Below are 53,966 nucleotides of genomic sequence, written 5' to 3' on the forward strand. Positions count from 1 at the left end.
GTTCCACCAGACGGTCGAACTGCCCGGTGGGTAGTAGTTGGGAATCCAGTAGTAGTTCCATTGCAGCACCCGGTCCAGAGCATGGGCGTGGCGCAGCATGTCGGGCTGGGTGTCGGCCCGCACGAGGCCGTCGAGCAGGGTATCGACGGCCGGGTCGCGCAGCACCATGAAATTGTTCGACCCGGGGTCTTCGGCCGAGGCCGAGCCGAAGTAGTTGTACAACTCGCTGCCCGGGGAGAGCGTGACCGGATAGCCGGTGACGATCATGTCGTAGTCGCGGGCCATCAGGCGGTTGACGTACTGGGCGGAGTCGACATTGCGGATGTTCAGGGTGATGCCGATCTGCGCCAGGTTGCGTTTCCAGGGCAGCAGCAGGCGTTCGAGCCCCGACTGGCCATTGAGAAAGGTGAAACTCAGCGGCTCACCGTTGGCGTTCACCAACCGATCACCGTCGGGGCGCCAGCCGGCGGCCTCGAGCAGGGCCAGGGCCTGCAGCTGTTGGGGGCGGATGATGCCCGAACCGTCGGTCACCGGCGCGCTATAGACCTGGCTGAAGACTTCATCGGGGATTTGGCCGCGCAACGGTTCGAGCAGTTTCAGTTCCTGGGCGTCGGGCAAGGCGCGGGCGGCCAGCGGGGTATTGGAGAACACGCTTTGCTGACGGATGTACAGGTTGCGCATCATCTGCCGGTTGCTCCATTCGAAGTCCCAGAGCATGGCCAGTGCCTGGCGCACGCGCCGATCCTGGAACATCGGCTGCTTCAGGTTGAACACGAAGCCCTGGGCCGTCTGAGGCTTGGACGGGCCGAGGTGGGCGCGTTGCAGGCGCCCATCGTCCAGCGCGTCACCCTTGTAGCCCAAGGTGAAGGCCGTGGCGGAGAACTCGCGGTTGTAGTCGAACCCGCCGCCGCGCAACACCTGGCGGGCGACTTCTGTGTCGCCGAAATACTCGATGCGGATGCTCTGGAAATTGTAGCGGCCTCGACTGGCCGGCAGGCTGGCGGCCCACCAGGTGGGGTCGCGCTCGAACGTGATGCTGCGGCCATTGTCGATCCGGCCGATGCGGTAGGGCCCGCTGCCGACGGGTCTGTCGAAGCCGGCGCCGTTGGCGAAATCGCGGTGCTGCCAGTCGTGCTCGGGCAGCACTGGCAGGGTGGCGAGGTCTAGGGCCAAGGTGCGGCCATGGGGTTGTTTGAAATCGAAACGCACCTGCCGCGGACTCTCGATCGTGACCTGGGTGACCTCGACGAACTGGGTGCGATAGCGCAGACTGCCTTTGTTCATCAGCAGGTGGAAGGTAAAGCGCACGTCCTCGGCGCGCACCGGCTTGCCATCGGCGAACGTCGCGCGCGGGTCGATCTCAACGCGCAGCCAGGCGTCCTCTGGACCACGCTCCATGCGCCGAGCAATCAAACCATAGACGGTGTAGGGCTCATCGAATGAGCGCTGCGCCAGAGGCGCATACAACCAGCCATCGACTTCGCTGACACCGATGCCTTTATCGATGTACGGCAGGACATGGTCGAACTGCCCGATCTCCAGGGCTGAACGCCGCAGGCTGCCACCCTTGGGGGCATCGGGGTTGACGTAGTCGAAGTGGCGGAAGGATTCGGGATAACGCGGGGCCTCACCGTAGGCAGTGAGTGCGTGGGTGGGGGCGGCGTGGGCTGCGAGGGCCGTGCACAGCAAGAGCAGACCCCACATGCACTGTGGGAGCAGGCTTGCCCGCGAAGGCGTCCGTGCTGGCAACCCGGTTGCCGACGGGACGACGTTCGCGGGCAAGCCCGCGCCCACAGAGGACATCACCGGGATCGCAGGCTCAGTCCTGACGGCTGGTCACTTCGAGCAGGTGGTAGCCGAACTGGGTCTTGACCGGGCCTTGCACGGTGTTGACCGGGGCGCTGAAGACGACGGTGTCGAATTCCTTGACCATCTGGCCTGGGCCGAAGGAGCCCAGGTCGCCGCCTTGGCGGCTGGATGGGCAAGTGGAGTTGGCCTTGGCGACTTCGGCGAAGTCGGCACCAGCTTCGATCTGTGCTTTGAGTTCGTTGCACTTCTCGAGGCTGCTGACCAGGATGTGGCGGGCGGTGGCACGGGCCATGGGGTACTACTCCTTGGGTGAAAAAAACAAGCCTAGCGCACTTGTTCGGCAAATGTCTCGCCAGGCTTGGTGTACCGGTCACAAACGCTCGGCCGCCCGGCGCAGCAGCGCCTCGGTGGCGTCCCAGCCCAGGCAGCCGTCGGTGATCGAAACGCCGTACTTGAGCGGGCCCTTGCCCAGCGTCTGGCAGCCATCGAAGAGGTGGCCTTCGAGCATCATGCCGATGATCGCCCGGTCACCTTGCAGGCGCTGCTCCAGCACCTCCTCGAATACCGCGGGCTGGCGGGCCGGGTCCTTGCCGCTGTTGGCGTGGCTGCAATCGACCAGGACACGCCCGGTCAGGCCGGCCTTGGACAGGCCCTGGCGTGCCTGGGCAATGCTCGAGGCATCGTAGTTCGGGCCCTGGTGGCCGCCGCGCAGCACCAGGTGGGTGTCAGGGTTGCCCAAGGTTTCGATGATCGCCGGGTAGCCTTGGGCATCCATGCCGAAATGGCGGTGCGGGTGGGCGGCGCTGCGCATGGCGTCGCAGGCGATGCCGACGCCCCCGTCGGTGCCATTCTTGAAGCCCACGGGCAGTGCCAGGCCGCTGACCATTTCGCGGTGGATCTGCGATTCGGTGGTACGCGCGCCGATGGCGGCCCAGCTGAGCAGGTCGTCGAAGTAGCCGGCGGCCATCGGTTGCAGCAACTCGGTGGCGATTGGCAGGCCGCGCTCGATCATGTTCAGCATCAGCCCGCGAGACAGCGCGAGGCCGCCATGCATGTCATCGCTGCCGTCCAGGTGCGGATCGTAGGCCAGGCCTTTCCAGCCGACCGTGGTACGGGGTTTTTCGACGTAGGCGCGCATCACCAGCAGCAGTTTGTCATCGACTTCGCGGCTCAGGGCGGCCAGGCGGTCGGCGTATTCCAGGGCCGAACGTGGATCATGGATCGAGCATGGGCCGACGATCACCAGCAGGCGCGGGTCGAGGCCGTCGAGGATGGCGCGCACGGCTTGGCGATGTTGCTGGACTTGCTGGGTCAGGGCAGTGCTCAGCGGCATTTGCTGCTTGAGCAGGTGCGGTGAGGGCAGACGTTGGCTGACGGCGGTGTTGGCAGCCTGGGGTTGGGTCAGGGGCAGGGCGAGGTTCGACGATTGCATGGCGTTTTTCCCTGGGCGGACGGCGGGTTCAGGCCCGCGTGGTCGGCCCTATCGAGGTGTTCGACAGATATTCGGTTTATGACTGCGTGCAGCATTGCCACCAGTGGACGACCGAACGGAGGCGGCAGGCTGGCCCGAACGGGATTGGCTAAATCGCCAGGCGTAGGTGTCGGCGTAGTAATAAGCGATGGTGTTCATGTCTGTTTCCTCAATGTGAATCGGTGTTTTCTAGAAGCCTGAAACGCAAAACCCCCGGTCGGGGGGCCGACCGGGGGTTTGAGTATTCTCGTGTTCGGCGGCCCCTCGAAGGTGGGCGCCGTGTGGGTATCAGCGGCGCCTAGTGGCTAAACCAATACCCAAAATAAAAGCTGGCAACGGCCTGGCAGCCAGCAACGGCCAGCACTGGGCGCGCGGTGCGACCGGTGAGGTTGGCGTGGTTGCGGATGCTGTGGGTCATGTTGCTCTCCAATGAATGAGCCCGAGCTTACTGCACCTCAAACAGGATGTTCAATGACTAAATGCTATGGCTCCGATCATTTTTGCAGCCCATCCAAGGCTCGGTCAGCAAGCGGAGCTGGCGAAGCCTGCGATGGGCCGCATCCCTCTATGAAACTCAAAGGGCGTAATGCTTGAGTTCCCGCGCAATCAGCATTCTCTGGATCTCGCTCGACCCCTCGTAGATCTGCGTGATCCGCGCATCACGGTAGTAACGCTCAACCGGATAGTCCTCCAGATAGCCGTAGCCGCCATGCACCTGGATGGCCATGGAGCACACGCGCTCGGCCATTTCCGAGGCGAACAGCTTGGCCTGGGAGGCTTCGGACAGACACGGCTTGCCGGCACTGCGCAGGCGTGCGGCATGCAGGATCAACAGGCGCGTAGCGTTGATCTGCACCTGCATGTCCGCCAGCAGGTTGGCGATGCTCTGGTGTTCGTTGATCGGCTTGCCGAACTGAATGCGGTCGCGCGAATAGACCAGGGCCGCTTCGAATGCCGCCCGGGCGATACCCAGCGCCTGCGCTGCGATGCCGATGCGTCCGCCCTCGAGATTGGACAATGCGATGGCCAGGCCCTTGCCCCGTTCGCCCAGGATGTTGGCGGCGGGGATACGGCAATTGTCGAGGGTCACCGCGCAGGTATCGGAGGCGCGGATCCCCATCTTGTGCTCGCTGCGGTCCACCTTGAAACCCGGGTTGTCGGTCGGCACCAGGAAGGCCGACAGGCCTTTCTTGCCAGCCTCAGGGTCGGTCACGGCAAAGACGATGGCCAGCCCTGCGCGGCGGGCATTGCTGACGAACTGCTTGGCGCCGTTGATGACCCAATGGCCGTCGACCAGCTCCGCGCGGGTGCGCAGGTTGTGGGCTTCGGAACCGGCCTGGGGCTCGGTGAGGCAGAAGCAGCCGATCACCTCGCCGCTGGCCAGGCGCGGCAGCCAGGCCTGTTGCTGTTCGGGCGTGCCATAAGCCAGCAGCGGGCCACAGCCAACCGAGTTGTGGATGCTCATCATCGCGCCGGTGGCGCCGTCACCAGCGGCGATCTCTTCCACGGCCAGGGCATAGGCCACGTAGTCGGTATAGCTACCACCGAAGCCTTCCGGCACGACCATGCCGAGCAGGCCCAGCTCGCCCATCTTGCGCACCACGGCATCGTCGATCCAGGCGGCCTTTTCCCAGGCCTGGGCATTGGGCGCGATTTCGCCACGGGCAAAATCCCGGGCCATGTCGCGGATCATGATCTGCTCTTCGCTCAGTTCCAGGTCTTGCATCTGTGTACTCCCCGGCTCACAGGCCTTCGAAGAATTGGTTCACCCGCTTGGGATCGAGCCCGGTGAGGGTCGGCGGGTTCCAGCGTGGCTGCTTGTCCTTGTCGATGATCAGGGCGCGCACGCCCTCGATGATGTCGCCGTACTCGAACCACTGACGGTCCAGGTGCAGCTCCATTGCAAAGCATTCCTCCAGGCTCAGGTGGCGGCCGCGACGCAGCATCTCCAATGTAACGGCCATGGCCAGGGGCGAGCGGCTTTCCAGCTGATCGGCGGTGGCCAAGGCCCATTGGTGGCTGTCGCCGATGCTCACGGTGCGCAGTTGCTCGAGCATGCTGGGCACGTCGGGCAGGGCGAAGAAATGGTCGATCACAGGGCGCAAACGGGCCAGCGGGGCATCGTCGAGTGTCTGGGTACCGAGCTTGGCCAGCAGGCCCTGGAGGTCTTTGAGGGGGTGGTCGCCGAATGTCAGTTTGTCCAGGCCCGCGTCCAGGGCGGCGATCTTGTCGCTCTCCAGGAACCAGTCGGCCAGGCCACAGTACAGCGCGTCGGCGGCCTGGATCTGTGCGCCGCTCACGCCCAGGTAGGTGCCCAGCTCGCCGGGTACGCGCGAAAGGAAGTAACTGCCGCCGACATCGGGGAAATAACCGATGGCCACTTCCGGCATGCCCAGGCGGCTGCGCTCGGTGACGACGCGCATGTCGGCGCCTTGGGCCAGGCCCATGCCTCCGCCGAGGGTGAAGCCGTCCATCAGAACCAGCACCGGCTTGCGGTAGTGGTGGATGCACAGGTCGAGGGCATATTCCTCGACGAAGAAGTCTTGATACAGGCTGCTGCCGGCCTTGTAGCTGTCGTGCAGCGAGCGGATGTCGCCGCCGGCGCAGAAGCCCTTGGGCCCTTCGCCGCGCAGCACCACGGCATGGACCTGGGGATCGGCCGCCCATTGGTCCAGGTGATGCTGCAGGCTGCGCACCATGTCGAGGGTGAGGGCGTTGAGGCCGGCAGGGCGGTTGAGCGTCAGATGGCCGATGTGATTGCGGATTTCGGCCAGGACATGGGCCTCGGAATGAGCGTGCGCGGTCATGATCGCGGTCTCCCTGCTTTGTTATTGATTTTCCAAGTGAAGTCTGGAAGTTGCGCTGGAGGATCGCAGGATCCTGTCATGCGAATATGCCATGCACAATTGGTAAATCTGCAGTGGGTTTCTGCATTTTTACCTGATGCGCTGCTTCCAGAGGCGTTTCTCCACAGCAAGCAGGGCCGTCTCAGTCGCCGGTCGCTTGCTTCGGGGTGTTGCCTGCAACCTCGGTTTGCGGCCGTGTGCGGCTGACCCACCAGCCGAACACGGCGGCGGTGAAGAACATGATCAGGCTATAGAGTGCTGCAGGCACGGCCATGGTCGGGTTGTTGAGCAGCGACGGGCTCAAGGCCAGCGCGATGGCCAGGGTACCGTTATGGATGCCGATTTCCATGCCGATCGCGATCGCCTGACGCCGTGGAATGTTCAGCAGACGCGGGACCCAGTAGCCCACGCCGAGGCTCAGCAGGTTGAACAGCAGCGCCGCGCCACCGACCACCGGCGCGTACTGGACGACGGTCTGCCAGTCCTTGGCCAAGGCCAGCGCGATGGTGAAGGCCAGAAACAGCGCTGCCACCAGTTTCATGGGTTTTTCCATCCGGGCGGCGAATGTGGGCGCGGCGCGACGGATCAGCATGCCCAAGGCGACCGGCAGCAGGACAATGGCGAACACCTGCATGACTTTGGCAAATTGCAGGGGAATGGCCTGGTCCGAGGCCATGAACCAGGCCAGCGACAGATTCACCAGCAGCGGCATGGTCAGGATGGCGATCAGCGAGTTGACCGCCGTGAGGGTGATGTTCAATGCCACATCGCCGTGGGCCAGATGACTGAACAGGTTGGCCGTGGTCCCGCCCGGGGAGGCGGCCAGCAGCATCAGGCCTACCGCCAGGGCCGACTCGAGGCCAAAACCATTGGCGATCAGAAAACACACCAGCGGCAGCAGCACGATCTGGCAGGCCAGGCCGATGATCACAGGTCTTGGGTATTTCACCACCCGGGTGAAATCGGCCAGGGTCAACGACAACCCCAGACCCAGCATGATGATCCCCAGGGCGATGGGCAGGATAGCGGTGAGCAACGGCGAGGCGGTCATGGCGGCATTCCTTTGGCAAGTTCAAAGGAGTCTAGCCGCAAGTTGGCGACAGCCCGATTGCAGGCCAAACGGCGATCACCGAGGCGATTTGCCGCTTGAAGCTTGCCTGCCGCCCCTCTAGCATGCCCGTTTTTACCGAGGATTAGCCCCCTATGCCGTTCCAGCAAGGTCTGCTCGCCAAACCCGTGCCGGCCCACGCCCGTCACTTGTTCTTCTCCCTGCACTCGGTCGAGGCGCTGCCCGCCGTGCTGGACGCCTTGCTGCCGCAAGTCGATGGCCAGAGCTTGATCCTTGGTGTGGGTACCCCCTTGGTCAAGGCGCTGGGCCGCGACGTACCGGGCCTGCGTGCCTTCCCGCAGTTGGATGCCGTGGTCGAGAACCCCAGCACCCAGCACGCCCTGTGGTTGTGGTTGCGCGGCGCGGAGCGAGGCGAGCTGTTCCTGCAGGCCCAGGCGTTGGAGCAGACGTTGGCCCCGGCGCTGCGCCTGGTCGATAGCGTCGACGGTTTCCTGCACCGCGGTGGCCATGACCTGAGCGGCTATGAAGACGGCACCGAGAACCCGGTGGATGACGACGCCGTCGAGGCTGCCATCGTCGCCAGCGAGCAGCCGGGTCTTGCCGGCTCCAGCTTTGCTGCGTTCCAGCTGTGGAAGCACGACCTGAACTACTTCAAGTCGCTGCCCCAGCAAGAGCAGGACAACATCATTGGCCGTCGCATGAGCGACAACGAAGAGCTGGATGACGCCCCCGCATCGGCCCACGTCAAGCGCACCGCCCAGGAAAGCTTCGCCCCCGAAGCGTTCGTCGTGCGTCGCTCGGTGGCCTGGGCGGACGAGCGTGGCGCCGGCCTTGCCTTCGTGGCCCTGGGCCATTCGCTGGATGCCTTCGAGGTGCAGCTGCGACGCATGAGCGGGCTGGAGGATGGCATCATCGATGGCCTGTACCGCTTCAGCCGTCCGCTGACCGGTGGCTACTACTGGTGCCCGCCGATGGGCGAGGCGGGGCTGGATCTGAGCCTGTTGCTGCAGGCCTGATGCTGGGGCCGCCGGGCGACCCTTTCGCAGGTTCTGCGATGCCTTCAGTAACTGCACTGCACCGGCGGGGGTGGGTTCACCCCCGAAGGTTCAGAACGGCACTGCGATCGTAAGTTGGCTGTACACGTTGGTACCGTTGCCGCCCACCTGGTTGCCGCCGTTGCTTTCATCCTTGCGTGGCTTGTACAGCCCTAGCAGCGGGCTGATGGTCAGGTGGTCGTTGACCGCCCATTCCAGGTAAAGGTCCAGCTCCTGGGCATCCAGGTTCAGGGTGTCGCGGGTGCGCACGGTATCGAAGTCGAAGAACAGCGCGCCGACGGTGATGTCCTCACGGGGCGTGGCCTTGAGGCCGACGTGATGCACGCCGGTGTTGCTGTTGAACGGCCCGGCATAGTTGCCGGCCACCTCGCCCATCACCCAGGTGCCGTAACCGCTGGAGAACCCAGTGAACAGCGGGTCCCAGTTGTCGGAGTAGCGGGTGTAGCGGTAGGTCAGCTTTGGCGCCCAGGTGATGTCGGCGAAGGTATAGCCGGCTTCCAGGTACCAGGCCTGTTCCGGTCCACCGCGTTTATCCTGCCAGGCGTACTCGAAGGCGAAGCTGGCATTCTTTACCCCGGCATCGCCTTCACCTCGCACGCTGTAGACGTCCATGCCCTCACGGGCTTTCTGGGATTCGCTGGCCCATTGGTCGGTGACGTCGATGCCGTGTATCCAGGTCAGGCCCAGGGTGCCCAGGGCATGGGTGTAGTCCAGGGTGCCGGCGGCAAGTTCGGTCTCGGCTTGGGCGCGGTTGTCCGACTTGAGCCACAGCACGCTGCCATGCAGGCCGTCCTGGCCGCCCAGGCGCAACATGGCGGTGCGGTCGAAGGCATGGCGGGCGCCGAGGTAGAAACCGCCGCCGCGATTGAGCGCACCGTCGGCCGGTCCTTTGCCCAGGTTGGGGCCGTCATCGTTGATCAGAAAACCACTGCCCAGGTGGATCACCTGTCGTCCGCCGGAAATATCCACGCCATCTTTACCCAACAGCGGGAACATGTCGCCTGAGCGCCAGCCCAGGTAGGCATCTTCGATCTTGGTGGTGCGTTCGGAACCGTCCTGGTTGCCGCCCGCATCCCCATCGCCCCAGGCCCCGGAGCTGACCCAGTTCAGCGCGCCGTACAGGCTGCCGTTGCCAGCCAGGCCCTGGTCACCACTGACTCCATACTTGATGAACCCTTCACGCCAGGTGGAGCCTCCGGGCGTGCCGTCGTAGTTCTTGCGGCTGTTGAACATGCCCCACACCGCCAGCAGGTCGGCGTTCAGATGAGAGTCTTCGTCGGCGTACAGCTCGTAGGCGACAGCCGTCTGGCTGGCGCCCAGCAGGGCTAGAACCAGCGCCCCGGCGAGGGCGGAGCGATGTGCAGTGACAAGCATTGGCGTTCCTCGTTTCTTTTTTTTGGTGTTGTGGAGGCAAAGCGGTCGGTGTGAGCCGACAACGCGGTATTAGTGCGTGGATGCACGGCGCGGGTCTTGACCATGGCTGCCAGGGCGCTTGCACCTGGCAGCCAGTTCAGGGCGCCAGGGTCGCCTGGGTTTCGGGCAGCGTCGCACCGCCGTCCACGACCAAGGTCTGGCCGGTGATGTAGCTGGCCGCATCGCTGGCCAGAAACACCATCGCTGCTGCGATATCACCCGGCTCGCCTAGCCGGCCCAAGGGCACGCCCCGGGCGATTCGCTGGTTGTGGGCGGGGTCGCCGAGGTTGTCCATGGCCGGGGTGCGAATCATGCCCGGCTCGACCCCATTGACCCGCACACCCAAGGGCGCAAGCTCGAGCGCAGCATTGCGAATGAAGCCGTTGACCCCGGCTTTCGATGCCGCGTAGTGGCACAGCCCCGGGTACGCCACCCGAGGGCCGGTGACCGATGAGGTCGCCAGCACGCAGCCCCGACCCTGGCGGCGAAACAGCGGCAACGCACCCTGGGTCAGCCAGAACAGCGCCTCCAGGTTGACTGCCAATGTGCGTTGCAGCAGTGCAGGGTCGATCTCGGCGAAGGCGGTGAGCGGGAAGAACGCCGCGTTGTGCACCAGTACGTCCAGGCGATCCAGCCCGGCCAGCAGGGTCTGGATCGCCTGCGCATCGGCCAGGTCGATGGCCACGGCCCCCACCTCGCAGCCCCGGGCGCGCAGGCTGTCGACCAGCGCGTCGGCCGGGGTCTGGTCGAGGATCAGGACCTGGGCACCACAGCGCGCGAAGGCCTCGACGATGGCCCGGCCAATACCTTGGGCACCGCCGGTCACCAGCACGCGCTGCCCACTGAAGTCATGGTGGGCCGTCATGGCTGACCTCCCAGCTGGGCATAGGCCAGGGTCGGCACATCGACGATGGTCGAGCCACCGTCAGCGGCGATCACCGCGCCGGTAATGATGCTGGCCTCGTTGCTGAGCAGGAACCTGCACACCGCTGCGATTTCCTCGGCGCTGGCCGGGCGGCGCAGCGGTACGTCGGCGGTCACCCGGCGATAGGCGGCGGCCAGGTCCTCAGCGTGATGGTCCATCAGCACCTGCATCTCCTGGTCGGCCATGGGCGTGCGCACCCAGCCTGGGCACACACAGTTCACCCGCACACCCTCTGGCCCGTAGTCGCGGGCCAGGGAGCGCGTCAGGCCGATCAAGGCATGCTTGGCGGTGGTGTAGCCGCACACGGCCGGCCCTGCCGCCAGGGCCGCGATGGAGCCGAGCAATACCAGGCTGCCACGACGCTCGCGCAGCAGCGGCAAGCAGGCTCGGGCGGTGTGGAAGGCGCTGTCCAGGTTGCTGCGCAGGGCGGTCTGCCAGTCCTCATCGGAGGTCTGGCAGGCGGTGCCCAGGCCGTGGCCGCCGGCGCTGGCGATCACGCCGTCGAGGCCACCGCAATGGGCCCGGATCTGTTCGATAAGGCCCGGCCAAGTGGCGCTGTTGGCGACATCGGCAGCCAGCACCAGCCCGCCGGTGTCCTCAGCCACACGCTCCAGCGCAGCCTGGCGACGGCCTACCAGCACAGTGCGCCAGCCTTGGGCCGCCAACAGCCGGGCGCAGGCCTCACCGATGCCGCTGCCGGCACCGGTGATGAGCACACTGCCGCTCACAGGCCGTACTCCGTGCGGTTGAGGACGCTGCAATGGGAGGACACCGGGAAGTTCGACAAGGCGTCGAAGTCAGCGCCTTGGTAGCCAAAGATCTTGCCGTCGCTGCGGTGCTGTTGCAGGTCGATCATCACCAGGCCCAGGGTCGGCACGATCTTTTCGCGCCAGACGAACAGGTACAGCTGTTCGGCGATCTTGTAATAGTGCGCGCGGTCGGTGTCGCACAAGCCTTGTTCGACCCCCTTGAGGCACTGCCAGCTGTAGTAGCGGTCGTTGAGGTAGATGTGCTCGTACTCTTCCGTGGGGCTGTAGCGGTAGCGATTGCGCAAGCCCACCAGCTCCTGGGTCGGTGCATGAGGGCAGGCGCCATCCTGCCAGGGGTGGTCCAGGCTGCCGTGATGGAAGTGCGCCTGCACATCGGTCAATGGCTCGCCGGCCAGGGCGCGGGCATACAACCCACGCTCGACCTGGGAGGCCTCGGGCAGGCGACCGAGCACGGCGGTGAAGGACTGGCTGAGGGTGTCCAGCACCAGGGAAATCGACCAGGCCTTGCCGGCTTCGTGCTTGATGAAGTCGACCAGGTAGATGCCAGGACGCACCGAGGTCGCCCGGTACGGCGCACTGCCGGCGCTGTGTCCGTCGGCGGCGTGCCAGTGCAGGGCTTGGGCGTCGAAACGGTGCTCGATGATCCAGCCATTGGCGAAATGCAGGGTCAAGGTACGCCCGGCCAGGTCCGCCAGCTGCGGCAGGATGAACGCCTCGGGGGCGAAGCCTTCGGCAAGGGCGCCCACGGTGATCCAGTCGGTTGGGTTCGGCATGTCGGTACTCCTGTGAAAGTGGAGCCCACAGGGTGCCGGGATGCGCCGGGGCGCGGTATCAACCGGATGGTTGAGTCACAGGTACAAGGTGCTGACCAGCTCGGTGCGGTTGCTCACGCCCAGCTTGCGGAACAGGTTGATCAGGTGCGTCTTGATCGTCGGCAGGCCGATGGCCAGGGCGCGGGCGATGTCCTTGTTGCTGGCGCCGTCGCGCAGCAGTTCGGCAATCTGCCATTCGCGGGGCGTCAGTGCCTGGGTGGCGATCGGCTTGGCCGTCGTCGACGGTTGGTTGGCCACGGCCATTTGCATCAGGCCGTGCAGCGGGAGCAGGCGGTCGAGTTCCTCGCCACGGAACTCGCCCAGGTTTGCGCCGCGCAGCAACGACACCCCGGCCAGGGGGCGACCGCCGACCTGGGCAATGATCTCCACCACGTCCACGACCTGATGGCGCTGAAGAAAACCCCGGTAGGCCTGGCCCTGGGCCGGCGGCAAATGCGCAAGCCCTTGGCGCAAGGACACCACCGGACGCCCCAGCGCCAGGCAGCGCCCAGGTTGCAGGGGGTCGTACTCACGGTAGTGTTCCAGGTAGCGCCGGTGCATCGGCAGTTGCATGTCCTGCAGTAGAAAGTCGCAGGCCTGCTGCTGGCTGTCGATGCGGTAGAACGCAGCCAGGGACGCCGGCACCTGCTGGCTGAACGCCTGCAGGCAATAGCGGCCCAGTGCATCGTCGGATACCACAGCCGATGCGTTCATGGTGGCAGCCCTCAGTAGCGGATCATCACCGATTTGAGTTCGGTGAAGTCGTCGATGAATGCCGAACCGAACTCCCGGCCAATGCCCGAGGCCTTGATGCCGCCGAATGGCACGGCAGGGTCGAGCAGGGTGTGCATGTTCACCCACAGGGTGCCGGCCTGGATCTCGGGGATCAGGCGCATGGCCTTGGCCAGGTCGTTGGTCCACAGGCTGGCACTGAGTCCGTAGGGCGTGGCGTTCATCAGGTGCAGGAGTTCGTCCTCGGTGTCGTAGGGCAGGAAGGTTGCCACTGGGCCGAAGGTTTCCTGGTTGAGCAGGGTGTCATTGGGGGAACGGGCAAGGATCACCGTGGGGTCGACGAAGCAGCCCGGACCGTCGCCGATCCGGCCGCCATGAATGATCTGGCTGCCTTCGGCGCGGGCGGTGGCGAACAGCTCACCCAACTTGCGCTGATGCGGCTTGTTGGCCACGGGACCGAACTGGGTGCTCTCGTCCAGTGGCGAGCCGATTTTCAATTGGCCCAGGCGCTCGGACAGGGCTTCGAGCAAGGGCTCGATGCGCGTGCGGTGCACATAGAAGCGCTCGCCAGCGGCGCAGATCTGCCCCGAATGCAGGAAGCCGGCCTCGATCACCCCTTCCACCGCCTTGTCGAGCGGTACATCGGGCAGGAACGCCACGGCGTTCTTGCCGCCTAGCTCCAGGGTCGCCCGGGTCAGCTTGGCGCCCATGGCCGTCTGGCCCACGGCAATGCCGGTGGGCACGGAACCTGTGAACGACACCTTGTCAGTACCAGGGTGCTCCACCAATGCCTTGCCCACTGTGCCTGCGCCGGTCAGCACGTTCAGGGCGCCCGCGGGCAACCCGGCTTCGCTGGCGAGCTCGGCGATCCGCAGGAGGGTCAAGGGCGTGAACTCGCTGGGCTTGAGGATGATGCTGCAACCGGTGGTCAGGGCGGAGGCCAGTTTCCAGATGGCGATCATGGTGGCGAAGTTCCACGGCACGATGCCCACCACCACACCGATCGGCTCGCGTAGGGTGTACGCACTGTAACGTTCACCTGCGAAGGAGGGCAGGGACGGGGTGATGGTCTGGCCGGTGATCTTGGTTGCCCAGCCGGCGTAATAGCGCAAGAAGTGCGCGGCCTGCTCCACCTCGAAGGCACGCGCGATGCCGATCAGTTTGCCGGACTGCAAGGTCTCCAGCTGCGCCAGTTCCTCGCGGTTGGCTTCCAGCAGATCGGCCAGGCGCAACAGGACCGAGGCACGCGCTGCGGGGCTGGTTCGTGACCAGGCCTGGAAGCCCTCGCGCGACGACGCCACGGCGCGCTCGACATCGACCTGGCTGGCGTCGGCCACCTGGGCGAGGGTTTCGCCATTGGCTGGGTTGACCACGGCGATCCGCGTCGCGGATTGGCTGGCGACGGTTTCACCATGGATATACAGGCCATGGTCACGCGCGAGGAAGGCAGTGACCGAGGGCAGCAAAGAGATGTCGCTCATGGGCGGGCTCCGGGTAGGGTCGATGGGGGTGGCGCGCCCCTTGCGTGCCTGTGGAGGCGGCCGTCAGGGCGAGGAGGCGCGAGCCCCTGGGATACATGCGTCAGGCCGAGCTTAAAGCTGGCCCTGCCGTGGTTCTTGTCTGCCTGTGCCAACGCCCATGACCCAGGCTGCCAGCCTGGGCGATCCCATGAAAAGTACAATTCGAGCTGCGGAAGGTGCATTTCCAGCGCCGCCGGATGGCTCCCATACTGGCCCGGCATTCATCAGCGAGACGCCACCGCTCGCCAAGGTCCAATAACAATGAGCCAGACCATGAAAAAGCCAAATTCCCTGCTGGAAGACCTCAAGCCACTGCTGCCCGCCATCGCCGCCAATGCTGCCCAGGCCGAGCGTGAGCGCACCGTGCCCGCTGAAAACATCGCGCTGCTCAAGGGCATCGGCTTGCACAGGGCCTTTTTGCCCAAGCCTTACGGTGGCCTGGAGATCAGCTTGCCGGCATTCGCCGAATGCATCGCCACCTTGGCCGGCGCTTGCGCCAGTACCGCCTGGGCGATGAGCCTGCTGTGCACCCACAGCCATCAACTGGCAATGTTCCCGGCCCGGTTACAGGAGGAAATCTGGGGCACGGACCCGGATGCGACCGCCAGCAGCAGCATCGCGCCGTTCGGCCGCACCGAGGAGGTCGACGGCGGCGTGCTGTTCAGTGGCGAGATGGGCTGGAGCAGCGGCTGCGACCATGCCGAATGGGCGATCATGGGCTTTCGCCGCGCCAACGACGAAGGCGGGCAGGACTATTGCTTCGCGGTACTGCCGCGCAGCGACTACCAGATCCGCGACGACTGGTATGCCGTGGGCATGCGCGCCAGTGGCAGTCGTACCTTGGTCGTCGAGCGCGCCTTCGTGCCCGAATACCGGATCCAGAAAGCCAAGGACATGATGGAAGGCAAGTCCGCAGGCTTTGGCCTTTACCCGGACAGCCAGATCTACTTCAACCCTTATCGTCCGTACTTCGCCAGCGGCTTCTCCACGGTCAGCCTGGGGATCGCAGAGCGCATGCTCGAGGTGTTCCGCGACAAGACCCGCAACCGCGTGCGTGCCTACACCGGGGCCGCGGTCGGTGCGGCGACGCCGGCGCTGATGCGCCTGGCCGAGTCCACCCATCAAGTGGCGGCGGCGCGCGCCTTGCTGGAAAAGAGCTGGGAGGAGATCGCTGAATTCAGCGCCCGCCACCAGTACCCGACGCGCACGCAACTGGCGTTCTGGCGCACCAATCAGGGCTACGCCACCAAGATGTGCATCCAGGCGGTGGATCGCCTGATGGAAGCCGCCGGTGGCGGCGCCTGGTTTGAAAGCAACGAGATGCAGCGGCTGTTCCGCGATGCGCACCTGACCGGCGCCCACGCCTACACCGACTACGACGTGTGCGCGCAGATTCTCGGGCGCGAGTTGATGGGCCTGGAGCCGGATCCGGCGATGACCTGAGGGGCCATGCCCACGCAGTGACGGATGTGACCATTCGCGGGTAAACCCGCTCCCACGACTCACCACAGGCCCCTGTGGAAGCGGGTTTATCCGTGCATGGGCCGACGCCAATCTCAAAACAAGAACAGGAGCCTTGCATGTCCACTTCCTTCGATGCCCGCGCCTTTCGTCGCGCGTTGGGCAACTTCGCCACTGGCGTTACCGTGATCACCGCTGCCGATGCCAGCGGTCGCAAGGTTGGCGTCACCGCCAACAGCTTCAATTCGGTATCCCTCGACCCGCCGTTGATCCTCTGGAGCCTGGACAAACGCTCCAGCAGCCATGCCGTGTTCGAAGCCGCCGAGCACTTTGCCGTGAACGTGCTGGCCGCCGATCAGATCGACCTGTCCAACACCTTCGCCCGCCCCAGCGAAGACCGTTTTGCCGGTATCGAGCATGAGGAGGGCGAGGGCGGTGCGCCCTTGTTGCCGGATTGTGCGGCGCGCCTGCGTTGCCAGAAGTACCAGCAGCTTGACGGGGGCGATCACTGGATTCTGATCGGCAAGGTGCTGGCCTTCGACGATCTGGGGCGCTCGCCGTTGCTGTATCACCAGGGTGCCTACTCCATGGTATTGCCCCATACCCGCATGACTCGCCGCAGCGAGGGGCAGCCGCCCAGCAGTCACTTCCAGGGGCGCTTGCAGCACAACCTGTACTACCTGATGACCCAGGCGCTACGCGCCTACCAGGCCAGCTATCAGCCGCAGCAACTGGCCACAGGCCTGCGCACCAGCGAAGCACGCATGCTCATGGTGCTGGAGCACGACGCAGGCCTGGCACTGCCTGAATTGTTGCGCGAGGTGGCGATGCCTGAGCGGGAAATCGTCGAGGCCGTCGCCAACCTCTCGCGCAAGGGATTGGTCAGCGATGACAACGGTCGGGTGTGCCTCACCGACAAGGGCCGTGACGAGACCGAAGGGCTATGGAGCCTCGCCCAAGCCCAGCAGGAGCGGGTGTTCGGGCAATTCAGCGATCAACAGCTGGAGACCTTCAAGACGGTGCTCAAGGCAGTGATACAGGGCTGACTGCCCGACCCTGCGGATGAACGGTCTTCGCGCGTTCATCTGTGCCGCACCTATGCGTGGCAAGGGCGATGGAGCGCGAAGCCTGGGCGTCTGGCAGCCAGCAACAAGCCCCACGGCAGCCAGCGTCAAGACCGGCGCCGGCCACTGGCGCACAGTGCCAGGGCAGGCTGGGCGATCGCGAGCACTTGCGATACGCCTGGCTTGCGGGCATTTTCTCCCTCGTCTAGCCAGGGCACTTCCCATGACAATCAACAATAAGCTCACTGAGCACCTGAACCGTGGCAGCGTCGGTTTCCCCACCGCGCTGGCCAGTACCGTCGGCCTGATCATGGCCAGTCCGGTCATCCTCACCGCGACCATGGGCTTCGGCATTGGCGGCAGCGCCTTCGCCGTGGCCATGGTGATCGCCGCGCTGATGATGCTGGCGCAGTCCACCACCTTTGCCGAGGCGGCGGCGATCCTGCCGACCACCGGCTCCGTCTATGACTACATCAACTGCGGCCTGGGGCGTTTCTTCGCCATCACCGGCACCCTCTCGGCTTACCTGATCGTGCATGTCTTCGCCGGTACCGCCGAGACCATCCTCTCGGGGGTGATGGCCTTGGTGAACTTCGAGCACCTGAACACCCTGGCCGAATCGGCGGGTGGCTCCTGGCTGCTGGGCGTCGGCTTCGTGCTGGTGTTCGGCGTGCTGAACGCGTTCGGCGTCAGTGCCTTCGGCCGTGCCGAGGTGGTGCTGACCTTCGGCATGTGGACCACCCTGATGGTGTTTGGCGTGCTCGGCCTGCTGGCCGCGCCGGCGGTGGAGCTGGACGGGCCGTTCGGTGTGTCGATGGTCGGAACCGACCTGGTCACGGTGCTCTCGCTGGTGGGCATGGCGATGTTCATGTTCGTGGGCTGCGAGTTCGTCACGCCCCTGGCACCAGAGTTGCGCCGTTCGGCCTGGGTGATGCCAAAGGCCATGGCCCTGGGCCTGTTCGGTGTGGCCAGCTGCATGTTCATCTATGGCGCGGCCATGAAGCGCCAGGTGGAGAACGTGGTGCTCGACGCCGCCTCCGGGCTGCACCTGCTGGATACGCCCATGGCGATTCCGCGCTTCGCTGAGCAGGTGATGGGCGATATCGGGCCGATCTGGCTGGGTATCGGCTTCCTGTTCGCTGGTGCTGCCACCATCAACACCCTGATGGCCGGGGTGCCGCGCATCCTCTACGGCATGGCGGTCGATGGTGCGCTGCCCAAGGTCTTCACCTACCTGCACCCGCGCTTCAAGACACCATTGGTGTGCATCCTGGTGGTAGCGCTCATCCCGTGCCTGCACGCCTGGTACCTGGGCGGCAATACCGACAACATCCTGCACCTGGTGCTGGCCGCTGTTTGCGCCTGGAGCACGGCCTACCTGCTGGTGACCCTGTCGGTGGTGATCCTGCGTATCCGCAGGCCCGACCTGCCGCGGGCCTATCGCTCGCCACTATTCCCGCTGCCGCAGATCGTCTCGAGCATCGGCATCGTGCTGGGCATGTGGTTCATCACCCCGCCAGGCATGGACCCGGCCGATGTGTACGTACCCTTCGCGGTGATGCTGGGCGGCACCGCGGCCTACGCGCTGTTCTGGACGCTGTGCGTGCAGAAAGTCAACCCATTCAAGCCGGCACGGGTCGAGGAGGTGCTGGAGAAAGAGTTCAACGCCGAGCCCGGCCACGCCCACTCCCAGCAGGTGCAGCATGTCAGCGAGCTGGCTTGAGCGTCTCACCGGCCCGCGTACGCCGGCCGGCTACCGACCTGGGGTGACCCTTGGGCATCTGCAGCGCAACCTAGGCCTGGGCGATTTCACGTGCCTGGAGCGTGGTCTTGCCCGCTTTACCTACCGCAAGGATGGTCCGGTGCTGGAGGTGAGCGAGCGCACAGAAAGCCACCTGCTGATGCACCTGGTGATGTGCCAGTTCAGCCTGCGGGTGCCAACTAGGCAGACGGGTGCGTTGCGTCTGGAGGTGCGGCACAGCGGCCTGGTGCGGCGCGCGGGCCTGGTGTGTCGGCTGCGTGACGGGGATCGGGCGCGCTTTGAGGACTTCGAGTACCGCCTCAGCACTGACGCCACACTGCGCTCGGCGCTGATGCCGCTGGACTTCAAGCGCCTGGCGCTGGAGTGCCACAGCGGCCAGTGGCACGTCACCCTGGAGCATATGGGTGGCAGTGAAGTGGTCAACCGCATGCCAGCGTTCCGGCGCTACATCCCCCTTGGCACTGATCAGCGCAGCCATCTCTGGCGAGCCTTCGACGCACTTGAGCAGGCTTTGCGCGACAGCTGAAGGCCCGCCCGGTCGCCCGGCTTTCCTCTACACGCGAACGATGACAGTTGTGCGCTCATTGATAACATGTTAACAATTGGCGCATAACTACAAATGCTTCGCGTGTGGAGGCCTCCATGCCCAATGCTCAACCCACCCCTGGACTCAACAGCGACGGTCTGGACCGCTGGACCTCGGCCATGCAGCAAGTCTGTGGCCGTTTCGAAACGGAGCTTGCGTTCAATCGCTCGCTGTTCATCGGCGAGATCTCGACCTGCTCCCGCGCAGGTCTACCCTTGGCCAACCTGCGCACCAACGCCGGCAATATCCGCCGCCTGGGCGATAACGCCGACTGCGATGACGACCAACACTGCTTTCTGGTCAGCCAGCGCACTGGGTACTCCCAAGTGACCCAGGATGGCGTCAGCATACAACTCGCGCCAGGCGAGCTGCTGCTGATGGATTCGGTCGGCCCCTGTGAAATCACACCGTTCGGGTTGATCGAGCACACGTCCCTGTCGTTGTCCCGGGAACAGGTGCGTCGCCACCTGCAAGGCCAGGACACATTGTTCGGCAAGATTTCCTCGACCAACGCCTGTGGGCGCATGCTGCACCTGTTGATGGACCAGCTGTGCCGCGAAGGCGATGAGGGAGCCGTCCCCAGCACTCAGGGTGATGCCTTGCAAGCGGCATTCATTGCCCTGCTCGAGCCGGGCTTCGAACGCAGCGAGGACAGCGCCTGCAACCTGGCCGGCCTGAACGGCGCGAACCTGCGCAGCTACGTGCAAAAGGTCATTGATGAGTCCCTTGGCGAGCCTGGGCTGACGCCGGCGAGCCTTGCCAGTCGGCTGAGCATCTCGGTGCGTCACCTGTACCGATTGTTCGAAGAGGAGGGCGACAGCGTTTGTCGTTACATCCAGCGCTCACGCCTGCGGCGCAGTGCCGATGACTTGTCCAACCCGTTCCTCAGGGGCGAATCGATCACCTCGATCGCCTACAAGTGGGGGTTCACCGACTCGGCGCATTTCAGCCGTTCGTTCAAGAAACAGTTCGAGCAGTCGCCCAAGGACTACCGGGCCATGGCCCTGTTTGCCGGGCGCTAGACCTACAAAAAAAGGGGCTGCAACGCAGCCCCTGAGCCTTCATAGCAACCGTGTAGCCAAGTTCTGCACATACTCGGCCAGGAATTTTCCATGGGCCGCCCCCGGTTGCTGCGCCTGGAGGAACGGCAGCATGGGGTCTTGCACCGCCGTGCGCACGCCTACCAGTTCCTCGATCGCCGCCAATCCGCAGAACGGCACATAGGCTTCCGAGTAGCCCCCTTCATGTACCAGCACCAGGCGCCCGGCGCTATGCTGCTCGGCGGCCTCACGCAGCAGCGCGGTCATCGCACGGAACGAATCGCTGTGCAGCAGCATGCGTGCGAGCGGGTCCACCGCGTTGGCGTCGTAACCGCAGGCGACCACGATCAGCTCGGGGGCGAAACGCTCCAGCGCCGGCAGCACGATCTGTCGCATCGCGTGCAGGTAGGCGTCGTGGCCACTGCCGGCCGGTAGCGGGATGTTCAGGTTGAAGCCTTCGCCCGCGCCCTGGCCGCGGTCTTCGGCGCCACTGTAGCCTGGCGGATAGCAGTGCTCCTGATGCAGCGAAATGGTCAGCACATCACTGCGTGATTCGTAGATCGACTGGGTGCCGTTGCCGTGATGCACGTCCCAGTCGATCACCGCCACCTTGTTCAAGCCATGACGTGCCTTGGCCGCTTCGATGGCGATGGGGATGTTGGCCAGGAAACAAAAGCCCATGGCCTGATCGGCCAGGCAGTGGTGCCCAGGCGGGCGTGACAGCGAGTAGGCATTGTCGGCTTCACCGCGCAGCACGGCGTCCACCGCGGCAATGGCAAGGCCTGCCGAACGCTTGGCGATTTCATAGCTGCCGGGACCGACTGGTGCCTGTGGCCCCAGCTCGCCACCCCCGGCATCGCTCAGTGCCTTGAAGCGTTGCAGGTAGTCCGGCGAATGCACCCGCAGCAGGTCTGCTTCGTCGGCCGACGGCGCACTGTGTTGCCGCAGGGCCTGGCTCAGGCCGGAGACATCCAGCAGGTTTTTCAGGCGGCGCTTGGTTTCCGGCGATTCGGCAAAGCCGGCCGCGGCAGGGGGCTGCACCCAGCCGCCAACCGGTAGGGTCAAGGCATGCATGCCGGCGCTGTGCCAGAAACACAGCTCATCGAAGAAGAAGGCGGTACGACGGGTCATGGGTGTACTCCAGTGGTGACGAGAAAACGGCAACGGCGGGTGATCATCAGGGCGGTAAAGGCCAGCAACAGGCAGCAGGCGCTGCCGATCAGGACGCTGCGCATGCCCAGACCCGTCTCCAGCACAGGGCCTGCGATGGCCGGGCCCAGGGCAAGGCCACCGCCAATGACCAAGTTGGCGCTGTTCATCAGCCGGCCATGGCGGTCCAAGTCGGCCAGGCAGGCCAGGATGAAGGGCAGCACGAAGGTCCAGCAGAACTTGAACAGCAGGGCGGCGCCGGCGAAGCGCAACAGGCTCGGGGCGTCCAGCAGCAGGCAGATGGCAGCGGTCATCAGCCCGAGGCCCAGGCCCAGGAGCCGGTTGCGAGGCCAGCGTGGCCCAATCAGGGTGGCGCACAGGGACCCGGCGATACCTAGCAGGGTGGCGATCGACAGGATCCGACCACTGTCGGCAGGTTCGATGGCCGAGTCGGCGGCGACGCTGCCGATGAATGTCCATACCGCACTGAGCCCGGCATAGAACACCAGGACCGCGAACAGACCGCACAAGCCGGGCAGCCAGCCTTGGCCGGTCGGTGGGCTCACCGCATGCCGGCCGTTGCTGGCCTTGCCGGCACTGAACGCGCCGGCCAGCGGCAGGCACAGCACCATCAGCATGGCCAGACCGAGGTAAAGGGCCTTGAGCCCATAATTGGCGAACAGCGGTGGCAGCACCCACAGCCCGACCGCACCGAGGATCAATTGCCCGCTGACCCACAGGCCATAGACGCGGTCTGCCTGCGGGCTCTGCGCCGCGCTGGCGATGCACACCACCATCAGGCTGCCGCCGGCCAGGGCGCTCAGGGCGCGCAAGGCCATCAGTGTGACGTACTGGTCGCTGAAGGCGCTCGCCAGGTTGGCGCCGATGAACAGCAAGGCTGCGCCCCGGGCTACCTGGCGCCAGTCCCAACGTGATTGCCAGTAGTAGGCGGGTAGGGTGGCCAGGCTCATGGCGGCCAGTTCAACGGAAAACAACTGGCCTATTCGCGCCGGGCCCAGGCCCAGTTGCAGGGCGTATTGGGTCGCGACGGCCGGTGCGGTCATCAGCACGCAGGGCACCACGGCGGCGAACAGCACGATGGCCAGCAGGCGCAGGGGCGCCAGGCCGATTGCAGGAAACAGGGTCATGGCGCTTTCCTCAGAAGACGTGGACGAAACGCAGCAGCAGGTTGTCCTGCGCGTAGGCGTTGTCGGTCGATACGTTGCGGGTCAGGCCCAGCAGCACTTGGTTGCGTGAGTCGAGCCAGTGGCCGAGTTCGAATCCGGCCTGGGTGTAGCGTTGGTGGGTATCGTCCAGACGCCGACCGTCGAGCTCCAGTTCGCCGCCATCGGCATGGATCAGGCGCAAGGCGCCGTAGGTGGTGGGGGTCAGATCGTAGGAGGCGAACGCCTGCAGGCGGTACAGCGGCTTTTGCTGCAGATCGGCGCCGAAATAATCGTCGTTCTTGCCGTACAGCTGGGCTTCAAGGTTGGCTTCGAGCAGCCAGCGCTCACCCACACCTTGGGTGTAGTTGTAGTTCAGGTGCAGTGCCCAACGGTTGGCGCCGGGCGACACGTCCGGGTTCTGGCTGTGGTACTCGCCCACCGGCACGCTGAGCAAGCCCAGCAGCCCGCTGTAGGTGCGGCTCTGCGGGTCGTTGATGAAAAACAGCGTGCCGCCGACCTGCGGGTCGCCCACGCCACGCTCGCGGCGATGCTCGTTGGCACCGGGCAGGCGCGCTTCGGTGTCCACGTAGGGCACGATGAACTGGGGCGTGCAGAGGGTGCCGCAGATGTCGCTGAACCACAGCTGGCGGTAGGCGAAGGCGTTGACCGAGAGGTCCGCCTTGCCATTGTCGTCGCCTGCCCCGTGATAGTCCCCGGAGCGGGTCAGTGGCAGGTAGGCTACCCCCAGGCTGGTCCCCACCGGAGCCGTGACGAAGTCACGGGCGTTGAGGTCGGCGGCCTGGGCATCTGGCCAGGCCAGGGCCAGAGGGAGGAGTAACGCGCAGGTACGGCGGTGGTGCATGGGGCTGTTCCTTTGTTGTTGTGATAGGTGAACGGCAGGCAAAGCATCCCCAAACCCGCCATGGGACACGGCGGGGCGAGGTGGGTCAGGGCAAGGTCAGCTGGGTGGGTGGTGCAGCCGCTGGGTGATACCGGCTTTGCTGTTGACGCCCAGCTTGGTGTAGATGCTGCGGATGTGGTGGCGCACGGTGTTGGGGGCGACGCCGAGCTGGCGAGCGATTTCTTTGTAGGTATCGCCCGCGCCGAAGCGCTCGGCCACATCGGCTTCGCGGGCGCTGAGCAGGCTCAAGGCCGAACGTGGGCGGGCCGTCAGCAGGAACAGATCGCCCACGGCAGTGGAGTCCAGTTGCAACTGGCGGCCACGGTAGCTGTCTGGGCTGACTTGCTCAGGCAGGTGCGGGCCGGTCCAATCCGGCCACTCCAGCAGCAGGCGTTCGACGAAGCCGCGCTCGGCGTAGTGCAGTGTGCCTTGGCGGTCGCACACGGCCAAGGCCAGGGTGTTGGCGCCGTCGAGTGCTTCGCGCAATGCGACCAGGGCACGAATCTGGTTGGCGCCCTCAGCAGCCACCAGGTGCGGCATCAGGTGGTCCAGCAGAAAACACTCATGAGCGGTAAAGCGGGTGGCGCCGATCGCCCGATAGAGTGTCAGGTGCACGCTGAGCTGGGTCTGCGGGTCGATATGGATGATGCACAAGAACTCGCCGAACCCGTGCTTGACGCCCAGCCAGCGCAGGCCGCAAGGCGTTTCCCTGGCTTGGCTGTCGACGATGACCGCGCGTCCGGGGCAGGCATGGACCAGGCCGACCGTAGGGTCCTGATCGCGGATCGACTGCCAGTCTTGCAGGTATTCAGGCGGCAGGCCGAAGACATGACTGCTGTGCTCATCGGGCAGCCCGTCGATCAGCGCGGCACGCCCCCACCAGGCCTGGTCGAACGGGATCAACGCCCGGACCCGTTGCAGGATCTGGTCATGGAAGCGCGACAGCGGCTGCTCTTGGGCCAGGCGCTGCAACTCCAGCACCAAGGCGTTGAACTGCGTGAAACCGGGAGACGCGAGAAAGTCGGAATTGGAGCTGCACATAGGCGGTACCTGGCTGAGACGTTCTTGTTGTTGTCAGGGCCTGTGAAGAAGTATCGCCAAGGTCGGCAGGTGAGGGCCATCCTGCAAATGCAGGATGCAGTGACGCCGCGTTCCCAAGGCTGTCGTGCACGAAGCTGTGGGAGCGGGTTCACCCGCGAATGCGTCGGTGAAGGCACTGACGCTTTCGCGGGTAAATCCGCTCCCACGGGAGAGGCGTCGTAGGGGTCAGGCTACCGCCAGGTAGTGCTTGACGAAGGTCTCGCTGAGCACTTCCCAGAGCACAGGGGTGCCCTTGGTGACGAACCAGGCGTCGCCGGCTTTGTAGCGGGTGACCTGGCCGGTGGATTCGTCGGTGAGCTGGATTTCACCGGTGACGATCACCGCCTGCTCGCTGAATGGATAGACCATGCGGAACTTGCCGCGGGTGGTGCCGAAGTAAGCGCTGCTGACTGGGTCGGTCGGGGCGCCGTGGGTCATCTTGCCGTAGCACTTGACCTCGCCTTCGAGGATGGTCGAGCCCAGGTCGGCAACGGTGCCCCAGGCGTCGAGTTCGGACAATTGCACGCCTTGGCGGACGGCGGTAAGGGTCATGGGGTATCTCCAGTAGTTGAGAGTCAGCGGTCAACGACGGCCGTTGAAGAAGCCCGACAGCTGATGCACGGTCTTGCCGGCAGTCAGCAGCAGTGGGCGGATATGGTCCTTGCCGAGGATCCGCGCGTGCTTGACCGAGCTGATCAGGTCATAACGCGAGGAGCCTTCGTGCATGCCTTCGGCGAGGATCTTGCAAATGATGTGGCTGGGTGTGACGCCGAAGCCCGAATAGCCCTGCACGTAGAAGGCATTGGGGCGGTTGCTCAAGGTGCCGATCTGCGGGAACAGGTTGGCGCTGGTGGCCATCGGGCCGCCCCAGGCCAGGTCGATGCGCACGTCCTTGAGGTACGGGAAAATCTTCAGCATCAGGTTGCGGTTCCAGGCTTTGAGGTCCTGGGGGATGTGCTCGACGAAGGGCGTGGCGGCACCGAACAGCAAGCGGTTCTCGCGGGTCACGCGGTAGTAGTCGATCACTGGGCGGATATCGCTGTAGGCGCCGCGAATCGGGCTGATGCGCTGGATGAGCTCGTCCGACAGCGGCTCGGTCATCATCTGGAAGGCGTAGGTGTTGATGGTCTTGGCGTGCAGTTCAGGCTCGAGCTTGTTGAGGAAGCTGTCACAGGCCCACAGCAACTTGCTGGCCTTGACCGAACCGCGGCCGGTGCGCACGGTAATGCGCTCGCCGTACTGCACTTCCAGTGCCGGGCTGTGTTCGAAGATGCGTGCGCCATGACCCACCAACGCCTGGGCTTCGCCGAGCAGCAGGTTGAGCGAATGCACGTGGCCGCCCCCCATGTGCAGCAGGGCGCTGCTGTAGGCGTCCGAGCCGATGATCTGCTTGACCTCCGAGCCGCCCAGGAAGCGGATCTCGTCCTTCTGGTTGATGGCCTTGAAGTCCTTTTCCCAGGCGCGCAGGGTCTTTTCCTGACGGGCATTGAAGCCCATGTAGCCATAACCGTGGCAGAAGTCGGCATCGATGGCGTAACGGGCGATGCGTTCCTTGATGATGCCGGCACCCAGCTCGCTGATCTCAAAGATCTCGCGCAGGCCTTGGTCGCCGACGCTGGCCTTGATCTTCTCGAGGTCATGGCCGATGCCGGCCATGATCTGTCCGCCGTTGCGCCCGGTGCCGCCGAAGCCCAGGTAGCGGGCTTCGAGCACTACGATGTTGGAGATGCCTTTTTCCGCGAGCTCCAGGGCAGTATTGATGCCGGAAAAACCGCCACCGATCACCACCACGTCGGCGTCGATGTCGCTTTCCAGGGTCGGGAAACTGAGGTTGTACTTCTTGGTGGCCGTGTAGTAGGTCGGCGTTTCGATGTTGATCATGGCGCAGCCTGGACAGTTGGAATTATTGATGTGGGCTTGCTTTAGCCGTTGCGCGGTATACGTATTGAGCGCCTAACGACCGGTAGGTGTCTTGCCTGTGGCTGCCGCGCTTTTGACGCTGGCTGCCGGGGCCAACAGGGTGGGTTTAGTAGACCCCGCTTGGTGCGATGCTTGCTTTCCCTTCCTTGAACGTGCCCACCAGCGCCTGCAACCCGCGCATCAGGACGGTGGTGTCCACACCGACAGCCACGAAGGCGGCTCCCAGTTCGATGTAGCGTCGGGCCAGCTTCTGGTCGGCGCTGAGAATCCCCGCGGCTTTGCCCGCTTGGCGAATCCGCACGATGGCGTCCTCGATCGCGGCTTGGACCTCCGGGTGTCCGGGGTTGCCGCGATGGCCCATGGCCGCGCTCAGGTCGGCTGGGCCGATGAACACACCGTCGACACCTTCGACCGCGCAGATCCCATCCAGGTTGGCCAGGCCTTCGCGGTTTTCGATCTGTACCAACAGGCACATCTGGGCATCGGCCTGGTCGAGGTAACCGGGAATCGTGTTCCAGCGCGAGGCCCGCGCCAAGGCGCTGCCGACACCGCGCACGCCGCTCGGCGGATAACGCATGGCGCGCACCAGCGCTCGGGCCTGATCGGCACTTTCGACCATGGGTACCAGCAAGGTCTGGGCGCCGATGTCCAGCACCTGCTTGATCAGCGCCGTGTCGCCGATCACCGGGCGGATCACCGCCTGGCTGGGGTAGGGGGCGATGGCCTGCAATTGGCCTAGCAGGCTGCGCAGGTCGTTGGGCGCGTGCTCGCCGTCGATCAGCAGCCAGTCGAAACCGGCATTGGCCGCCAGCTCCGCGCAATACGGGGCTGCCAGCCCCAGCCACAGGCCGATCTGCGTGTCGCCGCGTTGCAGGCGTTGCTTGAAGGTGTTGATGGGTATGTCCATGGCAAATCCTCAGACGAAGCGGCAGGCAATGGAGCCAAGCTGGTCATAGTCGACATGGAAGGTGTCGCCAGGGCTGGCTGCCACCGGGCGGGTGAAGGAGCCGCCGAGGATCACCTGGCCGGCCTCCAGCCCCACGTCATAGGGCGCCAGCTTGTTGGCCAGCCACGCGACGCCTTTGGCCGGGTGGTTGAGCACCGCGGCGGACACCCCGGACTCCTCGATCACCCCGTTGCGATAGAGCACCGCGGGCACTTTACGCAGGTCGATCTCGGTGGGGCGCACGGCGCGCCCGCCCATCACCACGCCCGCATTGGCGGCGTTGTCGGAGATGGTGTCGAAGACCTTGCGGGTGGCCTTGGTTTGCGGGTCGATCTGCTGGATGCGTGCATCGATGATTTCGAGCGCCGGGATCACCCACTCCGTGGCCTCCAGCACGTCGAACAGGGTCACGTTCGGCCCTTTGAGCGGCTTGCCGAGGATGAATGCCAGTTCCACCTCGACCCGAGGCACGATGAAACGGTCGAAGGGAATGTCGCTGCCTTCGTCGAAGAACATGTCGTCGAGCAATGCGCCGTAGTCCGGCTCGGTGATGTTCGACGACACCTGCATGGCGCGCGAGGTCAGGCCGATCTTGTGACCGACCAGCTTGCGCCCATCGGCGATCTTGCGGGCCACCCAGGCGCGCTGGATGGCGTAGGCGTCTTCAATGGTGATAGCCGGGTGCTCCAAAGAGAACTGACCGACCTGTTCGCGTGAGCGCTCGGCCTGGTCGAGGCGGGCGGCGGCGTGCTGGATGATGCTGGCGTCGAGCATGGAAACCTCAAGGCTTGGAAAACAGAGGGTGCAGACTGCTGTGCTTGGCGTCGTAGACCTGGCCTGGGCTTTCGTCGATCTGCAGGGTCACGCCCACCGGGCGGCGTTCGAGCAGCGCGTCCAGATGACCACGTAGCACGGCCAGCAGGCTGTCGCCGACCTGCTGGTGCACCCCACGGCTGCGTCCGGCCCCCATGCGCAGGTTGGCGTAGACAAAACCGTAGTTGCCCTGGCCGTCGGCGATCGCCGCATGGGCCGCCGGGTAGGCCAGCACGCGGGTGCCGCCGGTGGGAAACACCGGCCGGCCGGTCTCGTCGCGCTGCTCGAGCATGCAGTCGGCCAGGGCGCGGCACAGGCCACCGATGTTGGCGTCGGCTTCGATGTCCGGGCTGTAGAGCAGGACCAGATGAGGCATGGCAAGGCTCCTTAAAGACGGCTGGTGGAGGTCACGCCAGCGGGGTTCGAAGCCTGGGCGGCTGGAATGGCAGAGCCATCCTGTGGCGTGACGGGGAAGATGGCGTTGATCTGGCCAGTGCCCGAGGAGCCAAAGTAGGGCGTGACGACCTCGGCTTTGCCGTCGTACCGCGACCAGCCCAGGGCACCGAGCAGCATGGCGGTGTCATGCATGAAGCCTTCGCCGTGGCCCTTGACCGCGTATTCCGGGAGCATGGCGCAGAAGTCGGACCAATCGCCGTCTTCCCACATGCGCACCACGCGGTGGTCGAGGGTTTCCAGGAACGGGCTCCAGACCTTGGTGGCGAACTCCGGCGCCTGGCCGTTCTGGGCGAAGCGATGGGACAGCGAGCCGCTGGCCAGGAACGCCACGGTCCCGTCGTAGTGGTCTTCGACCGCCTTGCGCATGGCCCAGCCGAGGCGAGCACTGTCATTGAGGTAGTGGGAGGTGCACAGCGCCGAAACCGAGACCACCTTGAAGTGCTGGTCGGCGTTCATGTAGCGCATGGGCACCAACGTGCCGTATTCCGGCGCCAGGGTGGTGGCGTCGTGGGCCATGGTCTCCACGCCCAGGGCGTTGCAGGTCTCGGCCAGCACACGGCCCAGTGCCGGGTTGCCGGGGAAGGCATAGGGCATGTTGGCGATGAAGTGCGGCAGTTCGTTACTGGTATACAGCCCCTCGAAGTGAGGCGCGCAATTGATGTGGTAGTTGGCGTTGACCAGCCAGTGGGTGTCGAACACCACGATGGTGTCCACGCCCAGTTCGCGGCAGCGGCGGCTGATCTCCAGGTGGCCATCGATGGCCGACTGGCGGAATCCCTGGCGCGGGCCAGGGAGTTCTGACAGGTACATGGACGGCACATGGGTGATCTTGGCGGCCAGAGCGAGCTTGCCCATGGGAATCTCCGGTGAAGTGTTGTTGTTCTGTGTCCATGATGGGGTAGACCCGCTCCCACAGAACACTGTGGGAGCCGGCAGCGCTAGATGCCCCAGCGCGGAATGTGATGGCTACCCATGGATATACACACGTTCTTGATCTCGGCGAACACCTCGAAGCTGTATTGGCCGCCTTCGCGCCCGGTACCCGAGCCTTTCACGCCCCCGAACGGCTGGCGCAGGTCGCGCACGTTCTGGCTGTTGATGAACACCATGCCCGCCTCGATGCCCCGGGCCAGACGATGGGCCTTGCCAATGTCCTGGGTCCAGATGTACGAGGCCAGGCCGTACTCGGTGTCGTTGGCCAGGCGCAGCGCCTCGGCTTCGTCCTTGAACGGGATCAGGCACACCACCGGGCCGAAGATTTCCTCCTGGGCGATGCGCATGCGGTTGTCCACGTCGGCGAACACCGTGGGCTGGATGAACTGCCCCTTGGCCAGGTGCGCCGGCAGGCCTGCCGGACGCTCCAGGCCACCTGCGACCAGGCGTGCGCCTTCTTCGATACCGATGCGGATGTAGCCTGTGACCTTGTCGTAATGCTGCTGGGTGATCATCGAGCCGACCTGGGTCTTCGGATCGGTCGGATCGCCGACGATCAGCCGCTTGGCACGGGCGGCGAACTGCGCCACGAACTGCGGGTATACGCTTTCCTGGATGAAGATACGGCTGCCGGCAGTGCAGCGCTCGCCGTTGAGCGAAAAGATCGTGAACAGCGCAGCATCCAGGGCGCGTTCAATGTCGGCGTCCTCGAAGATCAGCACTGGCGACTTGCCGCCCAGCTCCATGGAGTATTTCTTCAGGCCCGCGCTCTGCATGATCTTCTTGCCGGTGGCGGTGCCGCCGGTGAAGGAGATCGCCCGCACGTCCGGATGGCGCACCAAGGCGTCACCGGCGGTGGCGCCGTAGCCCTGGATCACGTTGAGCACGCCGTTGGGGATGCCGGCTTCTACCGCCAGGCGGCCCAGCTCGTTGGCGGTCAGGGGGGAAAGCTCGCTCATCTTCAGCACTGCGGTGTTGCCCAGGGCCAAGCACGGCGCGGTCTTCCACGTCGCGGTCATGAACGGCACGTTCCATGGAGACACCAGACCGCACACACCCACCGGCTGGTACAGGGTGTAGTTGAGCATCTGGTCATCCACCGGGTAGGTGTGGCCATCCATGCGCGTGCAGACTTCGGCGAAGAAGTCGAAGTTGTGCGAGGCACGCGGGATCAGCACGTTCTTGGTCTGGTGGATCGGCAGGCCAGTGTCCAGGGTTTCCAGCTCGGCCAGCTTGGGCACGTTCTGGTCGATCAGCTCGCCCAGGCGACGCATCAGCCGGGCGCGCTCCTTGGCCGGGGTGTTGGCCCACTTGGGGAAGGCTTCCTTGGCGGCGGCCACGGCCTGGGCCACTTCCTCGGCACCGCCGCTGGCCACTTCACCGATGGCATCGCCGGTGGCCGGGTTGTAGTTGATGAAGGTGTCGCGGCTCTCGACTTCGCGGCCGTTGATCCAATGCTTGATCATGCTCATGCCTCTTTTGCTTTCAGGGCGAAGAACTCGGCTTCGCTGACGATTCGGTTGACCAGACGGCCCACGCCTTGCACTTCCACCACCACTTCATCGCCTGGCACCACGTCGGCCAGGCCTTCCGGCGTGCCGGTGGCGATCATGTCGCCCGGCTGCAGGGTCATGAAGCTTGAGAAGTATTCGATGAGATACGGGATGTCGAAGATCATGTCCGCGGTGCTGCCTTCCTGTTTCAGCTCACCGTTGATCCAGGTGCGCAGCTTCAGGTTGGACGGGTCCGGTACATCGGCGGCGTCGACGATCCACGGGCCGACGGGGGTGGTGGCATCGCGATTTTTCACCCGTAGGTTGGGGCGGTAGTAGTTTTCCAGGTAGTCGCGGATGGCGTAGTCGTTGCACACCGTGTAGCCGGCCAAGTAGTCGAGGGCGTCCTCGCGCTTGACGTTGCGCGCCGGCTTGCCGATCACCGCCACCAGCTCGCACTCGTAGTGCATGTAGGCGACGTTGTCCGGGCGCCAGGTGACCTGGTTGTGACCGGTGTAGGTTCCAGGGGACTTGACGAACGCAAGCGGCTCGGTGGGCGGGGTGAAGGCAAGCTCGGCGGCATGGTCGGCGTAGTTCAGGCCCAAGGCGAACATGGTGCCGTTGGCCGGCGGCAGCCAGGTGACCTGGTCGGCGGCCACCCGGCGGCCATCGGCCAGGAGCAGGTGCTGGTCATTCTCGACGATGGCCGTGTGGACCTGGCCGTCGAACTGGATACGGGCGTGTTTCATGGTCAGATCCTCATTCGGCGACGATGGTATTGATCAACTGGCCGAGGCCATCGATCTCCACGGTCACCCGGTCACCGGGCAATACATCGACGCGGCCTTCCGGGGTGCCGGTGATCAGCACATCGCCGGCGTGCAAGGTCATGAACTCGCTGATCTCAGCAATCAACTGGGCCACGCTGCGCACGCAGTTGGCGGTGTTGTTGTGCTGGCGCAGTTCGCCGTTGACCAGCAGGCGAATCCCCAGGGCCTGGGGGTTGGGCACTTGCGCGGCAGGCACCAGTTCAGGGCCGAGCGCACAGAAGCCATCACGGCACTTGGCCTTGACCGCCGGGCGGTAGTAGCTGTCCTCAGGCAGGCTGAACTCATTGACGATGGTGTAGCCGGCCACATGCGCCAGCGCGTTTTCCACGCTGACCCGGCTGGCGTCCTTGCCGATCACTACGCCCAGTGCCGGCCCCGGTTGCAGGCGATCGACTGCCGAGGGGTAGGTGACGGGCTGGCCGTGCTGGTTGCGGGTATTGGGCGTCTTGATGAACAGCACTGGCTTGACCGGCGGCTGTTTGTAGGGCGGCGCGTTGAAGGCGGTGAGGTGCTGCTGCAGCAAGCCCTGGTAGTTCAGGGCGACGCCGAACAGGGTGCCGCTGGCAACCTCGTGCAAGGCACGGCTCATGCTTTTCTCCTGGCGGTAGGCGAAGCGATGGGGGAGCGCTTCTTGGCATTTTTGTTAATGTGTTAACGTTATAATTAATATGTTAACAATCGTCAAGGCGCTGCCGGGACGATTCGCGACCACCGGCCGGTGCTACCATGGATGCCGGCCCGACTCGCCAGCCCGCACGAGCACGACATGAAAGAGCGACAGCCGATCCCCAACATCAACATCGGTCAGGTGTACGACCAGCGCTACAGCGAGAGCGAGGTCCACTACGACCGGCTCGGCAACCTGGCCGGTTTCTTCGGGCGCAACATGCCGGTGCACCGGCACGACCGCTTCTTCCAGATTCATTACGTCAAAAGTGGCAGCGTGCGGGTCTACCTGGACGAGCAGCGCTATCACGAGGCTGGGCCCATGTTCTTCCTGACCCCGCCGACCATTCCTCATGCCTTCGTCACCGAACCCGACGCCGACGGCCATGTGCTGACCGTGCGCCAACAACTGGTGTGGCAACTGCTGCAAGCTGAGCCTGGGTTGATGACCGGGCCGCGGTTGGCACCGGCGTGTGTCGCCCTGGGGCGCCTGCAAGGCCAGGCCGCGATCGATGCGCGGCAGCTTGAGGCGCTGTTCGACATGCTCGGCGCCGAGGTCGGCAGCAATCGGCCAGGGCAGGGCTCCGCGGTGCAGGACCTGGCCCGGTTGGTGATGATCGGCCTGCTACGGCTGTGCGCCAATTCGCTGGAGGCGACCCCGGCACGGCATGAGGACCTGCGGCTGTTCAATCGTTTCAACGAGTTGATCGAGCAGCATTACCTGGAACACTGGACGCTGCCGGCCTATGCCGTCGCCCTCGGCGTGACCGAGGCACGGCTGAACGACGTGTGCCGGCGCATCGCGGACCTTCCGTCCAAGCGCCTGGTGTTCGAGCGACTGATGCAGGAGGCCCGGCGCTTGCTGCTGTACACCGGTGGCTCGGCCAACGAGATCTGCTATCAGCTGGGCTTCAAGGACCCGGCCTATTTCAGCCGGTTCTTCCAGCGCCATGCGCAGATGACGCCAGGGGAGTACCGTCAGCGCCAGACGCGGTGAATGCGTATGGCCAGCGCTGCGCGTCCGTGAGCCAGGACAGGACGCTGGACAGAACCCCTGCAAATGTATTTCACTTTGTTAATATCTTAATGAAGTGCTGCGCACACGCCTTGTCCCCAAGGTCGCAGCCCCGTAGATTCCTGGCTTTGCAACCTGAACTGATGAGCATGACCTTACCAAGACCCTCCCTGACCCTGACCCTCCTGCAGGCCCGCGAAGCAACCATGGCGTTCTTCCGCCCGGCCCTCAACGCCCATGACCTGACCGAGCAGCAATGGCGGGTGATCCGCATCCTGCGTCAGCAGGGCGAACTGGAAAGCCACCAGCTCGCCGACCAGGCCTGCATCCTCAAGCCGAGCATGAGTGGCGTGCTCAAGCGCCTGGAGCGCGATGGCCTGGTGGGCCGACGCAAGTCTCCCGAGGACCAGCGCCGCGTTTTCATCAGCCTCACTGTGCGTGGGCAGCAGCTGTTTCTGGCCATGAGCGAGCAGATGGAGCGCAACTATCAGGAGATCCAGCGTCAGTTCGGCAGCGACAAGCTCGAACAACTGATGGGCCTGCTCAACGAGCTCAAACGCATCAAGCCCTGAGCCGCTGGCCATCAGCGGCTGGTCAAGGCCAGCGAGTCGTCGAGAATCTTCAGCAGCGATGCCGCCCGCCGTGCGTAAACCGCAGGGTTGGCGTACATCAACTCCACATGCAGGCTGTCGATGATCCCCAGGTACGCATCGCCATAAAGCTCCAGCTTGGTGCCGTCGCTGCGGGCCCAGGCATGGCGCTCGCGCAGGGCCTGGCAAAAGCCCAGGCGGATGCGCTCCAGGTAGGCTTCGAACCCTGAGGTGACCAGCCGCTTGAGCGAAGCGGGCGGCAGAAAAGCCGCGCGCAGCACGAATCGCAGGCTGGGCGAGCTGGCATAGCGGTCGGCCAGGTCCAGGGGGTGTCGGTGCCCTGGCGGCAGCGCCTGTGCCGACTCCCGGGCAAACGCGTCTTCGACGTAGGCCGTTTCGTGCGCCAGGGCTCGCTCGAAGGTCTTGGCGAACAAAGCATCCTTGTTGGCGAAATGCGCATACAGCGACGCCTTGCGCATGCCGGCCTGGGCGGCGATCTCGCTCAATGACGAGCCATCGTAGCCGTGATCGGCAAAATGGCTCACGGCGGCATCGCAGACGCACAGGGCGGACGGGGTCAAGGCTTTCACAGGCGCACTCCAGGCTTGCATCGGGTTGGAGCGCGATTGTGTTGCTCGTGGGGGACGGGGTCAAACCTTCGGCGCGGCGCTGGCCAGGCATTGGCGTGCCAAATACCTGGGCTGGGGTTTTTATTGCCGTCGGTCAGCGTGTGCGCAGATAAAGCGAATCTCCTTGCTTGCCGGGTACTCGACACTATGCACGGCCGCTGTCGTGCATTCCTTGAGCCACATGAGGTGAAAGACCATGGCTAACAAAGAGACCAGCAAAAGCGGCAGCCAGGGCGGATCGAAAAACCCAGGCAACTTCGCTAACGACCGGGAGAAAGCCTCCGAAGCCGGCCGCAAAGGCGGGCAGCAATCCGGCGGTGGCCGGTCGAGCGACTCCAGCCGCAAGGGCGGCCGCTCGTAAGCAAGGCAAGGCAGTGCCGGGCCTGCCTGGCACTGCGATCAACTGGCCAGGAGGACACGCCATGCGAATAGCTCCAATGCTTTGCCTGTTGGGCGGCCTGACGCTGCTCGGCGGCTGTTTCGATCGCGACGACGACCACCCGGCGAAGGATGCTGACCCCAGCAAGCCTTCGTTGCAAATGCAACAACCTGACAAGTCGGCCACCGAGCCTGCTCCCCAATCGCAACCGATGCCATCCCAGGATCCAGACAATTGATCGCGAGGAGTAAGGCATGAGGGTGATGACCTGCGAGACCACCGTCCCGGTGATGCCGGCCCCGAGCCAGAGCCTGGAGCGGCGCTACCAGGCCTTGTTGGCGGGGCGATGCACCGATGGCCAGCAGTGGCTGGAAGACCAACTCGATCGCGCCGACGCGCTGTCGGATGATCTGCCTGCTTCTCCTGCGCAGCTGGACCACTGGTCCGCCTGCCGTGCCGCCAGCGTGGCCGAGCAGTACGCGCTGTATCTTCAGGCACGGCGTCAAGGGGGGCCGCGCCGATACTTTGCCAATCGATCCCAGGCTTTGTGGTTTTTGCAACAGGTTGCGCCAACCAAGGCTGTCGACGGTGCTTGGCTGCAGGGTGTCCTGCATCATTGGCATGACCCGCGCTACCACGGCCTCATTCGTACCTACCTCGAAGAACTCGGCGAGGGCGACCCGCGTTGCAATCACGTGCTGATCTACCAGCGGCTGCTCAGTCGTGTGGGGTGTCAGGAGCTGTTGCCCTTGCCCTCGGCGCGTTATCTGCAGGGCGCTTTGCAATTGGCTTTGGGACAGCACTTCGATGCCTTCCTGCCTGAGGTGATCGGCTACAACCTGGGCTACGAGCAACCCCCGTTGCACCTGTTGATCACCACCCATGAACTGGCGGAACTGGGCATCGATGGCCACTATTTTCAGCTGCATGTGACCATCGACAATGCCGCCAGCGGTCATGCCCGCAAGGCGATCCATGCGCTACGCCAACTCTGGCCGGGGCAAGAGGGTGAGGCGTTCTACCGACGCGTCCGGCGTGGCTATCGCCTGAACGACCTGGACACCGACACGCCCAGCCTGATCGCCAGCTTCGACCTGGAGGGCGAACTGCTCGCTGCCTTGGAGCGCAAGCGCCTGTTCGGTCAGCGTATGCATTCAGACCATTGCCGGTTACAGGGGCGCACCCTCAACCAGTGGCTGAGCGCTCCGGGCGCCATGCCGGGCTTGCTCAAAGCGTTCGAGCAGCACGGTTGGGTGCGCCGCGGCGAAGATCCAGCCAACAGCCGCTTGTGGAAATTGATCGAGGGGCCTGACGCGGCCATGTTTGGCGTGTTCAGCGCCTACGAGAAGCAACTGTGGCACGACTGGATCGCCCAGCACTGGGAAGGCAACGCTGTGCGTCGCGTACTGCCAGGCAGTTGGCAGCTCGACTTCGCTCCGGATGATGCGTCGCTCGACCAGGCGCCGGTGCAAGACCTGATCGCGCGCATGGCCGGCAATGGCCACGCCTCGCCCGAGGGGCTGCGCGCCACCCGCGCCTACATCCAGGCCACTGGCCTTGCCCAGGAGGAGCCCTACTGATGCAACTGAACCCGGAACAGGTCCAGGCCGATCAAGCCCTGCTGCAATTGGGGCGGCGCCTGCGCGCGGACGGTTATCGCTTCACCTGCGTGACCCCTGCAACCCATGCCCGCAACAACGCCCGTGAAGGCAGCGAGCGGGCCCGCACGCTGCGCGACGTCTTCGGTTGGAGCCGGCCATTTGCGCCTGGGTTGATCTCGGCCGATGAGTTGCAGCAGTTGCAGGCGGCCCAAGTGTTGACGGGCGAGGGTGATCTGCTGCGCAGCACCGTGCGCTGGTCGAGCCTGGACGACTTGCTGCTGGTGCATTCGGCGTTTCCCACCGACGCCAGTGATGCGGTGTTCTTCGGCCCGGACAGCTACCGCTTCGCCCAGGTCATTCATGACCACCTGCAGCGCACCCCGAAACCCGTGCAACATGCCGTGGACATCGGCTGCGGCACCGGCGTCGGCGCCTTGCTCATCGCCCGTGCCGCGCAGCATGCGCAGGTCAGCGCGGTGGACATCAACCCGCTGGCCTTGCGCTACACCGCCATCAACGCGGCGCTGGCCGGTGTGGGCAATCTCTCGGTGGAGCCGAGCGATCTACTCGACGGTATCAGCGGTACATTCGACCTGATCGTGGCCAACCCGCCTTATATGCTCGATGCCAGCGAACGCGTGTATCGCCATGGTGGCGGGGCGCTGGGCGCGCAGTTGTCCTTGCGCATCGTCGAACAGGCATGTGAGCGCCTCAGTCCAGCAGGCACTTTGCTGCTCTATACGGGGGTGGCCATCGTCGAGGGACGCGATGCCTTGCTCGAAGCCATCCGCCTGCGCCTGGCAGGGCCGCAATGGAGCTGGGTATACCGGGAAGTGGATCCGGACGTGTTCGGCGAACAATTGCTGGAACCGGGCTACGAACGGGTCGAGCGTATCGCCGCGGTGGCCCTGACCGTGACACGCAATGGGTGAGGGCGTGCAGCAGCCTTTGAGTTTTGGCATCGAGGAGGAATACCTGCTGGTGGACCTGCGCAGCGCGCGGGTGCTGGCCACCCCTTCGCTAGCGGTGGCCAGGCGCTGCCGAGAAGTCATGGGCAAGTATTTTGCCGAGGAGATGTTTCGCAGCCAGATCGAAGTCGCCTCGCCGGTGTTCACCCACCTGCACGAGGCGCAGGGCTTTCTGCTCGACAGCCGGCAGCGCCTTGGCAAGGCATTGGCCCAGGAAGGTGTTGGCCTTTACTGCGCCGCCAGCCATCCCAGCGCCCAGTGGTTGCGCCAGCGCGCCCGGACCACACCGCACTATCGCCAAGTGTTCGATGACTACCAGCACGTGGCCCGGCGCAGCCTGTTGTCCGGGCTGCATGTTCATGTGGGCGTGCCCCCCGGGTGCGATCGGATTCAGTTGATCAATCGCTTGCTGTACTGGCTGCCGCTGTTTCTGGTGCTGAGCACTTCATCGCCCTTGTGGGGCGGCCAGGATACCGGCTTCATGAGCTATCGACGGGTGATCTGCGCCGAGTGGCCGCACATGGAGCTGCCGGAGCCATTGGCGGATTGGGAGGCGTACCAGCGCTACCGGGCTTTGCTGGAGCGTACCGGTGCTTTGGCAAAGGAAGGGGACTTCTGGTGGGCGATTCGCCCGTCGCGGCGGTTTCCCACGGTGGAGTTGCGCATCTGCGACGCCTGTCCACGGCTGGAGGATGTGCTGTGTATCGCTGGCCTGTTCCGTCACCTGGTACAAGGCCTGGCGGTGGACCACTACGACGCCACGCCGGTCAACCGTGAAGTGCGCTGGATCACCCAGGAAAACTATTGGCGGGCCAAGCGCCATGGTCGGCACGGGCAGTTCATTGGCGTCCACGATCAGGCGCAGGTGACTGCCGAGGGCTGGCTGGCCCAGCTGCTGGCGCAGTTCCCGGCGGACACGCTGGATGCCCAGCGTGCAGCGCTTGAGGCCCAGCGCATCCTGCGCGAAGGCACCAGCGCCGACCGCCAGCTCCATTGCCTGGAGCAGGCCCGAAGTGGCGGGCGCGATGTGCGCCAGGCCCTGCATGCGGTGGTCGATCAGGTGTTGGCAGAAGGTGCCCAGCAGAGCGCTTCGAACCCCGTTGGCGGGTAAACCTGCGAAGAAGACGGTGGATGTCTAAGCAAACGCCAGAGATCTGGCTTATTGCTCTTTGATGATCGAGATCTTGCCGTTGCGTTCGACAATGGCGTAGCGGATCTGCTCTACCGTCTCGATACCCTGGCTGTCGCGCGCCGATTCGAGGACATCATCCTCGGTCAGGCGGGCCTTGCGCATTCGCCCATGCAAAAAACGCCCGTGCTCGACCACCAGCGTGGCATGGCCATCCAGCACCCGGGCCAGGCGCCTGGAATTGAGCTTGGCCAGTGACAGCCCGACGTCCAGCACGATCAAGGTGGCGATCACCAGCATGGCATTGATGAAGGAAAAGTCTTCGCCCAACAAGGCCTGCTGGGTCGCTTCGCCGATGATCATCAACAAGACGAAATCGAAGGTGGTCAGGTCGCTCAGGGAGCGGCGACCGGCGATGCGAAACAGCAGCATCAAGGCAAGGTACATGCCGGCGGCGCGCAGAATCGAGTCCATGGCTGCCCCCTAGGGATAGATGAAACTGGAAAAGTGCACCACGCTGTCCGGCCCCAGGCTCACACGGCCTTCCAGAGTCCCAGGCGTGTCGGCGCGCAGGGTCAGATACAACGTCGCGGTGCCATCGGTGCCGGTCTCCAGCTGCAGCGCAAGCCCCTGGCCCTCGGACCGGGAGCGCAACGGTTGGGGCTGCAGGGTCTCGAGGCTCGCTTCGCGAAACAGCTCTCCATCCAGCAGGACCTGTACCTGCCCGTTGTGCGGGCCACGTACCGTGATCTTCAGGTGTTCCGTCACGCCGCTGCGGCTCAAGCGCGCGTATTGCACCTGCACACGTCCGTCGGCGCTGCTGGCTTGGCCTTGGCTCAACGGGCCACGGCCAAACAGCCCCGCCAGGGCCAGCAGCATCACCAAGGACAACACGTACCAGCCGACCCGCTCGAAGCGCCAGACCCGCTGCTGCATGGCCATGTTTTCCTCGACCGGCTGGTGGCGTGAGCGCTGTTCATCCTCGGTCATGGTCAAGACTCCGCTCAGGCGCGTTCGCCGCGCAACCAGCGTTCGTGGTAGTGCAGCAGGCGCGTCAGGCCATACAGCGCGCCCTGGCGCAACACTTCGGTGCGATCGCCGAAAAAGCGCTGGCTGCGGGTGAACACGGCAATCGATTCATCCTGAAACGCCCAGGCAAAGCACAAGGTGCCTGGTGCGATACCGTCGGTGCCGTCCGGGCCGGCCACGCCGGTGGTGGCGATGGCCACGTTGGCAGTGCTGTCCTTGAGCGCGCCGAGGGCCATTTCCCAGGCCACGGCCTCGCTGGTCAGGCCGTAGCGTTCGATGGTCACCGGGCTCACCCCAAGCAGCCGTTGCTTGGCCTTGGGTGAATAGACCACGTAGCCGCTTTCCAGCGATTCGCCCACGCCGGGATGTTCCGCTAGCAACACGACCATGCGCCCGGCGGTGCAGGATTCGGCGGTGGTCAGCACCAGGGCGTGTCGTTTCAGGTAATCCAATACGTGCTGCACAGGGTCTTCGCGCATCGGGGTTGCCTCGTTGGGGCCTTTTGCGATGGACGCCGGGCTCGGGCAAATGGTTCAGACCGTTGCGCCTTACCACCCGTCGGTGCGTATGACGGGCCGAACAAACCTTCGATCCTGACGCCGCCTCGAAAGCTTTAGTGACCCATCGATTGGCCAAGTGAGGAGGCGCACCATGCCCAACAAACCCCGCGACCAGTTCAGCATGCAGAACCCGCTGACTCAGTATCCGCACCCGCCATTCCCCGACCAGACCCAGGCCCCACCGGGGCTGGATGCGAACATGCAGCCCAAGCCCGACCACGGCGAGGACACCTACAAAGGCTTCGGCCGCCTGGCCGGACGCAAGGCGCTGATCACCGGTGCCGACTCTGGGATCGGCCGCGCCGTGGCGATCGCCTTTGCCCGCGAGGGAGCTGATATCGCACTCAATTACATGCCCATCGAGCAGGCCGACGCACGCGAAGTGATCAAGCTGATCGAGGCCGAAGGGCGCAAGGCCATCGCTCTGCCGGGCGATCTGAAAGACCAGCGTTTCTGCAGCGAACTGGTCGATCAGGCCCACGAGCAGTTGGGCGGCCTGGACATCCTGGTCAACGTCGCCGGCAAGCAGGAGGCTCGCAAGGACATCAGCCAGATCAGCCACGAGCAGTTCGATCACACACTCAAGACCAATGTCTATGCGTTGTTCTGGCTGTGCCAGGCAGCGGTGCCGTTGATGCCGGCCGGCGCGACCATCATCAACACCGCCTCGATCCAGTCCTACCAGCCGTCGGCCACCTTGCTGGACTACGCCACCACCAAGGCCGCCATCGTGGCCTTCACCAAGGCTTTGGCCAAGCAGGTCATCGAGCGTGGCATCCGGGTCAATGCCGTCGCCCCTGGGCCGATCTGGACCGTGTTGCAACCCAGCGGTGGCCAGCCCCCGGAGAAAATCCCAGAGTTCGGCTCGCAGACCCCGATGAAGCGCCCCGGCCAGCCAGCGGAGTGCGCGCCGCTGTATGTGCTGCTGGCTTCCCAGGAGTCGAGCTACATCACAGGTGAGGTGTTCGGTGTCACTGGCGGCAACCCGCTTCCATGAGCCGGCGCGAGTAAACCTTCCCGGCGCCGTGCAGTCCTTGAAAGTAAGGGCCCTGTAGGTGCTTAGGGCCAAGGAGGTGGCTGATGAGCTTCATCTGCCTGTTGCGCGGCTGCCAGTGGGGCGCCGTCCTGACCTGTGAGTTCCCCGGGCTGCAGTGCCAATGCTGCGAGCGCTGTGGCGCGTTGCGCTACTGCCGGCCCGGTCAACCGTTTGAACCTGGAACCTAGGAGCTAAGCCATGGCCCGGGCAATCTGGAAAGGCGCGATCAGTTTCGGTCTGGTGCACATCCCGGTCAGCCTCAACACGGCGGTGCGCACCGAGCGCGTCGACTTCGACTGGCTGGACAAACGCAGCATGGAGCCGGTGGGCTACAAGCGCGTGAACAAGGTCACCGGCAAGGAAATCGACAAGGAACACATCGTAAAGGGCGTGGAGTACGAAAAAGGCCGTTATGTGATCATCAGCGAGGAGGAAATCCGTAACGCCCGTCCCGAGGCGACCCAGACGATCGACATCTTCTCGTTCGTCGATGCCTCCGACATCCCGTTGCAACACTTCGACACCCCGTACTACCTGAGCCCCGACCGGCGCGGCGGTAAGGTCTACGCCCTGTTGCGCGAGACCCTGGAGAGCACCGGCAAAGTGGCCTTGGCCACCGTGGTGCTGCATACCCGTCAGCACCTGGCACTGCTGCGGCCGCTGGACGAGGCACTGGTGATGATTACCTTGCGCTGGCCTGAAGAGGTCCGTGGCCTGGAGACCTTGGAACTGGACAAAAGCGTCACCGATGCCAAGGTCGACAAGCGCGAGCTGGACATGGCCAAGCGCCTGGTCGAAGACATGAGCGGGCCGTGGACGCCTGAGAACTATCACGATGCGTTTCGCCAGACCATCCTGGACCTGGTCGAGGAAAAAGCCGCCAAGGGCAAGATCAGCGTGGTGGAGAAAGGCGAAGGCGCGGCGGTGCAGAAGGGGGCCGATATCGTCGACCTTACCGAACTGCTCAAGCGCAGCCTCGGTGGTGGCAAGAAAGCCGCACCGGAGAAAAAACCGGCCAAGCGTACGCGCAAGGCCTCCTGAACGAGGGCCGCATCGCGGTCCATCGCAGGCTACGCCAGCGCCCACGACAGCTGAGTTCGCGCACCTTCGTGGCGAGGCCTGAGATGGTGCGCGAAGTGGCCCTCGTCATCCTGGGACCGAACCCTCCAGGCTCGCCAGGTAATCCCCAAACCCTTCTCGGGCCCTGCTATCGCGCCGGCTGCTGGTGGCCACGCTATGTCGGGCCGTCCAGACGATCTGCGCGCCGCTGGCCTCCAGCGCCCGCACCAGTTGTACATCCTCATGGGCGGGCAACGGCGCGAACCCGCCTGCGCGCTCATATGCTTGGGCACATACACCCAGGTTGGCGCCATGGACATGCCGGTGGTCCTCCCTGGCTTCGTAGCGGCTGCGGTAGTGCTGACGCAAGGCAGCGCTTTGCCATGGCTGCCAGCGCTCGACGTGCACGGTGCCGCACACTGCATCGGCTGAGAATTGCAGTTGAGACAGTAGCCAGTGCGCCGGTACCCGGCTGTCGGCATCGGTGAAGGCTAGCCATTGCGCGCCACGTTCGAGCATCCATGCCGCGCCCGTGCGGCGGGCGATGCCGACGTTGCCCGCATCCACCGCCAGGGTGGCCACACCATGGCGGAACGCAATCGCGGCACTGGCGTCGTTGCAACGGTCGAGCACCACCAGTATCTGCACCGTGCGGCCAGTGCGTTCGGCCTCGAGGGCGGCGCGTTTCAACGCGCGCAGGCAATGCCCCAGGCGCCGCGCCTCGTTGTGGGCGGGGATGACTACGCCGATCATGGGCAGGTCTCGTCCAGGTCCACCACGCTGGGCTGGCACGACCAATATTCGAGCAGAAAATCCGCCTCTTCATGACGCAACACTGGGTACAGCGGCAGGTGACGGGCGATCAGCTCGTGCACTTCGCGACCATCCTGCGGGCAGCCGGCGATCGGGTGGCGCCAATGGCAGGCGAGCAAGCCGCCGTCATGGCTGAGGCTGGCCATCGATTGTTCGATTACCTGCAGCCAGTCGGTCGGGTCCAGGTAATAGCCGATCTCGCTCAGGACGATCAGGTCGAACTGGCCGCCGGGCCAATCGCCCGGCAGGCGGCCTTGTTCGACCTGAACGTGGGTGGCAGTCGCCAGGCGTTCGCGTGCAAGGCTCACGGCCGTGGCGTCGATGTCCTGGCACAGGAGCGTGGCGCAACGCTCAGCCAGCAGAATGCTCAGCTCGCCGTTTGCGCAGGCGGGCTCGAAGATGCGCCGATAACACTGTTGCGGCAGGCTGGCGAGCACCAGCTCGCGCTTGCGCCGCTCGTACCAGCGGGTGCGGAAGGCCCAAGGGTCGTCGCTGGTGGCGTACAGGTCGGCGAAATACTGCGCATCGAGGCTCATGGCGACTCCGTTTCCATTCAAAGCAGAACCAGTTCAAAAGGCTGCAACAGGCACTCCAGCAAGGTGGGCTTCAATACTGGCGCTCGTTCGCCGTCAGGCTGCAGTTGGCTCAGGTGCGCGGACAGCGCTTGGCGCTTGCGGGCCAGGCGGGTTTCATCCAGTGCGATGCGGTGAGCACGCGGCCAAGGCAGGCTAGGATCGTCTGCGCGTGCCCAATGCCACGCCCAGATAGGCACCTCGGCCAGTTGTACCTTGCGGGCTTGGCAGGCCTGGGCGGCAGCGCGACCGACTGCTTCGTGATCGGCATGCCCGTCACCGCGCCAAGTCGTCAACAGCAGGTCGTCGGCCTTGAGCAGCTGGCTAAGGTGATTGACCAGAAAGGCTTCGTCGCGGGGCACTGCACCGTCCTTCAGGTGCAGGCGCTGCCAGTCCAGCTGTGCAAGATCAAGGCCCAGCAGCTGCAGAGCCTGACGGCTTTCCAGCGGCCGATGCCGGCGCAGGCGGTGCTCGGTCCACTGGCTGGAGCCGGGGTGACTGGCCTCGCCGTCGGTGACGGAGATCAACAGCAAGTCGTGCTCGCGCCCGGCGAAACCTGCGAGCAGGCCACCGGCCATTAGGATTTCGTCGTCCGGGTGAGGGGCCACCAGTACCAGGCGTCGCCCGGGTGGGCACAGTTGATCGGGCGCGATCCATGTGGCCCGGGCCAGATGCGCGGCCTGTTGCCACTGACGCCAGGGTGTGCCGCTGCTGTTACTGATCGGGTCGTCGGTCATAGCTGCCATGCTCCGGCCGGCACCTGGGCCAGTTGTTGCCCGAGCGCTGCCAGGTCCCGTTCGGCATGGCTCTGGCGCAGGTACACCGGCAGGTCGGCGCTCAACCGGGCGAAGTGGCTGCTGCGGCAAAAGGGTGTGGCACCCAATGCTCGGCCTACATGGTGGATGACCTGCTCGACCGCGTGCTCGACCTGGGCGCGGGTGCGGCGCACCTCGAAGCTGGCGTCGGCGGTCGGCTGCCGGTCGATCCATCCGGCGCATTCGCGCAGCGCAGCGCGAGCACCGTATAGCGCGGCATCCACCGCACCCAGGTGTGCCTGGGCGTGGGCGTCCGGTGTCGGCTTGCGGCAATGCTCGCGCAGGTAATCCGCCAAGGCCTCGGCTGCGCCGTACCAGCAGGCGGCGATCCCCGCGCCGCCGTGCCAGAACCCAGGACGCTGGAGGTATTGCCCGGGGCGGCCCACGGCAATCCCCGGTGCATCGTCGAACCTGATCTCCACGCTGGTCGTGGTGGCCATGCCCACGGCTTGCCATTGTTCCACCTGGATACGCTGGTTGGGATGGGCCAGTTCGATCGCTACCAGCTGCGGTTGGCCGTCATCACCCCAGGCCGTGATCAGTGCCCGGTCGATCTGCAACGCACCGGAACACCAGGCTTTACATCCACCCAGTCGTACCTGATCGTCATGACGGGCGAGGATGCGGGCCCGGGCATCCGGCGGCTCTGCGGCCCACACGCCCCAGACGCCGTCGCCGACCAGGTGCGGCGCACCACATTCGGCGAGGATCGCCAGGGCATCGGTGTGCCCTTCGTAGAGCTTGGCCAGGGCCAGGTCGCAGCCGGCAATGCGGGCGAGTGTCTGCCAGCGCTGTAGCGTGTGCCCTTGACCGGGCAGTGGCAGCAGGTCGAGATGATCGGCCTGCAAGGCCTGCATCAGTACAGGCAACTGGGTATCGAGGTTCAACGCCTGGGGGCGTTCGGTGAACGTGCGCAGCAGGCGGTCGAGGTTGGTCAGGTCGAAATCCTGGACGATGCTCATGTACTGGGCTCCCCCGTGGTGTTTTTCTTCCATCCGCGCAGGTTCATGGCGCATAGGCAGAACTGCAGCACGATCAAGGCCCAGGCCTGTACTTGCCAACCCCAGATCACCCACAGCACATTGCTGCTGATGAAGCAGCAGAAGCCCGCCCGGCGTCGACGTGGCTGACGGGAACCGATGCACCAGGCGGCCAGCACGGTCAGCAGCATGGCGGGCCATTGCAGAAGGTCGAGCAGTACCGCCATCAGTTCAGCCCCATCTGCTTGCGCATGCGAGCGGTGATCGACTGGCGTGTCTTGGCAAGATCCGCCCAAGGGTCGTCGACTTCCGCCAGACGCTCGGCCAGGTTGCCGATGTGCCATTGGTTGGCGCCCTTGAGCTGGGGTAACTCCTCGCGCCAGATTGGTACAGACACCGGCAGGCCCTCGCGGGCGCGCAGGGAATAAGCGCTGACCGTGGTCGCGCCTTTGCCGTTGCGCAGGTAGTCGATGAAGATGCGCCCGACCCGGTTCTTGGGGCCGGACACTGCGCTCAGGCGCTCGGGGAAGAGCCGGGCCAGGTATTGGACGATGGCGTGGCTGAAGTCTTTCACCTCATCCCAGCCTGCGCGGCGCGTCAGCGGCACCACCAGGTGCATGCCTTTGCCACCGCTGGTCTTGAGAAACACTTTCAGCCCCAGTTCGTCGAGCAGGGTGAGGGTCAGTTGCGTGGCTTCCAGCATGGCCTTCCAAGGCAGCGCCGGGTCCGGGTCCAGGTCGAGGACGAAGCGATCGGGTTTGTCGAAGTCCTTGTCGGTGCCGTTCCAGGTGTGCAGTTCGAGCATGTTCATCTGCACCGCCCCCAGAAGGCTTTCGGCACTGTTGAGGATCATTGCCGCCTGGCCAGCCTGGGCCTTGCTGTAGCTCACCACGTCTGGAATGTGCAGTTGCCCGGCGTTTTTCTGGAAGAACAGCTCGCCGCCCAGGCCCTCTGGGGCACGCACAAGGGCTACGGGGCGATCCTTGAGCTGCGGCAGGATCCACGGCGCGACCTGGGCGTAGTATTCGGCGACCTGGCGCTTGGTCACGCCGCTGCTGGCATCGATCACCCGGTCCGGATGGGTCAGGCGCAGGTCACCGAGCATGGTCTCGGGTGAGGGCTTGGCGACGCGGGTCTTGGGCATGGCGCGCTCCAGGTCGATGGCGGTGGCGGGTTTGTCATCGCGCAGGCCATGGAACACCGAGTGGCGCACCACGCCGTCACGGGTCATCTGGGCATAGGCGACCTCGGCCAGCAGCTGGGGTTTGAGCCAGTGCACTCCGCGGGCATCGGCACCGGTCGGCGGCTTGGCCAGGGCGGGCTTGTCCACCTCCAGCGGCTTGAGTCGGGCGTGGATGCTGTCCAGTGTGGTGGTGCTAAAGCCGGTGCCGACCTTGCCGGCGTAACGCAGCTGGCCGCTGTCGTTGTCGTGCAGGGCAAGCAGCAGCGCGCCAAAGCCGTTGCGACTGCCCTTGGGCTCGGTATAGCCGACAATCACGAACTCCTGGCGTTGCTTGCACTTGAGCTTGATCCAGTCGCTGCTGCGCCGGCCGCTATAGGGGCTGTCGGCGCGCTTGCCGATCAGGCCTTCGAGCTCCAGGCGACAGGCGCTGTCGAGCAGCGAGTCGACGGGCTGGTCGAAGTCGGCCGAATATTTCACCTGCTCCGACTCACGGCCCTCCAGCAATTGCCGCAAGGTCTCGCGTCGATCCTGCAACGGCACTTGGCGCAGGTCCTGGCCGCCGAGAAAGGGCAGGTCGAACACGTAATAGGTGATGCGCTCGTCATGCTCGGTATCGAAGGCGTTCTGAAGGGCCTGGAAGTCGGCCAGGCCGTTTTCCCCGGCGACCACCACCTCGCCATCGAGCCAGGCGGACTTGAGCTTTAGATCGCGCAGGGCCTGCACCTGGTGCGGCATCTTCGCGCTCCAATCGTGGCCATTGCGGGTGAACAGGCGCACGTCCGACCCCTCGATACGGGCAAGGATGCGGTAGCCGTCGAACTTGACCTCGTAGCGCCAGTCGCCGACCGGCGGAGCATCCACCAGCGTCGCCAGTTGCGGTTGCAGATGGTCGGGCAACTCGGCTTTCTTGGCGTTGGCTACCCGTGTTCGGGGGCTGGCCGCGCGCTTGGCTGGCGTTGCCTGGGCCTTGGCCCGACGCGGCAGCAATGTGCGCTCGCTGAGCACGCTGTCGGGCTGGGCTTCGACGATGCTGTAGTCGCTTTCGCTGCGGGCTTGGTCGTCGTCGGACTTGACCAGCATCCACTGCTCCTTCTTGCCGGCCAGGTGGGTACGGAACAGGTTCCAGACCCCGGCGAGCTTCTCGCCTTGCAGGCGGAAACGCAGCTTGCCCTTGGCATAGGCACTGCGAGGATCACCCTCCGGCTCCCAGACACCCCGGTCCCAGACGATCACATCGCCGGCCCCGTAGTGCCCTTCGGGGATATGACCTTCGAAATCGGCGTAGTCGAGCGGGTGGTCCTCCACATGGATGGCCAGGCGCCGAACCTTTGGGTCCAGCGAGGGGCCCTTGGGAATGGCCCAGCTCTTGAGGGTGCCGTCCAGCTCCAGGCGAAAGTCATAGTGCAGATGGCTGGCGTCGTGTTTCTGGATGCAGTACTGCAAGGCATGCGCCGGCCTGCCTCGGCGTCGGGTGCCGGCCGGCTCGGGCGTGGCGTTGAAGTCGCGCTTGCGCTGGTACTCCTGCAGGGGCTTGGCCATGGCGGGCTCCGGGAGGTTCGCGGGTCTCTAGATGTGGGAGGGAGCGTTACGCTTGAGAGTTCAGATTTTTTACCGCGGCTGCGCCGCCGGGCAGAAAGTCTGAATCATTGTCCAGCCCCGGCAGTCGACCGCATGAACCCACCTGACGGAGAGCCCAGATGCCCCAGCCAGACGATCCGAAAACCAGGACCCCGGTTGAAATCGACGATACCGAGGACCGGATGGGCAGTGTGCGTGAGCTGGATTTCAGCGACCGCCAAGACGAGCGCGAAGGCCGCGCGGGGGACGAGCGCCCGGCCCAAGAAGTCGCCCAGGAATACCCACCAGAACGCGTGGCCGAAAGCGGCATGACCGGCGGCGAAGCCCTGAGCGACAGCCTCCATGAAGACAACGTCACCCTCGACGACCTGAGCCCGGACACGCTCTACGACCAGACCGGCGCCCGTGACCCGCACGAACCCGGTGCCGGCGGCCCGGCAGACAAGACCCTGCGCAGAGTGCAAGAGCACGAGATCGGTGGCGGCATTGGCCTGGACGAGGCCGAACTGGCCCGCTCCGCACCCCTGGATGGCGAGCCGTGGACCGACGAGGTTTCGCCGACCGATGAAGACGATGAAAGGAGCTGACCATGACCGAGCAACGTTGTGCCTGTAATCATTGTTCCTGCACCGTGGATGCCAATGCGATCCTGCAGGATGACAAAGCCTACTGCTGCGAAGCCTGCGCCACCGGTCACCGCAATGGCGAGCCATGCCGCATGGCCGATTGCAACTGTGCCGAGATGGTCCAGCCCAAAGAAACCAACGTGGATAACGCGCTGGACGAAACCTTCCCGGCCAGCGATCCGATCTCGCCTTGACCGTCGTGGGGGCCGCCAGGCGGCCCCCTTGCTCAGGCCGCCCGCCGCAACGCGTCGATCAGCTCAGCCTTGCGCATGGTCGAGCGCCCCGGGATGTGCTGCTTGCGCGCTCGGTCCATCAGTTCGGTCTTGGTCATGTCTTCCAACTGCTGCCCAGGCCGAGGCACGCCACGGCGCGTTGCCGCAGCGCGTTTGGCCGACGATTCACGGGACTTTTGCTTGGCCTGAGGGCTTTTCTTCTGGCCGGAGCCGCCCTTGCGCTCCCCACCGCCCGACTGTTTGTTGACCGTGGCCCAGGCGCGGGACTCGGCTTCGTCCTTGGACACGCCCTTGGCTTCGTAGCTTTCCTCGATGTGCTCGGCCTTGCGTTTCTGTTTGTCGGTGTATTTGTCTTTGTCTCCACGTGGCATGGCGGTTATCTCCCTGGTGTTGGAAATCGCTGTCGACTACTACGGCTGAACGCTCGCCAAGCCCCGTCGTTCCTCGGTTTCGACCGACGGTCAATGGGTTTGCCAGATCCCGTCATTGCGTTCGCAGTCGGCGCGTGCCTGGCCCAGGCTCGGTGTGTCGTAGTAGTAGGTGATCACTCGGGCGTCCTTGGGCAGGGCCGGGCGTGTCGAAGGTTGGTCGCGCCCGGCAGCGTTGGGGTTGGCCAGCGACTCTTGAGTCAGCGGCGCGATGCAACTACCGACGCTGCCATCGGCGCAGCGGGCGACGGAGCGCTTCTGGGTACTGAGCATGTCCTTGCTCTCGTTGCTGCACGACCAGGCGATGGCTTCGGCGGGCATGTTGCTGTAGCTGTAGCAGGTGTGCCGCTCCACAGGCTTTACCGCGTCGCTGGAGGAGCGGGTGAGCACGTCGCAGGCCTCGGCCAGCGCCTGGGTGCTGGCCAGGCTGGCGAGCATCAACAGCACAAAGGGAAAACGCATCGGACACCTCCCGGCCCGGGGGCCTTCGTCAGGTCTTGCGCAAGGCGGCCTTGCCACGTTGGCGCAGGGTCTTGGCGCGTTTTTCCAGCACCAGGTAGATGACCAACGCCACCAACAAGGGAATCAGGTAGTAAAGGGTGCGATAGCCCAGCAGTGCGGCCACCAGGCTGCCTTGGCCGAGCTGGCCATGCAGCAGCGCGAGGAACACCGCCTCCAGCACACCGAGCCCGGCGGGAATGTGCGCGACCACCCCAGCCACGCAACTGATCAGCAGAATGCCAAGGATCGATGGGTAGAACAGGTCATGGGGTAGCAGCCAGTAAATCAGTGCCGCCATCAACGCCCAGTTGCTCATGCCCAAGGCCACCTGGCACAGCGCCAGGCGCAGGGAGGGCAGGGTCAGTTCGTGGCCACGCAGGCTCCAAGTGCGGCGTTTGGCGAAGCCGCAGGCCAGCAAGTAGCCCAGCGCCAGAGCCAGCAAGGCGATGCCGATCAGTTGTAGCCCGGTGGCGCCTACCGCCCAGTTTTCCGGGAGCTTGACCAGGCGCAGGGCGAACACGCTGCCGGCCAGCAGCATGTAGCCGACCCAGTTGGTCAACAGGCCCAAGGTGAGGATTCGGGTAATGGTCGGTGTGTCCAGGCCCAGCCGGCTGTACAGCCGATAGCGCAGCGCCACGCCGCCGACCCAGGTAGTGAAATTGAGGTTGAAGGCGTAGCACACGAACGCCACCGGCAACACCTGGCGCGCCGGCAGGTGGTGCCCGGTGTAGGCGCGGCCCAGCAGGTCATAGCTGGCGAACGCCAGGTAGCTGGTGAACGCTAGCACCAGGCCCACGGCCAAAGTGCCGGGTTTGTAGGCCAACAGCGACTGACGCACTTCGTTCCAGTCCAGGTTGCGCGCAAGGCTGTAGAGCAGCACGGGTATCAGGACGACGAACAACAGGGTCAGCAGGCGCTTGCCCCAGGTGTGCCAGGCTTTGCGTTCCATCAGGTGTTGCCCTCGTGATAGGTGCCTGAAGCCTGCGCGCCCGGTGTCACCGATTGCAGTTTCTGGCGGTGGGCAGGGAACCAGCCGGCAATCTTCGGGAAACGCCGGATCACGTGGAAGCACAGGAAGATCAGCGGTGCCCGCCACCAATAGCCTCGCACCATGCGCTCCAACGTCACCGCCTTGCAGTGCTGATGAGCCAGTTCGTCAAGGTGCTGGTAAAGCCGCTGGTTGAAGGTGCGGTCGCGGATCAGCAGGTTCGCTTCCAAGTTGAACGACAAGCTCAGCGGATCGAGGTTGCTCGAACCCACCGTGGCCCACTGGTCGTCGACCAGCGCGACCTTGCCATGCAGCGGGCGCTGGCAGTACTCGTGGATCTTCACGCCGTCGCGCAGCAGGTAGTTGTACAGCAGGCGCGACAAGGCCCGGACCCAACGCATGTCAGGCTGACCCTGCAGGATCAGCCTGACCTCGACGCCACGCCGGGCGGCATTGCGCAGCTCGCGCATCAAGCGGTAACCGGGGAAGAAATAGGCATTGGCCACCACGATACGCTGACGCGCCAGACGAAAGCCTTCGAGGTAGTAGGCCTCGATGTCGTTGCGGTGGCGGCCATTGTCGCGCTCCACCAGCACGGCGCTGGCCGGACCGCAAGGGTCGGTGACAGGCCGTACCTGGCTCGGTGGTTCCAGCACCGGGGACAACAAACGACGACTCGACGCATGCACCTGGGCGACCACCGGGCCTGTGACCTCCACGGCGTAATCCTGCTTGGCCATGGGGCCGAAGTCGCCCAGGTGATCGGCGCTGTAGTTGATGCCGCCGATGAACGCCCGCTCACCGTCGATCACGACGATCTTGCGGTGCAGGCGGCGGAACAGGTTGGTGCGCATGCCCGCCAGGCGCGGCTGTGGGTCAAAGGCATGAAAGCGGACACCGGCTTCGGTCATCGCCGAGATGAAGGCGTCCGGCAGGTCGGCCGTGCCGTAGCCATCGGCGGCGATTTCCACGCGAACACCGCGCCGGGCGGCATCGATCAGCACTTGCTGAAGCCGTTGGCCGACCTTGTCGTCATAGATGATGAAGGTCTCCAGCAGGATCTCTTCCCGGGCCTGGGTCATGGCCTGGAACACCCGTTCGTAGTAGGCCTCGCCGTTGATCAGCAGCTCGACCTGGTTGCCATCCACCCAAGGCCGCTTCATAGGCTGATCTGCGCGGCGAGTGGGGCGTGGTCGGAGAGATGCGACCACGGGTATTTGGACAACACCTGGGCTTTGCTCGAGGTGGCGTTGCGCAAGTAGATGCGGTCCAGGCGCAGCAATGGCAGGCGCGCCGGGAAGCTGCGGGCGGGTGTACCGAACGCCTCCACCAGGCGCTGCGAGAGCAGCGCATCGGCCTTGCGCCGCCAGTCGTTGAAATCCCCGGCAACGATCACCGGGGCGTCAGGCGGCAGGCTGTCGAGCAGCTCGAGCAGCAGGCGTACCTGGTTCTGCCGATGGGCCTCGCGCAGCCCCAGGTGCACGCACACCGCATGCACCTCTTCGTGTCCGGGCACTTCCAACTGGCAATGCAGCAGGCCGCGTTGTTCGTTGCCGGCAATGGAGACGTCGAGGTTGTGGTAGCGGGTAATGGGGAATTTGGACAACAACGCGTTGCCGTGGTCGCCGTGGGGGTAAACCGCGTTGCGACCATAGGCGAACTGCGGCCACATGCTGTCGGCGAGGAATTCATATTGTGGCGTCACCGGCCAGGCGGGGTGTCGCTCGGCGTGGTGCTGATGACTGCCGTGGACTTCCTGGAGAAACACCAGGTCGGCACCGGTGGCGCGCACCGCCTCGCGCAGTTCGGGCAGGATGAAGCGCCGGTTGAACAGGGTAAAGCCTTTGTGCACGTTGATCGTCAGCACGTTCAGCTGGCGCACGGCAGTGACCTTGTCGATGATGCAGCGGGGAGCAGGCATGGTCTTGTTCACAGTTCGACCTCCGGTTCCACCCCGGGCTCGGTCACCAGCTCGCCGGCAAGGCCGAGCTTTTCCAGCAGCCGCCGGGCGTCGTAGGGGGCATGGACTTTCTGGTCATTGTCGAAATAGCAGTAGATGTCCCGCGAGGCTCGCTTGTGCGGCGCGCGCTGGACGATCAACTCGGCGTCATCGGGCTGGCCACCCTGGCTCCAAGCCAGGATGCGTGTCTTCCAGCGCCGCAAGGCTCGGGCGGTATAGCCGCTGCTGTAGAGCTCCACGTCCCCGTGCAGGCGCATGTAGACGAAATCGGCGGTGACATCCTCGGCATAGGGCCACTTGCCGGCGCTGTCGGCCACCACCAGCGCCACGTTGTGGGCGCGCAGCAATTCGACGAAACCTTCGCAGAGAAAACTCGGGTGACGGATCTCCACCGCGTGGCGCAGCGGTGCATTGCCGTCGATATCGGTGCCGCCGTTGTCGCGCAGGCGTTCGGCGCAGTGTTTGGCACAGGCACGGGCTGCGGCGCGATCGTGGGGCAACTGTTGGAAAAATTCGGCAAAACGTGCTTCGTCGTACTTCATGCTCACAGGGAACTGCCAAAGCACCGGGCCGAGCTTGTCGCCCAGCAACAATGGGCCTGATGCG

General features: G+C 64.8%; 58 protein-coding genes and 1 pseudogene (2 of these 59 cut by a window edge). 18 read left to right on the top strand and 41 right to left on the bottom strand.

Annotation, left to right across the window (positions count from 1 at the left end):
• From R6G97_RS05905 to R6G97_RS05930, 6 genes are all read right to left on the bottom strand, one after another.
• Positions 1 to 1,803, bottom strand: the 5' portion of a protein-coding gene (locus tag R6G97_RS05905) for an extracellular solute-binding protein (RefSeq protein WP_317847891.1). The gene continues 120 nt to the left of window position 1, outside the view; the window shows 1,803 of its 1,923 coding nt (coding positions 1-1,803); the start codon lies at positions 1,801 to 1,803; its stop codon lies beyond the left edge, outside the window.
• A 16-nt stretch (positions 1,804 to 1,819) separates the two neighbouring features.
• Positions 1,820 to 2,101 (bottom strand): peptidylprolyl isomerase, encoded by a 282-nt coding sequence (locus R6G97_RS05910; RefSeq protein ID WP_043214523.1) that lies wholly within the window; start codon positions 2,099 to 2,101, stop codon positions 1,820 to 1,822.
• 78 nt (positions 2,102 to 2,179) lie between these two features.
• Positions 2,180 to 3,241, bottom strand: coding sequence for a 3-deoxy-7-phosphoheptulonate synthase (locus R6G97_RS05915; RefSeq protein ID WP_043214521.1), 1,062 nt, complete (start codon positions 3,239 to 3,241; stop codon positions 2,180 to 2,182).
• Between the two features lie 613 nt (positions 3,242 to 3,854).
• Complete coding sequence (locus tag R6G97_RS05920) at positions 3,855 to 5,006, bottom strand: acyl-CoA dehydrogenase family protein (protein ID WP_317847892.1); 1,152 nt, start codon at positions 5,004 to 5,006, stop codon at positions 3,855 to 3,857.
• A 16-nt stretch (positions 5,007 to 5,022) separates the two neighbouring features.
• On the bottom strand, positions 5,023 to 6,087 hold the full coding sequence (locus R6G97_RS05925; protein ID WP_043214518.1) for an enoyl-CoA hydratase/isomerase family protein: 1,065 nt from the start codon (positions 6,085 to 6,087) through the stop codon (positions 5,023 to 5,025).
• A gap of 181 nt (positions 6,088 to 6,268) precedes the next feature.
• Positions 6,269 to 7,177 (bottom strand): bile acid:sodium symporter family protein, encoded by a 909-nt coding sequence (locus R6G97_RS05930; RefSeq protein WP_090342920.1) that lies wholly within the window; start codon positions 7,175 to 7,177, stop codon positions 6,269 to 6,271.
• A 152-nt stretch (positions 7,178 to 7,329) separates the two neighbouring features.
• Between R6G97_RS05930 and R6G97_RS05935 the strand changes: the two genes are divergently transcribed.
• A complete protein-coding gene (locus tag R6G97_RS05935) occupies positions 7,330 to 8,211 on the top strand; it encodes a Dyp-type peroxidase (protein WP_043214515.1) in 882 nt (293 codons plus the stop codon).
• Between the two features lie 90 nt (positions 8,212 to 8,301).
• On the opposite strand, the gene R6G97_RS05940 is transcribed toward R6G97_RS05935, so the two are convergent.
• The 6 genes from R6G97_RS05940 to R6G97_RS05965 all read right to left on the bottom strand — a co-directional run bounded on the left by R6G97_RS05940 (position 8,302) and on the right by R6G97_RS05965 (position 14,383).
• Entirely contained in the window at positions 8,302 to 9,624 is a 1,323-nt protein-coding gene (locus R6G97_RS05940) for a hypothetical protein (protein WP_196168308.1), read from the bottom strand.
• A gap of 136 nt (positions 9,625 to 9,760) precedes the next feature.
• Complete coding sequence (locus tag R6G97_RS05945) at positions 9,761 to 10,528, bottom strand: SDR family oxidoreductase (RefSeq protein ID WP_197852906.1); 768 nt, start codon at positions 10,526 to 10,528, stop codon at positions 9,761 to 9,763.
• Positions 10,525 to 11,316: an SDR family NAD(P)-dependent oxidoreductase gene (locus R6G97_RS05950; protein ID WP_317847893.1), complete on the bottom strand. Its 792-nt coding sequence runs from the start codon at positions 11,314 to 11,316 to the stop codon at positions 10,525 to 10,527. The genes R6G97_RS05945 and R6G97_RS05950 overlap by 4 nt, the downstream gene beginning before the upstream one ends.
• Positions 11,313 to 12,131, bottom strand: coding sequence for a molybdenum cofactor biosynthesis F family protein (locus R6G97_RS05955; protein WP_196168309.1), 819 nt, complete (start codon positions 12,129 to 12,131; stop codon positions 11,313 to 11,315). The genes R6G97_RS05950 and R6G97_RS05955 overlap by 4 nt, the downstream gene beginning before the upstream one ends.
• A 75-nt stretch (positions 12,132 to 12,206) precedes the next feature.
• Complete coding sequence (locus tag R6G97_RS05960) at positions 12,207 to 12,884, bottom strand: helix-turn-helix transcriptional regulator (protein WP_196168310.1); 678 nt, start codon at positions 12,882 to 12,884, stop codon at positions 12,207 to 12,209.
• Between the two features lie 11 nt (positions 12,885 to 12,895).
• A complete protein-coding gene (locus tag R6G97_RS05965) occupies positions 12,896 to 14,383 on the bottom strand; it encodes an aldehyde dehydrogenase family protein (protein ID WP_197852904.1) in 1,488 nt (495 codons plus the stop codon).
• Between the two features lie 312 nt (positions 14,384 to 14,695).
• Between R6G97_RS05965 and R6G97_RS05970 the strand changes: the two genes are divergently transcribed.
• The 5 genes from R6G97_RS05970 (at position 14,696) to feaR (ending at position 20,317) form a co-directional block, all read left to right on the top strand.
• Entirely contained in the window at positions 14,696 to 15,865 is a 1,170-nt protein-coding gene (locus tag R6G97_RS05970) for a p-hydroxyphenylacetate 3-hydroxylase oxygenase component (RefSeq protein ID WP_196168312.1), read from the top strand.
• 137 nt (positions 15,866 to 16,002) lie between these two features.
• Positions 16,003 to 16,929, top strand: coding sequence for a p-hydroxyphenylacetate 3-hydroxylase reductase component (locus R6G97_RS05975; protein WP_197852902.1), 927 nt, complete (start codon positions 16,003 to 16,005; stop codon positions 16,927 to 16,929).
• A gap of 241 nt (positions 16,930 to 17,170) precedes the next feature.
• On the top strand, positions 17,171 to 18,670 hold the full coding sequence (locus tag R6G97_RS05980) for an APC family permease (RefSeq protein WP_197852901.1): 1,500 nt from the start codon (positions 17,171 to 17,173) through the stop codon (positions 18,668 to 18,670).
• Positions 18,651 to 19,235, top strand: coding sequence for a DUF3156 family protein (locus R6G97_RS05985; protein WP_197852900.1), 585 nt, complete (start codon positions 18,651 to 18,653; stop codon positions 19,233 to 19,235). The genes R6G97_RS05980 and R6G97_RS05985 overlap by 20 nt, the downstream gene beginning before the upstream one ends.
• A gap of 116 nt (positions 19,236 to 19,351) precedes the next feature.
• The gene (gene feaR / locus R6G97_RS05990) at positions 19,352 to 20,317 is read left to right on the top strand and encodes a transcriptional regulator FeaR (RefSeq protein ID WP_196168315.1); all 966 of its coding nucleotides are present in this window, start codon (positions 19,352 to 19,354) and stop codon (positions 20,315 to 20,317) included.
• Positions 20,318 to 20,356: 39 nt separating this feature from the next.
• Here the strand turns inward: feaR and R6G97_RS05995 are convergent, their stop codons facing one another.
• The 13 genes from R6G97_RS05995 to R6G97_RS06055 all read right to left on the bottom strand — a co-directional run bounded on the left by R6G97_RS05995 (position 20,357) and on the right by R6G97_RS06055 (position 32,611).
• A complete protein-coding gene (locus tag R6G97_RS05995; RefSeq protein WP_197852899.1) occupies positions 20,357 to 21,466 on the bottom strand; it encodes a class II histone deacetylase in 1,110 nt (369 codons plus the stop codon).
• Complete coding sequence (locus R6G97_RS06000) at positions 21,463 to 22,632, bottom strand: MFS transporter (protein ID WP_196168317.1); 1,170 nt, start codon at positions 22,630 to 22,632, stop codon at positions 21,463 to 21,465. Before R6G97_RS06000 ends, R6G97_RS05995 begins: the two co-directional genes overlap by 4 nt.
• Positions 22,633 to 22,642: 10 nt before the next feature.
• Positions 22,643 to 23,512 (bottom strand): transporter, encoded by an 870-nt coding sequence (locus R6G97_RS06005; RefSeq protein WP_196161841.1) that lies wholly within the window; start codon positions 23,510 to 23,512, stop codon positions 22,643 to 22,645.
• A 96-nt stretch (positions 23,513 to 23,608) separates the two neighbouring features.
• Positions 23,609 to 24,592 carry a helix-turn-helix transcriptional regulator gene (locus tag R6G97_RS06010; protein WP_197852897.1) on the bottom strand — a complete coding sequence of 328 codons (984 nt, stop codon included), beginning with the start codon at positions 24,590 to 24,592 and terminating at the stop codon, positions 23,609 to 23,611.
• A 225-nt stretch (positions 24,593 to 24,817) separates the two neighbouring features.
• The gene (locus tag R6G97_RS06015) at positions 24,818 to 25,183 is read right to left on the bottom strand and encodes a cupin domain-containing protein (protein ID WP_070092929.1); all 366 of its coding nucleotides are present in this window, start codon (positions 25,181 to 25,183) and stop codon (positions 24,818 to 24,820) included.
• Positions 25,184 to 25,213: 30 nt separating this feature from the next.
• Positions 25,214 to 26,512: an NAD(P)/FAD-dependent oxidoreductase gene (locus tag R6G97_RS06020; protein WP_317847894.1), complete on the bottom strand. Its 1,299-nt coding sequence runs from the start codon at positions 26,510 to 26,512 to the stop codon at positions 25,214 to 25,216.
• A 145-nt stretch (positions 26,513 to 26,657) separates the two neighbouring features.
• Positions 26,658 to 27,458, bottom strand: a complete 801-nt coding sequence (hpaI, locus tag R6G97_RS06025) for a 4-hydroxy-2-oxoheptanedioate aldolase (protein WP_317847895.1) — start codon at positions 27,456 to 27,458, stop codon at positions 26,658 to 26,660.
• Between the two features lie 9 nt (positions 27,459 to 27,467).
• Positions 27,468 to 28,271, bottom strand: a complete 804-nt coding sequence (gene hpaH, locus R6G97_RS06030) for a 2-oxo-hept-4-ene-1,7-dioate hydratase (protein ID WP_197852895.1) — start codon at positions 28,269 to 28,271, stop codon at positions 27,468 to 27,470.
• Between the two features lie 7 nt (positions 28,272 to 28,278).
• Positions 28,279 to 28,686, bottom strand: coding sequence for a 5-carboxymethyl-2-hydroxymuconate isomerase (locus tag R6G97_RS06035; protein WP_197852894.1), 408 nt, complete (start codon positions 28,684 to 28,686; stop codon positions 28,279 to 28,281).
• A gap of 11 nt (positions 28,687 to 28,697) precedes the next feature.
• Positions 28,698 to 29,621 carry a 3,4-dihydroxyphenylacetate 2,3-dioxygenase gene (gene hpaD / locus R6G97_RS06040; protein ID WP_197852893.1) on the bottom strand — a complete coding sequence of 308 codons (924 nt, stop codon included), beginning with the start codon at positions 29,619 to 29,621 and terminating at the stop codon, positions 28,698 to 28,700.
• A gap of 83 nt (positions 29,622 to 29,704) precedes the next feature.
• Complete coding sequence (hpaE, locus tag R6G97_RS06045; RefSeq protein WP_070092935.1) at positions 29,705 to 31,165, bottom strand: 5-carboxymethyl-2-hydroxymuconate semialdehyde dehydrogenase; 1,461 nt, start codon at positions 31,163 to 31,165, stop codon at positions 29,705 to 29,707.
• 2 nt (positions 31,166 to 31,167) lie between these two features.
• Positions 31,168 to 31,941, bottom strand: a complete 774-nt coding sequence (locus tag R6G97_RS06050) for a fumarylacetoacetate hydrolase family protein (protein WP_197852892.1) — start codon at positions 31,939 to 31,941, stop codon at positions 31,168 to 31,170.
• A gap of 10 nt (positions 31,942 to 31,951) precedes the next feature.
• On the bottom strand, positions 31,952 to 32,611 hold the full coding sequence (locus R6G97_RS06055) for a fumarylacetoacetate hydrolase family protein (RefSeq protein ID WP_196168327.1): 660 nt from the start codon (positions 32,609 to 32,611) through the stop codon (positions 31,952 to 31,954).
• Positions 32,612 to 32,788: 177 nt separating this feature from the next.
• Between R6G97_RS06055 and hpaA the strand changes: the two genes are divergently transcribed.
• Together hpaA and hpaR are read left to right on the top strand one after the other, a co-directional pair.
• Positions 32,789 to 33,685: a 4-hydroxyphenylacetate catabolism regulatory protein HpaA gene (hpaA, locus tag R6G97_RS06060; RefSeq protein WP_197852891.1), complete on the top strand. Its 897-nt coding sequence runs from the start codon at positions 32,789 to 32,791 to the stop codon at positions 33,683 to 33,685.
• A 167-nt stretch (positions 33,686 to 33,852) separates the two neighbouring features.
• Positions 33,853 to 34,275 carry a homoprotocatechuate degradation operon regulator HpaR gene (gene hpaR, locus R6G97_RS06065; RefSeq protein WP_196168329.1) on the top strand — a complete coding sequence of 141 codons (423 nt, stop codon included), beginning with the start codon at positions 33,853 to 33,855 and terminating at the stop codon, positions 34,273 to 34,275.
• Between the two features lie 11 nt (positions 34,276 to 34,286).
• Here hpaR and R6G97_RS06070 read toward each other — a convergent pair whose 3' ends face one another.
• The gene (locus tag R6G97_RS06070) at positions 34,287 to 34,883 is read right to left on the bottom strand and encodes a TetR/AcrR family transcriptional regulator (RefSeq protein ID WP_317847896.1); all 597 of its coding nucleotides are present in this window, start codon (positions 34,881 to 34,883) and stop codon (positions 34,287 to 34,289) included.
• A gap of 280 nt (positions 34,884 to 35,163) precedes the next feature.
• Here R6G97_RS06070 and R6G97_RS06075 point away from each other — a divergent pair.
• The 5 genes and pseudogenes from R6G97_RS06075 to R6G97_RS06095 all read left to right on the top strand — a co-directional run.
• Positions 35,164 to 35,283 (top strand): annotated as a pseudogene (locus R6G97_RS06075) (KGG domain-containing protein); the annotation flags it as partial.
• Positions 35,284 to 35,344: 61 nt separating this feature from the next.
• The gene (locus R6G97_RS06080; protein ID WP_043214511.1) at positions 35,345 to 35,539 is read left to right on the top strand and encodes a hypothetical protein; all 195 of its coding nucleotides are present in this window, start codon (positions 35,345 to 35,347) and stop codon (positions 35,537 to 35,539) included.
• 16 nt (positions 35,540 to 35,555) lie between these two features.
• Positions 35,556 to 36,881 carry an iron-containing redox enzyme family protein gene (locus tag R6G97_RS06085; protein WP_043214508.1) on the top strand — a complete coding sequence of 442 codons (1,326 nt, stop codon included), beginning with the start codon at positions 35,556 to 35,558 and terminating at the stop codon, positions 36,879 to 36,881.
• Entirely contained in the window at positions 36,881 to 37,834 is a 954-nt protein-coding gene (locus tag R6G97_RS06090) for a methyltransferase (RefSeq protein ID WP_043214506.1), read from the top strand. Before R6G97_RS06085 ends, R6G97_RS06090 begins: the two co-directional genes overlap by 1 nt.
• 4 nt (positions 37,835 to 37,838) lie before the next feature.
• Entirely contained in the window at positions 37,839 to 38,981 is a 1,143-nt protein-coding gene (locus R6G97_RS06095) for a carboxylate-amine ligase (protein ID WP_090343061.1), read from the top strand.
• A 48-nt stretch (positions 38,982 to 39,029) separates the two neighbouring features.
• Here the strand turns inward: R6G97_RS06095 and R6G97_RS06100 are convergent, their stop codons facing one another.
• Genes R6G97_RS06100 through R6G97_RS06110 form a run of 3 tightly spaced genes read right to left on the bottom strand, consistent with a single transcriptional unit; the run spans position 39,030 to position 40,507 of the window.
• Positions 39,030 to 39,473: a DUF421 domain-containing protein gene (locus tag R6G97_RS06100; protein ID WP_043214504.1), complete on the bottom strand. Its 444-nt coding sequence runs from the start codon at positions 39,471 to 39,473 to the stop codon at positions 39,030 to 39,032.
• A 9-nt stretch (positions 39,474 to 39,482) separates the two neighbouring features.
• Complete coding sequence (locus tag R6G97_RS06105; RefSeq protein ID WP_317847897.1) at positions 39,483 to 39,989, bottom strand: hypothetical protein; 507 nt, start codon at positions 39,987 to 39,989, stop codon at positions 39,483 to 39,485.
• Positions 39,990 to 40,003: 14 nt separating this feature from the next.
• Entirely contained in the window at positions 40,004 to 40,507 is a 504-nt protein-coding gene (locus R6G97_RS06110; RefSeq protein WP_317847898.1) for a CinA family protein, read from the bottom strand.
• A gap of 172 nt (positions 40,508 to 40,679) precedes the next feature.
• On the opposite strand from R6G97_RS06110, the gene R6G97_RS06115 reads away from it, so the two are divergent.
• The 3 genes from R6G97_RS06115 to ku all read left to right on the top strand — a co-directional run bounded on the left by R6G97_RS06115 (position 40,680) and on the right by ku (position 42,665).
• On the top strand, positions 40,680 to 41,585 hold the full coding sequence (locus tag R6G97_RS06115; RefSeq protein ID WP_043214496.1) for an SDR family oxidoreductase: 906 nt from the start codon (positions 40,680 to 40,682) through the stop codon (positions 41,583 to 41,585).
• A gap of 83 nt (positions 41,586 to 41,668) precedes the next feature.
• Entirely contained in the window at positions 41,669 to 41,812 is a 144-nt protein-coding gene (locus tag R6G97_RS06120; RefSeq protein WP_279614947.1) for a PSPA7_2676 family Cys-rich small protein, read from the top strand.
• A gap of 10 nt (positions 41,813 to 41,822) precedes the next feature.
• Positions 41,823 to 42,665 (top strand): non-homologous end joining protein Ku, encoded by an 843-nt coding sequence (gene ku, locus R6G97_RS06125; RefSeq protein ID WP_253131739.1) that lies wholly within the window; start codon positions 41,823 to 41,825, stop codon positions 42,663 to 42,665.
• A gap of 105 nt (positions 42,666 to 42,770) precedes the next feature.
• On the opposite strand, the gene R6G97_RS06130 is transcribed toward ku, so the two are convergent.
• From R6G97_RS06130 to ligD, 6 genes are read right to left on the bottom strand one after another with little or no spacing between them, the layout of a single operon-like run.
• A complete protein-coding gene (locus R6G97_RS06130) occupies positions 42,771 to 43,436 on the bottom strand; it encodes a glycosyltransferase (RefSeq protein ID WP_317847899.1) in 666 nt (221 codons plus the stop codon).
• Positions 43,433 to 44,032 (bottom strand): class I SAM-dependent methyltransferase, encoded by a 600-nt coding sequence (locus tag R6G97_RS06135; RefSeq protein WP_197852887.1) that lies wholly within the window; start codon positions 44,030 to 44,032, stop codon positions 43,433 to 43,435. The genes R6G97_RS06130 and R6G97_RS06135 overlap by 4 nt, the downstream gene beginning before the upstream one ends.
• Before the next feature lie 17 nt (positions 44,033 to 44,049).
• Positions 44,050 to 44,805, bottom strand: coding sequence for a PIG-L deacetylase family protein (locus R6G97_RS06140; RefSeq protein ID WP_043214491.1), 756 nt, complete (start codon positions 44,803 to 44,805; stop codon positions 44,050 to 44,052).
• Entirely contained in the window at positions 44,802 to 45,845 is a 1,044-nt protein-coding gene (locus R6G97_RS06145; protein ID WP_043214489.1) for an acyl-CoA dehydrogenase, read from the bottom strand. The genes R6G97_RS06140 and R6G97_RS06145 overlap by 4 nt, the downstream gene beginning before the upstream one ends.
• Positions 45,842 to 46,090, bottom strand: coding sequence for a hypothetical protein (locus R6G97_RS06150; protein ID WP_043214486.1), 249 nt, complete (start codon positions 46,088 to 46,090; stop codon positions 45,842 to 45,844). Before R6G97_RS06150 ends, R6G97_RS06145 begins: the two co-directional genes overlap by 4 nt.
• A complete protein-coding gene (ligD, locus tag R6G97_RS06155; protein ID WP_197852886.1) occupies positions 46,090 to 48,585 on the bottom strand; it encodes a DNA ligase D in 2,496 nt (831 codons plus the stop codon). Before ligD ends, R6G97_RS06150 begins: the two co-directional genes overlap by 1 nt.
• A gap of 158 nt (positions 48,586 to 48,743) precedes the next feature.
• Between ligD and R6G97_RS06160 the strand changes: the two genes are divergently transcribed.
• Both R6G97_RS06160 and R6G97_RS06165 read left to right on the top strand, forming a co-directional pair.
• A complete protein-coding gene (locus tag R6G97_RS06160; protein WP_043210599.1) occupies positions 48,744 to 49,211 on the top strand; it encodes a hypothetical protein in 468 nt (155 codons plus the stop codon).
• 2 nt (positions 49,212 to 49,213) lie between these two features.
• Positions 49,214 to 49,444, top strand: a complete 231-nt coding sequence (locus tag R6G97_RS06165; RefSeq protein ID WP_043210595.1) for a metallothionein — start codon at positions 49,214 to 49,216, stop codon at positions 49,442 to 49,444.
• Positions 49,445 to 49,476: 32 nt separating this feature from the next.
• Here R6G97_RS06165 and R6G97_RS06170 read toward each other — a convergent pair whose 3' ends face one another.
• The 6 genes from R6G97_RS06170 to R6G97_RS06195 form a co-directional block, all read right to left on the bottom strand.
• A complete protein-coding gene (locus R6G97_RS06170; RefSeq protein ID WP_043210592.1) occupies positions 49,477 to 49,854 on the bottom strand; it encodes a Rho termination factor N-terminal domain-containing protein in 378 nt (125 codons plus the stop codon).
• 90 nt (positions 49,855 to 49,944) lie between these two features.
• On the bottom strand, positions 49,945 to 50,373 hold the full coding sequence (locus R6G97_RS06175) for a hypothetical protein (protein WP_043210590.1): 429 nt from the start codon (positions 50,371 to 50,373) through the stop codon (positions 49,945 to 49,947).
• A gap of 28 nt (positions 50,374 to 50,401) precedes the next feature.
• Positions 50,402 to 51,361: a lysylphosphatidylglycerol synthase domain-containing protein gene (locus R6G97_RS06180; RefSeq protein WP_090342902.1), complete on the bottom strand. Its 960-nt coding sequence runs from the start codon at positions 51,359 to 51,361 to the stop codon at positions 50,402 to 50,404.
• Complete coding sequence (clsB, locus tag R6G97_RS06185) at positions 51,361 to 52,563, bottom strand: cardiolipin synthase ClsB (RefSeq protein ID WP_043210587.1); 1,203 nt, start codon at positions 52,561 to 52,563, stop codon at positions 51,361 to 51,363. The genes R6G97_RS06180 and clsB overlap by 1 nt, the downstream gene beginning before the upstream one ends.
• Positions 52,560 to 53,333 carry an endonuclease/exonuclease/phosphatase family protein gene (locus tag R6G97_RS06190; RefSeq protein WP_043210585.1) on the bottom strand — a complete coding sequence of 258 codons (774 nt, stop codon included), beginning with the start codon at positions 53,331 to 53,333 and terminating at the stop codon, positions 52,560 to 52,562. Before R6G97_RS06190 ends, clsB begins: the two co-directional genes overlap by 4 nt.
• Positions 53,330 to 53,966, bottom strand: the 3' portion of a protein-coding gene (locus R6G97_RS06195) for a DUF72 domain-containing protein (protein ID WP_317847900.1). The gene runs 281 nt beyond the window's last position; only the last 637 of its 918 coding nucleotides appear in the window; the start codon falls outside the window, past its right edge — the gene reads right to left on this strand; its stop codon occupies positions 53,330 to 53,332. The genes R6G97_RS06190 and R6G97_RS06195 overlap by 4 nt, the downstream gene beginning before the upstream one ends.

The sequence above is a fragment of the Pseudomonas sp. HTZ2 genome (assembly GCF_033173945.1).
GTDB lineage: Bacteria > Pseudomonadota > Gammaproteobacteria > Pseudomonadales > Pseudomonadaceae > Aquipseudomonas > Aquipseudomonas guariconensis.

What these genes read in the sequence shown, in the direction of transcription:
- R6G97_RS06005 (WP_196161841.1), bottom strand. Translation starts at nt 23,512, where the DNA reads ATGCACCACCGCCGTACCTGCGCGTTACTCCTCCCTCTGGCCCTGGCC.
- R6G97_RS05945 (WP_197852906.1), bottom strand. Translation starts at nt 10,528, where the DNA reads ATGACGGCCCACCATGACTTCAGTGGGCAGCGCGTGCTGGTGACCGGC.
- R6G97_RS06055 (WP_196168327.1), bottom strand. Translation starts at nt 32,611, where the DNA reads ATGAGCCGTGCCTTGCACGAGGTTGCCAGCGGCACCCTGTTCGGCGTC.
- R6G97_RS06175 (WP_043210590.1), bottom strand. Translation starts at nt 50,373, where the DNA reads ATGCGTTTTCCCTTTGTGCTGTTGATGCTCGCCAGCCTGGCCAGCACC.
- R6G97_RS06050 (WP_197852892.1), bottom strand. Translation starts at nt 31,941, where the DNA reads ATGAAACACGCCCGTATCCAGTTCGACGGCCAGGTCCACACGGCCATC.
- hpaA (WP_197852891.1), top strand. Translation starts at nt 32,789, where the DNA reads ATGAAAGAGCGACAGCCGATCCCCAACATCAACATCGGTCAGGTGTAC.
- clsB (WP_043210587.1), bottom strand. Translation starts at nt 52,563, where the DNA reads ATGAAGCGGCCTTGGGTGGATGGCAACCAGGTCGAGCTGCTGATCAAC.
- R6G97_RS06180 (WP_090342902.1), bottom strand. Translation starts at nt 51,361, where the DNA reads ATGGAACGCAAAGCCTGGCACACCTGGGGCAAGCGCCTGCTGACCCTG.
- R6G97_RS06035 (WP_197852894.1), bottom strand. Translation starts at nt 28,686, where the DNA reads ATGCCTCATCTGGTCCTGCTCTACAGCCCGGACATCGAAGCCGACGCC.
- hpaE (WP_070092935.1), bottom strand. Translation starts at nt 31,165, where the DNA reads ATGATCAAGCATTGGATCAACGGCCGCGAAGTCGAGAGCCGCGACACC.
- R6G97_RS06100 (WP_043214504.1), bottom strand. Translation starts at nt 39,473, where the DNA reads ATGGACTCGATTCTGCGCGCCGCCGGCATGTACCTTGCCTTGATGCTG.
- R6G97_RS05970 (WP_196168312.1), top strand. Translation starts at nt 14,696, where the DNA reads ATGAAAAAGCCAAATTCCCTGCTGGAAGACCTCAAGCCACTGCTGCCC.
- feaR (WP_196168315.1), top strand. Translation starts at nt 19,352, where the DNA reads ATGCCCAATGCTCAACCCACCCCTGGACTCAACAGCGACGGTCTGGAC.
- R6G97_RS05975 (WP_197852902.1), top strand. Translation starts at nt 16,003, where the DNA reads ATGTCCACTTCCTTCGATGCCCGCGCCTTTCGTCGCGCGTTGGGCAAC.
- hpaI (WP_317847895.1), bottom strand. Translation starts at nt 27,458, where the DNA reads ATGGACATACCCATCAACACCTTCAAGCAACGCCTGCAACGCGGCGAC.
- R6G97_RS06170 (WP_043210592.1), bottom strand. Translation starts at nt 49,854, where the DNA reads ATGCCACGTGGAGACAAAGACAAATACACCGACAAACAGAAACGCAAG.
- R6G97_RS06165 (WP_043210595.1), top strand. Translation starts at nt 49,214, where the DNA reads ATGACCGAGCAACGTTGTGCCTGTAATCATTGTTCCTGCACCGTGGAT.
- R6G97_RS06000 (WP_196168317.1), bottom strand. Translation starts at nt 22,632, where the DNA reads ATGACCCTGTTTCCTGCAATCGGCCTGGCGCCCCTGCGCCTGCTGGCC.
- R6G97_RS06130 (WP_317847899.1), bottom strand. Translation starts at nt 43,436, where the DNA reads ATGATCGGCGTAGTCATCCCCGCCCACAACGAGGCGCGGCGCCTGGGG.
- R6G97_RS06160 (WP_043210599.1), top strand. Translation starts at nt 48,744, where the DNA reads ATGCCCCAGCCAGACGATCCGAAAACCAGGACCCCGGTTGAAATCGAC.
- R6G97_RS05925 (WP_043214518.1), bottom strand. Translation starts at nt 6,087, where the DNA reads ATGACCGCGCACGCTCATTCCGAGGCCCATGTCCTGGCCGAAATCCGC.
- R6G97_RS05930 (WP_090342920.1), bottom strand. Translation starts at nt 7,177, where the DNA reads ATGACCGCCTCGCCGTTGCTCACCGCTATCCTGCCCATCGCCCTGGGG.
- R6G97_RS06020 (WP_317847894.1), bottom strand. Translation starts at nt 26,512, where the DNA reads ATGATCAACATCGAAACGCCGACCTACTACACGGCCACCAAGAAGTAC.
- R6G97_RS05920 (WP_317847892.1), bottom strand. Translation starts at nt 5,006, where the DNA reads ATGCAAGACCTGGAACTGAGCGAAGAGCAGATCATGATCCGCGACATG.
- R6G97_RS05960 (WP_196168310.1), bottom strand. Translation starts at nt 12,884, where the DNA reads ATGAACGCATCGGCTGTGGTATCCGACGATGCACTGGGCCGCTATTGC.
- ku (WP_253131739.1), top strand. Translation starts at nt 41,823, where the DNA reads ATGGCCCGGGCAATCTGGAAAGGCGCGATCAGTTTCGGTCTGGTGCAC.
- R6G97_RS05980 (WP_197852901.1), top strand. Translation starts at nt 17,171, where the DNA reads ATGACAATCAACAATAAGCTCACTGAGCACCTGAACCGTGGCAGCGTC.
- R6G97_RS06105 (WP_317847897.1), bottom strand. Translation starts at nt 39,989, where the DNA reads ATGACCGAGGATGAACAGCGCTCACGCCACCAGCCGGTCGAGGAAAAC.
- R6G97_RS06115 (WP_043214496.1), top strand. Translation starts at nt 40,680, where the DNA reads ATGCCCAACAAACCCCGCGACCAGTTCAGCATGCAGAACCCGCTGACT.
- R6G97_RS06145 (WP_043214489.1), bottom strand. Translation starts at nt 45,845, where the DNA reads ATGAGCATCGTCCAGGATTTCGACCTGACCAACCTCGACCGCCTGCTG.
- R6G97_RS06150 (WP_043214486.1), bottom strand. Translation starts at nt 46,090, where the DNA reads ATGGCGGTACTGCTCGACCTTCTGCAATGGCCCGCCATGCTGCTGACC.
- R6G97_RS06085 (WP_043214508.1), top strand. Translation starts at nt 35,556, where the DNA reads ATGAGGGTGATGACCTGCGAGACCACCGTCCCGGTGATGCCGGCCCCG.
- hpaR (WP_196168329.1), top strand. Translation starts at nt 33,853, where the DNA reads ATGACCTTACCAAGACCCTCCCTGACCCTGACCCTCCTGCAGGCCCGC.
- R6G97_RS06090 (WP_043214506.1), top strand. Translation starts at nt 36,881, where the DNA reads ATGCAACTGAACCCGGAACAGGTCCAGGCCGATCAAGCCCTGCTGCAA.
- R6G97_RS06010 (WP_197852897.1), bottom strand. Translation starts at nt 24,592, where the DNA reads ATGTGCAGCTCCAATTCCGACTTTCTCGCGTCTCCCGGTTTCACGCAG.
- R6G97_RS05940 (WP_196168308.1), bottom strand. Translation starts at nt 9,624, where the DNA reads ATGCTTGTCACTGCACATCGCTCCGCCCTCGCCGGGGCGCTGGTTCTA.
- R6G97_RS05935 (WP_043214515.1), top strand. Translation starts at nt 7,330, where the DNA reads ATGCCGTTCCAGCAAGGTCTGCTCGCCAAACCCGTGCCGGCCCACGCC.
- R6G97_RS05995 (WP_197852899.1), bottom strand. Translation starts at nt 21,466, where the DNA reads ATGACCCGTCGTACCGCCTTCTTCTTCGATGAGCTGTGTTTCTGGCAC.
- hpaH (WP_197852895.1), bottom strand. Translation starts at nt 28,271, where the DNA reads ATGCTCGACGCCAGCATCATCCAGCACGCCGCCGCCCGCCTCGACCAG.
- R6G97_RS06120 (WP_279614947.1), top strand. Translation starts at nt 41,669, where the DNA reads ATGAGCTTCATCTGCCTGTTGCGCGGCTGCCAGTGGGGCGCCGTCCTG.
- R6G97_RS05910 (WP_043214523.1), bottom strand. Translation starts at nt 2,101, where the DNA reads ATGGCCCGTGCCACCGCCCGCCACATCCTGGTCAGCAGCCTCGAGAAG.
- R6G97_RS06110 (WP_317847898.1), bottom strand. Translation starts at nt 40,507, where the DNA reads ATGCGCGAAGACCCTGTGCAGCACGTATTGGATTACCTGAAACGACAC.
- ligD (WP_197852886.1), bottom strand. Translation starts at nt 48,585, where the DNA reads ATGGCCAAGCCCCTGCAGGAGTACCAGCGCAAGCGCGACTTCAACGCC.
- R6G97_RS05955 (WP_196168309.1), bottom strand. Translation starts at nt 12,131, where the DNA reads ATGCCGAACCCAACCGACTGGATCACCGTGGGCGCCCTTGCCGAAGGC.
- R6G97_RS05915 (WP_043214521.1), bottom strand. Translation starts at nt 3,241, where the DNA reads ATGCAATCGTCGAACCTCGCCCTGCCCCTGACCCAACCCCAGGCTGCC.
- R6G97_RS05965 (WP_197852904.1), bottom strand. Translation starts at nt 14,383, where the DNA reads ATGAGCGACATCTCTTTGCTGCCCTCGGTCACTGCCTTCCTCGCGCGT.
- R6G97_RS06015 (WP_070092929.1), bottom strand. Translation starts at nt 25,183, where the DNA reads ATGACCCTTACCGCCGTCCGCCAAGGCGTGCAATTGTCCGAACTCGAC.
- R6G97_RS06135 (WP_197852887.1), bottom strand. Translation starts at nt 44,032, where the DNA reads ATGAGCCTCGATGCGCAGTATTTCGCCGACCTGTACGCCACCAGCGAC.
- R6G97_RS06080 (WP_043214511.1), top strand. Translation starts at nt 35,345, where the DNA reads ATGCGAATAGCTCCAATGCTTTGCCTGTTGGGCGGCCTGACGCTGCTC.
- hpaD (WP_197852893.1), bottom strand. Translation starts at nt 29,621, where the DNA reads ATGGGCAAGCTCGCTCTGGCCGCCAAGATCACCCATGTGCCGTCCATG.
- R6G97_RS06140 (WP_043214491.1), bottom strand. Translation starts at nt 44,805, where the DNA reads ATGACCGACGACCCGATCAGTAACAGCAGCGGCACACCCTGGCGTCAG.
- R6G97_RS05985 (WP_197852900.1), top strand. Translation starts at nt 18,651, where the DNA reads ATGTCAGCGAGCTGGCTTGAGCGTCTCACCGGCCCGCGTACGCCGGCC.